At 58.8% G+C, this 56056-nt stretch carries 57 protein-coding genes and 1 tRNA gene (1 of these 58 cut by a window edge); 25 read left to right on the top strand and 33 right to left on the bottom strand.

Annotated elements, in window-relative coordinates:
* The 3 genes from ACFFU4_RS18160 to ACFFU4_RS18150 all read right to left on the bottom strand — a co-directional run.
* A protein-coding gene (locus tag ACFFU4_RS18160; RefSeq protein ID WP_377071312.1) for a TRAP transporter large permease crosses the window boundary here: on the bottom strand, positions 1–263 show its 5' end (the start). It extends 1045 nt beyond the left edge of the window; 263 of the gene's 1308 nt are visible here — the first part of the coding sequence; the start codon lies at positions 261–263; the stop codon falls past the left edge of the window.
* 194 nt (positions 264–457) lie between these two features.
* Positions 458–1507 carry a TRAP transporter substrate-binding protein gene (locus ACFFU4_RS18155; RefSeq protein ID WP_377071311.1) on the bottom strand — a complete coding sequence of 350 codons (1050 nt, stop codon included), beginning with the start codon at positions 1505–1507 and terminating at the stop codon, positions 458–460.
* 78 nt (positions 1508–1585) lie between these two features.
* The gene (locus ACFFU4_RS18150; protein WP_377071317.1) at positions 1586–2002 is read right to left on the bottom strand and encodes a TRAP transporter small permease subunit; all 417 of its coding nucleotides are present in this window, start codon (positions 2000–2002) and stop codon (positions 1586–1588) included.
* Between the two features lie 850 nt (positions 2003–2852).
* Here ACFFU4_RS18150 and ACFFU4_RS18145 point away from each other — a divergent pair.
* The gene (locus ACFFU4_RS18145; protein WP_377071310.1) at positions 2853–4355 is read left to right on the top strand and encodes a CoA-acylating methylmalonate-semialdehyde dehydrogenase; all 1503 of its coding nucleotides are present in this window, start codon (positions 2853–2855) and stop codon (positions 4353–4355) included.
* 224 nt (positions 4356–4579) lie between these two features.
* Positions 4580–6064, top strand: a complete 1485-nt coding sequence (gene pdxR / locus ACFFU4_RS18140) for a MocR-like pyridoxine biosynthesis transcription factor PdxR (RefSeq protein ID WP_377071309.1) — start codon at positions 4580–4582, stop codon at positions 6062–6064.
* A 361-nt stretch (positions 6065–6425) separates the two neighbouring features.
* On the opposite strand, the gene ACFFU4_RS18135 is transcribed toward pdxR, so the two are convergent.
* The 7 genes from ACFFU4_RS18135 to ACFFU4_RS18105 are packed head-to-tail and all read right to left on the bottom strand — an operon-like array spanning position 6426 to position 17972.
* Entirely contained in the window at positions 6426–9833 is a 3408-nt protein-coding gene (locus ACFFU4_RS18135; RefSeq protein WP_377071308.1) for a DEAD/DEAH box helicase, read from the bottom strand.
* Positions 9820–10590 (bottom strand): Hachiman antiphage defense system protein HamA, encoded by a 771-nt coding sequence (locus tag ACFFU4_RS18130; protein ID WP_377071316.1) that lies wholly within the window; start codon positions 10588–10590, stop codon positions 9820–9822. The genes ACFFU4_RS18135 and ACFFU4_RS18130 overlap by 14 nt, the downstream gene beginning before the upstream one ends.
* Positions 10591–10645: 55 nt before the next feature.
* Entirely contained in the window at positions 10646–11842 is a 1197-nt protein-coding gene (locus ACFFU4_RS18125) for a GIY-YIG nuclease family protein (protein WP_377071306.1), read from the bottom strand.
* Entirely contained in the window at positions 11835–13883 is a 2049-nt protein-coding gene (locus ACFFU4_RS18120) for a pseudomurein-binding repeat-containing protein (protein ID WP_377071304.1), read from the bottom strand. Before ACFFU4_RS18120 ends, ACFFU4_RS18125 begins: the two co-directional genes overlap by 8 nt.
* Positions 13883–14980 carry a hypothetical protein gene (locus tag ACFFU4_RS18115; protein ID WP_377071303.1) on the bottom strand — a complete coding sequence of 366 codons (1098 nt, stop codon included), beginning with the start codon at positions 14978–14980 and terminating at the stop codon, positions 13883–13885. The genes ACFFU4_RS18120 and ACFFU4_RS18115 overlap by 1 nt, the downstream gene beginning before the upstream one ends.
* Entirely contained in the window at positions 14977–17778 is a 2802-nt protein-coding gene (locus ACFFU4_RS18110) for a class I SAM-dependent DNA methyltransferase (protein ID WP_377071301.1), read from the bottom strand. The genes ACFFU4_RS18115 and ACFFU4_RS18110 overlap by 4 nt, the downstream gene beginning before the upstream one ends.
* Complete coding sequence (locus ACFFU4_RS18105) at positions 17775–17972, bottom strand: plasmid-related protein (RefSeq protein ID WP_377071300.1); 198 nt, start codon at positions 17970–17972, stop codon at positions 17775–17777. The genes ACFFU4_RS18110 and ACFFU4_RS18105 overlap by 4 nt, the downstream gene beginning before the upstream one ends.
* A 297-nt stretch (positions 17973–18269) precedes the next feature.
* Between ACFFU4_RS18105 and ACFFU4_RS18100 the strand changes: the two genes are divergently transcribed.
* Positions 18270–19091, top strand: coding sequence for a type IV toxin-antitoxin system AbiEi family antitoxin domain-containing protein (locus tag ACFFU4_RS18100; RefSeq protein WP_377071315.1), 822 nt, complete (start codon positions 18270–18272; stop codon positions 19089–19091).
* On the top strand, positions 19081–19998 hold the full coding sequence (locus ACFFU4_RS18095; protein ID WP_377071299.1) for a nucleotidyl transferase AbiEii/AbiGii toxin family protein: 918 nt from the start codon (positions 19081–19083) through the stop codon (positions 19996–19998). The genes ACFFU4_RS18100 and ACFFU4_RS18095 overlap by 11 nt, the downstream gene beginning before the upstream one ends.
* A 167-nt stretch (positions 19999–20165) precedes the next feature.
* Here ACFFU4_RS18095 and ACFFU4_RS18090 read toward each other — a convergent pair whose 3' ends face one another.
* Together ACFFU4_RS18090 and ACFFU4_RS18085 are read right to left on the bottom strand one after the other, a co-directional pair.
* Positions 20166–21704, bottom strand: coding sequence for an argonaute/piwi family protein (locus ACFFU4_RS18090; RefSeq protein ID WP_377071297.1), 1539 nt, complete (start codon positions 21702–21704; stop codon positions 20166–20168).
* Positions 21688–23160 carry a toll/interleukin-1 receptor domain-containing protein gene (locus tag ACFFU4_RS18085; RefSeq protein ID WP_377071296.1) on the bottom strand — a complete coding sequence of 491 codons (1473 nt, stop codon included), beginning with the start codon at positions 23158–23160 and terminating at the stop codon, positions 21688–21690. The genes ACFFU4_RS18090 and ACFFU4_RS18085 overlap by 17 nt, the downstream gene beginning before the upstream one ends.
* A 317-nt stretch (positions 23161–23477) precedes the next feature.
* On the opposite strand from ACFFU4_RS18085, the gene ACFFU4_RS18080 reads away from it, so the two are divergent.
* Genes ACFFU4_RS18080 through ACFFU4_RS18070 form a run of 3 tightly spaced genes read left to right on the top strand, consistent with a single transcriptional unit; the run spans position 23478 to position 28018 of the window.
* Entirely contained in the window at positions 23478–23888 is a 411-nt protein-coding gene (locus ACFFU4_RS18080; protein WP_377071294.1) for a hypothetical protein, read from the top strand.
* 51 nt (positions 23889–23939) lie between these two features.
* A complete protein-coding gene (locus ACFFU4_RS18075) occupies positions 23940–25550 on the top strand; it encodes a hypothetical protein (RefSeq protein ID WP_377071293.1) in 1611 nt (536 codons plus the stop codon).
* The gene (locus ACFFU4_RS18070; protein ID WP_377071291.1) at positions 25547–28018 is read left to right on the top strand and encodes a hypothetical protein; all 2472 of its coding nucleotides are present in this window, start codon (positions 25547–25549) and stop codon (positions 28016–28018) included. Before ACFFU4_RS18075 ends, ACFFU4_RS18070 begins: the two co-directional genes overlap by 4 nt.
* Before the next feature lie 176 nt (positions 28019–28194).
* Here the strand turns inward: ACFFU4_RS18070 and ACFFU4_RS18065 are convergent, their stop codons facing one another.
* The 9 genes from ACFFU4_RS18065 to ACFFU4_RS18025 form a co-directional block, all read right to left on the bottom strand.
* On the bottom strand, positions 28195–28365 hold the full coding sequence (locus ACFFU4_RS18065; protein ID WP_377071290.1) for a hypothetical protein: 171 nt from the start codon (positions 28363–28365) through the stop codon (positions 28195–28197).
* A gap of 49 nt (positions 28366–28414) precedes the next feature.
* A complete protein-coding gene (locus tag ACFFU4_RS18060; RefSeq protein WP_377071289.1) occupies positions 28415–30103 on the bottom strand; it encodes a relaxase/mobilization nuclease domain-containing protein in 1689 nt (562 codons plus the stop codon).
* Positions 30104–30113: 10 nt separating this feature from the next.
* The gene (locus ACFFU4_RS18055; RefSeq protein WP_377071288.1) at positions 30114–30467 is read right to left on the bottom strand and encodes a plasmid mobilization protein; all 354 of its coding nucleotides are present in this window, start codon (positions 30465–30467) and stop codon (positions 30114–30116) included.
* A 611-nt stretch (positions 30468–31078) separates the two neighbouring features.
* On the bottom strand, positions 31079–31879 hold the full coding sequence (locus tag ACFFU4_RS18050) for a hypothetical protein (RefSeq protein WP_377071287.1): 801 nt from the start codon (positions 31877–31879) through the stop codon (positions 31079–31081).
* A 60-nt stretch (positions 31880–31939) separates the two neighbouring features.
* Entirely contained in the window at positions 31940–32188 is a 249-nt protein-coding gene (locus tag ACFFU4_RS18045; protein ID WP_377071286.1) for a hypothetical protein, read from the bottom strand.
* 109 nt (positions 32189–32297) lie between these two features.
* Positions 32298–32600, bottom strand: coding sequence for a hypothetical protein (locus ACFFU4_RS18040; protein WP_377071285.1), 303 nt, complete (start codon positions 32598–32600; stop codon positions 32298–32300).
* Positions 32597–32827, bottom strand: coding sequence for a hypothetical protein (locus tag ACFFU4_RS18035; RefSeq protein WP_377071284.1), 231 nt, complete (start codon positions 32825–32827; stop codon positions 32597–32599). Before ACFFU4_RS18035 ends, ACFFU4_RS18040 begins: the two co-directional genes overlap by 4 nt.
* Entirely contained in the window at positions 32824–33183 is a 360-nt protein-coding gene (locus ACFFU4_RS18030; protein WP_377071283.1) for a DUF2958 domain-containing protein, read from the bottom strand. Before ACFFU4_RS18030 ends, ACFFU4_RS18035 begins: the two co-directional genes overlap by 4 nt.
* A complete protein-coding gene (locus ACFFU4_RS18025; protein WP_377071282.1) occupies positions 33164–33424 on the bottom strand; it encodes a hypothetical protein in 261 nt (86 codons plus the stop codon). Before ACFFU4_RS18025 ends, ACFFU4_RS18030 begins: the two co-directional genes overlap by 20 nt.
* 406 nt (positions 33425–33830) lie before the next feature.
* Here ACFFU4_RS18025 and ACFFU4_RS18020 point away from each other — a divergent pair, with 406 nt between their 5' ends.
* The gene (locus ACFFU4_RS18020; protein WP_377071281.1) at positions 33831–34166 is read left to right on the top strand and encodes a low molecular weight protein tyrosine phosphatase family protein; all 336 of its coding nucleotides are present in this window, start codon (positions 33831–33833) and stop codon (positions 34164–34166) included.
* Positions 34167–34237: 71 nt separating this feature from the next.
* Here ACFFU4_RS18020 and ACFFU4_RS18015 read toward each other — a convergent pair whose 3' ends face one another.
* From ACFFU4_RS18015 to ACFFU4_RS18005, 3 genes are all read right to left on the bottom strand, one after another.
* Positions 34238–34801: a hypothetical protein gene (locus ACFFU4_RS18015; protein WP_377071280.1), complete on the bottom strand. Its 564-nt coding sequence runs from the start codon at positions 34799–34801 to the stop codon at positions 34238–34240.
* A gap of 2 nt (positions 34802–34803) precedes the next feature.
* Positions 34804–35148: a hypothetical protein gene (locus tag ACFFU4_RS18010; RefSeq protein WP_377071279.1), complete on the bottom strand. Its 345-nt coding sequence runs from the start codon at positions 35146–35148 to the stop codon at positions 34804–34806.
* An 81-nt stretch (positions 35149–35229) separates the two neighbouring features.
* Positions 35230–35478 carry a hypothetical protein gene (locus ACFFU4_RS18005; protein WP_377071278.1) on the bottom strand — a complete coding sequence of 83 codons (249 nt, stop codon included), beginning with the start codon at positions 35476–35478 and terminating at the stop codon, positions 35230–35232.
* A 408-nt stretch (positions 35479–35886) separates the two neighbouring features.
* Here ACFFU4_RS18005 and ACFFU4_RS18000 point away from each other — a divergent pair, with 408 nt between their 5' ends.
* The 8 genes from ACFFU4_RS18000 (at position 35887) to ACFFU4_RS17965 (ending at position 41563) form a co-directional block, all read left to right on the top strand.
* Positions 35887–37464 (top strand): type IV secretory system conjugative DNA transfer family protein, encoded by a 1578-nt coding sequence (locus ACFFU4_RS18000; RefSeq protein ID WP_377071277.1) that lies wholly within the window; start codon positions 35887–35889, stop codon positions 37462–37464.
* Positions 37454–37990: a J domain-containing protein gene (locus ACFFU4_RS17995; RefSeq protein ID WP_377071276.1), complete on the top strand. Its 537-nt coding sequence runs from the start codon at positions 37454–37456 to the stop codon at positions 37988–37990. Before ACFFU4_RS18000 ends, ACFFU4_RS17995 begins: the two co-directional genes overlap by 11 nt.
* A complete protein-coding gene (locus ACFFU4_RS17990) occupies positions 37956–38516 on the top strand; it encodes a hypothetical protein (RefSeq protein WP_377071275.1) in 561 nt (186 codons plus the stop codon). Before ACFFU4_RS17995 ends, ACFFU4_RS17990 begins: the two co-directional genes overlap by 35 nt.
* 13 nt (positions 38517–38529) lie before the next feature.
* Positions 38530–38787 (top strand): hypothetical protein, encoded by a 258-nt coding sequence (locus ACFFU4_RS17985; protein WP_377071274.1) that lies wholly within the window; start codon positions 38530–38532, stop codon positions 38785–38787.
* A 4-nt stretch (positions 38788–38791) separates the two neighbouring features.
* On the top strand, positions 38792–39451 hold the full coding sequence (locus ACFFU4_RS17980) for a hypothetical protein (protein WP_377071273.1): 660 nt from the start codon (positions 38792–38794) through the stop codon (positions 39449–39451).
* Positions 39448–39744: a hypothetical protein gene (locus ACFFU4_RS17975; RefSeq protein ID WP_377071272.1), complete on the top strand. Its 297-nt coding sequence runs from the start codon at positions 39448–39450 to the stop codon at positions 39742–39744. Before ACFFU4_RS17980 ends, ACFFU4_RS17975 begins: the two co-directional genes overlap by 4 nt.
* A gap of 164 nt (positions 39745–39908) precedes the next feature.
* Positions 39909–40184: a hypothetical protein gene (locus tag ACFFU4_RS17970; RefSeq protein ID WP_377071271.1), complete on the top strand. Its 276-nt coding sequence runs from the start codon at positions 39909–39911 to the stop codon at positions 40182–40184.
* Positions 40181–41563, top strand: a complete 1383-nt coding sequence (locus ACFFU4_RS17965) for an Lcl domain-containing protein (protein ID WP_377071269.1) — start codon at positions 40181–40183, stop codon at positions 41561–41563. Before ACFFU4_RS17970 ends, ACFFU4_RS17965 begins: the two co-directional genes overlap by 4 nt.
* A gap of 144 nt (positions 41564–41707) precedes the next feature.
* Here ACFFU4_RS17965 and ACFFU4_RS17960 read toward each other — a convergent pair whose 3' ends face one another.
* The gene (locus ACFFU4_RS17960; RefSeq protein ID WP_377071268.1) at positions 41708–41965 is read right to left on the bottom strand and encodes a hypothetical protein; all 258 of its coding nucleotides are present in this window, start codon (positions 41963–41965) and stop codon (positions 41708–41710) included.
* Positions 41966–42371: 406 nt separating this feature from the next.
* Here ACFFU4_RS17960 and ACFFU4_RS17955 point away from each other — a divergent pair, with 406 nt between their 5' ends.
* Both ACFFU4_RS17955 and ACFFU4_RS17950 read left to right on the top strand, forming a co-directional pair.
* Positions 42372–42647, top strand: coding sequence for a hypothetical protein (locus ACFFU4_RS17955; protein ID WP_377071267.1), 276 nt, complete (start codon positions 42372–42374; stop codon positions 42645–42647).
* Positions 42644–43381 (top strand): Lcl domain-containing protein, encoded by a 738-nt coding sequence (locus ACFFU4_RS17950; protein ID WP_377071266.1) that lies wholly within the window; start codon positions 42644–42646, stop codon positions 43379–43381. Before ACFFU4_RS17955 ends, ACFFU4_RS17950 begins: the two co-directional genes overlap by 4 nt.
* A 146-nt stretch (positions 43382–43527) precedes the next feature.
* Here ACFFU4_RS17950 and ACFFU4_RS17945 read toward each other — a convergent pair whose 3' ends face one another.
* The 7 genes from ACFFU4_RS17945 to ACFFU4_RS17915 all read right to left on the bottom strand — a co-directional run bounded on the left by ACFFU4_RS17945 (position 43528) and on the right by ACFFU4_RS17915 (position 47774).
* Positions 43528–43956 (bottom strand): hypothetical protein, encoded by a 429-nt coding sequence (locus ACFFU4_RS17945; protein WP_377071265.1) that lies wholly within the window; start codon positions 43954–43956, stop codon positions 43528–43530.
* Positions 43957–44101: 145 nt separating this feature from the next.
* On the bottom strand, positions 44102–44287 hold the full coding sequence (locus tag ACFFU4_RS17940) for a hypothetical protein (RefSeq protein ID WP_377071264.1): 186 nt from the start codon (positions 44285–44287) through the stop codon (positions 44102–44104).
* 48 nt (positions 44288–44335) lie between these two features.
* On the bottom strand, positions 44336–45262 hold the full coding sequence (locus ACFFU4_RS17935; protein ID WP_377071263.1) for an ArdC family protein: 927 nt from the start codon (positions 45260–45262) through the stop codon (positions 44336–44338).
* A 645-nt stretch (positions 45263–45907) separates the two neighbouring features.
* Positions 45908–46030: transfer RNA gene (locus ACFFU4_RS17930), tRNA-Arg, on the bottom strand.
* Complete coding sequence (locus ACFFU4_RS17925; RefSeq protein WP_377071262.1) at positions 45982–47196, bottom strand: tyrosine-type recombinase/integrase; 1215 nt, start codon at positions 47194–47196, stop codon at positions 45982–45984. Before ACFFU4_RS17925 ends, ACFFU4_RS17930 begins: the two co-directional genes overlap by 49 nt.
* 37 nt (positions 47197–47233) lie before the next feature.
* Positions 47234–47467 (bottom strand): hypothetical protein, encoded by a 234-nt coding sequence (locus ACFFU4_RS17920; RefSeq protein ID WP_377071261.1) that lies wholly within the window; start codon positions 47465–47467, stop codon positions 47234–47236.
* Between the two features lie 19 nt (positions 47468–47486).
* Positions 47487–47774: a hypothetical protein gene (locus ACFFU4_RS17915; protein WP_377071260.1), complete on the bottom strand. Its 288-nt coding sequence runs from the start codon at positions 47772–47774 to the stop codon at positions 47487–47489.
* Between the two features lie 314 nt (positions 47775–48088).
* Here ACFFU4_RS17915 and ACFFU4_RS17910 point away from each other — a divergent pair, with 314 nt between their 5' ends.
* From ACFFU4_RS17910 to ACFFU4_RS17880, 7 genes are all read left to right on the top strand, one after another.
* Complete coding sequence (locus tag ACFFU4_RS17910; RefSeq protein ID WP_377071259.1) at positions 48089–48280, top strand: hypothetical protein; 192 nt, start codon at positions 48089–48091, stop codon at positions 48278–48280.
* A 308-nt stretch (positions 48281–48588) separates the two neighbouring features.
* Positions 48589–50262 (top strand): recombinase family protein, encoded by a 1674-nt coding sequence (locus ACFFU4_RS17905; protein ID WP_377071258.1) that lies wholly within the window; start codon positions 48589–48591, stop codon positions 50260–50262.
* 180 nt (positions 50263–50442) lie between these two features.
* Entirely contained in the window at positions 50443–51630 is a 1188-nt protein-coding gene (locus ACFFU4_RS17900) for a site-specific integrase (protein ID WP_377071257.1), read from the top strand.
* A gap of 117 nt (positions 51631–51747) precedes the next feature.
* Positions 51748–52479, top strand: coding sequence for a hypothetical protein (locus tag ACFFU4_RS17895; RefSeq protein WP_377071256.1), 732 nt, complete (start codon positions 51748–51750; stop codon positions 52477–52479).
* An 85-nt stretch (positions 52480–52564) separates the two neighbouring features.
* Positions 52565–52792, top strand: coding sequence for a helix-turn-helix domain-containing protein (locus ACFFU4_RS17890; RefSeq protein WP_377071255.1), 228 nt, complete (start codon positions 52565–52567; stop codon positions 52790–52792).
* Between the two features lie 128 nt (positions 52793–52920).
* Positions 52921–53139, top strand: a complete 219-nt coding sequence (locus ACFFU4_RS17885; RefSeq protein ID WP_377071254.1) for a hypothetical protein — start codon at positions 52921–52923, stop codon at positions 53137–53139.
* 179 nt (positions 53140–53318) lie between these two features.
* Positions 53319–54467, top strand: coding sequence for a hypothetical protein (locus ACFFU4_RS17880; protein WP_377071253.1), 1149 nt, complete (start codon positions 53319–53321; stop codon positions 54465–54467).
* 116 nt (positions 54468–54583) lie between these two features.
* Here the strand turns inward: ACFFU4_RS17880 and ACFFU4_RS17875 are convergent.
* The coding region (locus tag ACFFU4_RS17875; RefSeq protein WP_377071252.1) for an anti-phage protein Upx-like protein at positions 54584–56056 on the bottom strand (1473 nt) is incomplete at its 5' end.

Here is a 56056-nt window from a genome sequence, read left to right as displayed (position 1 = left end):
TTGTAGACCGCGTCATAAGCAGCTTCGGCGATCCCGGAAAACCGTATGAGTGACCCCATGAACAGGAACAGGGGCACCGTCACCAGAACCGAGTTCCAGGGCGTCGAATAGAACGCGCTCGGCACCGAAAGGAGGGCGCGCGGCTCCAGCAGGAGTGCAAACAACGCGGCCGTGCCACCCAGCCCGAATGCAACAGGGAGCCCCATGAATAGGATCACGAACAGAACAATGAAATACAGCGCGGTAATGAGTTCGAGGCTCATGTTTCATTCTTTCCTTGCTCAAAACGTCCCGTGCCCCTCCGGTCGCGTGTGTTCGCAAAACGGTCTGGTGCCTGATTGAGGGAAACCGGGACGGACTGCGCTTCACCACGGCCAGGCGTCGCAGGGCCAGCCGGATCGCGCCTCTGGCCCGGCTGCCGGGCCAGAGACTTGTTTCAGCGTGCGGTCACGCGTCGTTATTGCGCGTTTTCCTTGTCTTCGAGGAACCGCTTGAAGATCTCGACGCCCTTCGCGTTGCCTTCGGAGGCGTCTGCGATCTGCGGCCAGACTTGCTCGATCGCGACATCGCGCATACGTGCGACTTCCTCGTCGCTCATCTCGATCACCTCGCCGCCGGCATCGCGCAGAATCTGCAGGGCTTCATCCACACCTTTCGCGTGCATCCTGCTGGTTTCGAAATAGGTTTCCTTGAACACGCCGTTTATCTGCTCGCGCTGCCAATCCGTGAGATCGTTCCAGCTCTGGAGATTGATGTATATCTCTTGATGCTGCGCGGGGTTCCAGCCGGGCATGATCGCGTAATCGACCACCTCGTGGAACGACATGTCATCGATGCCGCCGGTGTCCCAGTAGGTGCCTTCGATCGTGCCAAGCTTGATCGCCGTGTAGATTTCACCGGCGTTCATCGAGACAGGAGAGCCGCCGACCGTCGAATGGAAGATCGCCTGCGGACCGCCTGCACGCATCTTGCGCCCTTCGAGATCCTCGATCTTCTCGACCCGGAATTTCGTGAACATCGCGTTCGGGCCCTGATTGGTCCAGCCGCCCCAGTACAGATTGCGCGCGTTTGCCGCCTCCTGCACGATGTCGCCGACGCGATAGTCGGGGTTGCCCCACATCACCTCCCAGGCTTCCTCGGTGCTGTTTGCGCCCATCGCGAGACCAAAGGCCAGCATGCCTTCGGGCATGTCGCCGCCATAGACCGATCCCCAGCCTGCATAGCCGTCGGTCACACCTGCGGCAGCCGCGCCGAAGGCTTCGGAGCCGCTGACCAGCGCACCGGCAGGTTCGACCCGGATTTTCACGGTGCCTTCCGTCGCTTCTTCGACGGCTTCGACCCAAGGAATCACGCCGTTGTCCCAACCGGCATCCGTCTGGTCGAACGCAGGCTGGAACGTCCACTCGGTGACCTCATCAGGCGGCCCGTCCTGCGCCGCGGCCACGCTCGCAACGAGAGCCATGGCCCCCGCCCAAAGGGCTGCTTTTCCAAATTCGTTCATCTTCATGACACGTCCTCCTTGCTGATGGTCAATTCATTTTTTGTTGGCCCCGGAACCGGCGATGCCGTGCCGAAGGCAGATCGTTCAGCCGCGTCCAAGCAGTGTTGAGAGGTTGCGGATCAGGTGTTTCACAAAAACCAGAAGCACCAGCCCCCCGGTGACGGGGATTACAAATTTGATTGGATAGATCGGGATCGGAATGGATGTCGGAGTGTGTTGATTGAGCATCAGCGAAAGCGAGGCAGCCACGTAGCCCTTCCAGATCAGGATGACCAGGAACAGGATCGCGAAAGGCGCCGTCAGAACATCCAGGAGCGCCTGCTTGCGGCTGCTCGCATTGGCATAGAAAAGATCGAGTTTGACGAAGCTGTCGTGCTGGAGCGCATAGACACCACCGGCGCAGGCCAGCAGGACCATCGCCGCCTGCAAGGTTGTTCCGATCCACTGAGACGGCGCGTTGAGCGCATACCGCATGAAGACGTCCGTCACGCCAAACACCATGCAGTAGAGTATAAGGAACCAGCCAACGCGGCCCATTATTTCCGATATCGCGTGGGTGATCCACTCAAGCGCGCGTATCACCATTTTGCACACCCGGTCTGGCTCACGTCCGTCTCCGTCCCTGAAGGCTTCACCTGACGGTGGAGAGGAGTACCGCCTGTCGTGCCCAAGCGCTCCGGTGCGCGAGATGCACAGACCTCGTCACCGGTCGCCTCAAGGAACCTAATCGTTTCGCACCGCCCCGGACTCATGCGAGCCATCCCTCCGCAGTCAACGTATTCAAGTGTTTGAGAGGTGCCGCGGACTGTCACGGACCGCTCTCGCCTCCGTGCAGGAAACGACATGGCCAGCGGCGGAGAAAGCTACAGATGACGGTTAACAGGGGTACAGATTGCAATGATAACCGCCCCTGCCTTGCGTGTGTGACCCGCCGGCGCGCACCACAGGCAGCCCGGTGCACGATTTGTCCGTCCCGGCAGCCACGCCGCCGAGGGGGCATCCGGACGGAACCGACACGACCCGGCCCCGAAGCGTACCTGCCGGGAACAAAACCGATTGCGAAGCAGCAAGATGCAACGCATCGGTCCCGACGAGTTGGACCGTTGTGGCGGGGGCAGGGCGCACGGCACGACGGGGCGTGCCCGCAATGTCAGGCCCCAGTCCGTCTCGCGCCGGTGCGGTGCCATCAAGACCGGCGAGCGAATCTGTCCCCTTGCCTGCCCTGAACTGTACCTGTCCCGGAGCCCGTGTATCGCATTACCAATGAGTCAGTATGCACGGCAGCCGCGTCAAGGTCGTCTTGGGGCGGGACGCGTCCCCGAGCATGAGATGCGAAGCTATGGAGGCCCCAATGCACCCTATCGGTCACTTTATGTCGAACCAGCCATGGTCGGGCACATCCGACCGTACCGGCGAGATACGCAACCCCGCGACCGGCGCGGTCACCGGACGGGTCTCGCTGGCGAGCAAGGCGGATGTGGATGCCATCGTTGACACCGCCGCGGCGGCGTTGCCCGGATGGGCGGCCACCCCCCCGGCCAGGCGCGCCACTGTAATGTTCGAGTTCCGCGACCTGCTCAAGACGCACACCGACGAGCTGGCGGAGCTGCTGTCAGCGGAACATGGCAAGACCCTCCCAGATGCCAGGGGAGAGATCGCCCGCGGAATAGAGGTGGTTGAGTTCGCCTGCGGCATCCCCCAGCTCCTCAAGGGGGAATATTCCGAAGCTGTGGCCCAGAATGTCGACAGCTTCAGTGTGCGGCAACCAGTCGGCGTCGTTGCCGGGATCACCCCGTTCAACTTTCCAGCCATGGTGCCGCTGTGGATGTACCCTGTGGCTATCGCCTGCGGGAACACCTTTGTACTCAAGCCCTCCGAAAAGGACCCGGGCGTCGTCATGCGCATCGCCGAACTGCTGGCGCAGGCGGGCGTGCCTGACGGTGTCTTCAATGTGGTGAACGGCGACAAGGAGGCCGTGGACACCCTTCTCGACAATCCCCGGATTGAAGCTGTCAGCTTTGTCGGCTCCACACCGATCGGCCACTACATCTATTCGCGCGGTACAGCCAACGGCAAACGCGTGCAGGCTTTGTGCGGCGCGAAGAACCACATGGTCATCATGCCCGACGCCGATATGGATCAGGTGGCCGACGCGTTGATCGGATCGGCCTACGGTTCCGCCGGGGAACGCTGCATGGCGGTGTCCGTCGCGGTTCCGGTGGGGGAGCAAACCGCCGACCGTCTGGTCGGGGCGCTCGAGCCCCGGATCCGCGCCCTGAAGATCGCGCCTTATACCGACCCCGGGTCCGAACTGGGACCAGTCATCTCGAAGCAAAGTTATGACAAGATACACAACCTTATCGCGGATGGTATCGACCAAGGGGCGAACCTCGTGGTCGATGGCCGCGAGATCGCTCTGCAGGGTTACGAGGAGGGGTATTTCATCGGTGGCTGCCTGTTCGACAACGTGACCACGGACATGTCCATCTACCGGGAAGAGATTTTTGGTCCCGTCCTCTCGGTCGTGCGTGCCGCAGATTACGAAACCGCCGTAGGGATGATCAACGACCACGAATACGGCAACGGCACGGCCATTTTTACCCGCGACGGCGATGCAGCGCGCGATTTCTGGGCGCGGGTCCGCATCGGGATGGTCGGGGTGAACGTGCCCATTCCGGTGCCGGTCGCGTATCATTCGTTCGGGGGGTGGAAGCGTTCGCTATTTGGCGATCATCATATCCACGGCATGGAAGGCGTCCGGTTTTACACGCGGCTCAAGACCATGACCACGCGCTGGCCCTCGGGCATCCGCACCGGGGCGGAGTTCAATTTCACGGGCGGCAAGGACGTGTGAGAACACGTCCGGCCACGGAAGCGGCACCATCATTTCTCCCATGGTGCCGCTTCCATCTTCGGGTGACTCGGACGCTGCCGGCCTTGGGCCTGGACATACGCAGGGAATGGCCAGCGGGCGGGCCTTGCGAAAGCCCCGCCCAAGGGGTGATGCAATCCAATAGCTGAAATTCGGATAGTACTTGTCCATACTCGACGGAGCATCAGACGCCGGAGCTATGGGATATGACGCAACGTTTGACCATTGACAGGACATCGTCCAGCGGACTACGCGACCAGATTGTCTCGCAGATTTCGCGATTGATTTTTCAGGGGCTCATGCCGCCCGGGCTCAAGCTCGCGTCATGCAGGGAGCTTGCCAGGGAACTCGCTATCTCGATCAACACGGTCGTCTCCGCGTATCGGAAACTCGAGGAGGAGCAGCTCATCGAGGCCCGGCCCCGCTCCGGGTATTTCGTCACATCCGAACGGGGTATGCGCGTGGACGCCGCGAAACCGGAATGTTCCAGGGCAAGGCGTCGCGCACCAATCGGAGACAAGATCAACACGCTGCGGCGCGCGGACGATATCGACACGATTTTCCGGCCGCAGGATTGGCACGCCTATGACTATCCGTTTGTCTGCAACCAGATTGATGAGAGCAGTTTCCCGGTGTCGGAATGGCGCGAATGCACCCGGCTGGCCATGAACCGCAAGGACCTCAAGATCTGGTCTGCAGACGGGTCTTATTCGGATAGCGTTGAGCTGATCGAACAGGTGGGCCAGCGGATCCTGCCGCGCCGCGGAATCTTCGAACCCAGCAGGTCCATTCTGATCACGCTCGGCTCTCAGAACGGGCTGTTCATCACAAGCCTGTTGTTTGGCGGGCGTGATCGTATCGCGGCCACGGAGGACCCCGGCTATCCCGACGCCCGCAAGATTCTGCGTTCGAATTTCGGGGCTTTGCGATCTCAGCCCGTGGATGAACAGGGAATGGTCGTCGACGAACGGCTGCGCGATGTCGACTTGGTTTTCGTGACACCCAACCGTCAGTTTCCGACGACCGTCACGATGTCCGAACGTCGTCGCCACGAGCTTCTGGAGGCGGCGCAGGAGTATGATTTCTACATTGTCGAGGACGATTACGAGTGCGACGTCGATTACCGGCATTCCACCCCCCTGCCGCTTCACAGTCTCGATACGACGGGCCGTCTGATCTACCTCGGCAGCCTGTCCAAGGGCCTCTCGCCCGGTCTGCGGTTGGGTTACATGACGGCCCCTGCGGAATTCATCGCCTCCGCCCGCGATTGCCGGGGCATGATGCTCCGCCACCCGCCGATGATACTGCAACAGACGGCGGCCCTGTTTATCCGCCTCGGCTACTACGATGGATTGCTTCGGAGGGTTCGCGATGAGTACCAGCAACGCTGGCACCTGGCTCGATCCGTCCTCGCCGAAAAACTGCCCGGCCTACTCAGATCCGGAGAGTTCGGTGGCACGAACTTCGTCATGGCAAGTGAACATGCTCGTCTGGATGCCACGACGATCAGCCGTGCCGCCCGGAAGAGAGGCGTCATCGTGGAGCCGCTCGCTCCCTGCTTTGCCGACAAGGCACAAGGCAAGAAGTTCTTTCGCCTTGGCGTTTCATCGATCCACCGGGATCTGATCGAAGAGGGCATAGACGCCTTGTGCGCGGCAATTGGAGATCTGGAACGGGCCGTTGATGGATAACGGCGGGATGACTGTTCGCTCCCCTGAGGCGCAGAGCGCGGTCGCTGACTGCGCGCAGGTCAACTGTGGCGTCGCCAAGAGCACCTTCGAGAAGCTGGCAAACGTAGCCAAGGGCGGCCCCCGCCCTGTCAGATCACCGGGCCATCTACGATGCGGACTCTACGGGGAGCAGGTCACGTAGCACCACGCCTCCCGCCTCAAACGCAAAGATCGCCCCGATGGGCGCTATGGCGTTGATATTGCGTGTTTTTTTGGTTGCGGGAGGGCGCCTTGGACTTTGTTTGCCAATCGAAGCGTATGGGATACGTTTATTCCCATAGACTGGGTGGAAGACGCTCAGATTTTTCTTTTCAATTGACTATCACTCGGACCAGGTTGCTCGCGAACGACCCAGTCGCCGTATGATGCCCTGATTGCTCCCTTCTTCGAAACGAGCAGTCAGAACACTTGGAGCAGGGTCAATCATATTACGCTTGAGCATAACGACTCGCTCAAAATCAGGTGTAAGTACCCACACTGTACCGTCTTCCGCGATCTCTACTCTGTAAGCTCGGCCGGGAACCGGATCAATCTGCCGCGAGGCCGTATCAATATTCCTACGCCATTCCCTGGATGTCCAACGCTGGCTGGTGCGGTTGAGCATTTCGGCCCGAAACTGAGCCCAAATTGACGCCGTCTCCGGCGTCGGCCAATCACCCGCATCTGTGAGGGCGGCGATCTGGTTGGTTTCGAGCCAAGCAACTAAATCCTCAGTGTCCAGGACCACAGGGTTCTGGTCGTTAATGGCAGCGATTGCCGCCGCCCTCGAAGGAAGGCCCGCCCGCACTAGCAGCGCCATCATGTAGCGGGGCAAGCCGGTTTCGAGACACGCGGCGGCTGTCCCGGCAATGGTCTCCGGTTGCCATCCGAGCGCGACACGTCTGGTGCGCAGTGCTTCAAGCGCCCAGACGAGCCGGTAGGTGAACACGTCCTCGATGAAGCGCATATTGTCCGGGCCTATGTCGCGCACTGGCGTACCGGAAAGCCACGCAGCGAGAACATTGCGCCAGTTGGGTGGAAGAGGATCGTCCGGGACAAAGGGACGAATAGCGAGCATGCGCTCGGCGAGGTTAGTAAGCGAGGCAAGAAGCATCTCGGCGTCGCCACCTAATGCCGCTTCGTCAGCGTGATCGAGCAGAACGGCAAGTTCGTCGGCCATTTCGTCGAGCGTCAGACCAGCTTCAAGACCGACTCCCATTGCAAAATGGCCACGCCGCTGGTTGGCGGTAGTCTCAGACCAGATCAGCCCCGACCGCGCCTTGAACAAGTTAAGCTGGCGCTCACGAAGGTCGTCCTCGCGACGGGCAAGCTGCCGCGCCCAGAGTGACCCATTCAAAGCTTCGTCGATCAGCCGCGGCAAGTCCTCGTCGCCAGCGTCAAGCGCCTCCACCAAACCAAATATCGCGTTGTCAAGCTTCTCAAGCAGAAGTTCGAAGGGCTCATCATCCTCTTCATCGACGTGAATGTCCCATGCATCGCGGTTATTCGCGAGATATTCGAAGGCGTCTGCGCGGTTCAGCGCTCCGCCCCGCGCAAGCCGGTTAAGGATTTCGCTGGCAATTTGAATGAGCCCGCTTTCAAGCGTCCTTGCCCTTGATGCATTCACAAGATTGCGCCATGCCAGCCTGCGCCAGCGCAGCGGCTCGTACATAACATGAATGACAAGCCCTTCGAGATCGACGAAAGCGCGCCCGGCCCGGCCGGCAACGTTCGCAAATTCTTCCCCTGTCAACGGCGCTCCTGCTCGATACAGATTCGGTACTAGCAGGACTGCTGCATTAAGATTGAGCCCCTGCGCCAAAGTCGGCGAGGCAACCGTCACCGTCAAAACACCATCGCTAAGCAGGCGCTCCACCTCGCGAAGGAAAGGGTTAGGAAGGCGCGCATGGTGAATGGCGACACCCAGGGCAAGGCACTGTACAGCAGGATGTTCCGCACCAAGCCATTCGGCCCCAACCGATCTGGCGCGCTCTATCGCGTCCCCGTCGTCAAGGAGCGGGATAAGGAACCCTCGCCTGGCAAGATCAACAATCTTTCGGGCGTAGCTCTCGGCATGATCCCGCTGCGTACAGAAAACGAGGGTCCGCTTGCCTTCTCCGGCAAATGTCCATGCCGCGGCCATAGTCAGTTCGAAGTTGTCTTTCGGGAAGGGCGTCCGCCGGGGATGGATGGGCGGCTGCTGTTTCACAAAATCCTGTATGAACGGGCCGTCGTCATCGAGATCGAAGGTAAGGCGTGCTCCCTGTCCGCCCCAAGCTAACGTCCCGAACCGTTGGCGCGTCGGACGCCAGCCGGATTTCACCGCCTCGCCTTCGGCGTCGCTCCGCACCCATCTAGTGAGATCGTCGAGCTGCTCCCCATCAGGCAGGATTGCCGAAAGACAGACGATGCGACGATCGTCAGCATCCTGACGGCGCAGAAGTCTTTGCACCAAAATCTCGTAGCGAAGTTCCCGCTCGCTCGGCCCTATTAGATGCCCTTCGTCAAGCACGATCAGACCGACATCGTCGATCAACTGCGGATCACTTCTGAGGGCAAAATCCAACTTTTCAGGCGTAGCGATTACAATCTCCCGCGACCGCAGCGCGTCCTGGTCACCCGGCATCGCTCCGCTCGCGCCATAGAGCGAGGAGACCGAGAAACCAAGCGGACCAAAAGTTTTGCGAAATGAACGCTCGGTTTGTGCTGACAGCGCCCTGAGCGGTGTCACGAGCAGCACCCGTTTCTCCGCGCTCAGCGACATGAGGGAACAGATTTCTGCGACGCGAGTCTTTCCAGCGCTGGTTGGAAGAGCCACCACTAGGTCGTCGGTCAAATCGGTCGCCCGACGGGCAGCACCGATCTGCGATGGCCAGAGTTCCACCTCCGCCGTCTTCCTTGCGTAAAGCGAGGCAAGAAACATCTCTCGAAGCTCTGCATAGCCATCCGCACCATCGGGCCCGACTTCCGGGAGCACCTGATGGAGGCTGTTGGCCCATAAATCATCGATCAGATTCAGAGCGACGCGGATGATCCACCATAGCGGAACGGCACCGACGTGATTGGCGACGCGTAAAGCGCCGCGGAGCGTTTTATGGGCCTCTTCGTGCATCGCGGCATCACCCGTCAGCAGGGCAAACTCGAAGAATGCAAACGCCCGATAAACTGCTGTCGTCAGGATAACCGAAAAGACTTCATCCGTTTCGCCTTGGCCGTCCTGCAATGCGGTTTGAAGAGCGCCGTCGCTATGGGCTGGATCGCGAAGCCACGTTTCGGCCTCGCCACGCAGAGCTCCAAGATCACTGAGCAGAAGGCGCATGATGGCGCGCTCCGCAGGCGCAAGGTTCGCTTCTTCCTCGGCCTGTGCCATGAGCGAGAATGACATCGCCGCGTATCCAGCAAGATGATAGGAAGCGGCGCCCATCACGCGCAGAAACCCACGCTGTGGCATTGTAGGCGAACCATTGCGGACAAGCGCCTCGAAAACGTTGCCTGCCGTCAAAAACCCTTCGCGCCAGACTGTGGCATCGCCTTCCCGCCTCTCACGGAGTGCCAGCGACGCCCTGAGCAGCGAGAAACCGTATTCGGAAAGGTCGGTTTCAAGGCTCGCCGCAAAGGCCGGAGCACCTTCGGGAAGCTGTCCATTCCGACGAATGATTGCGCGGGCCTCTCCCCGTGCGAGGAGCCGTCCCCGAATGTTGGGCTGCCCAATGGCGCCGATGAATTCTTGCAGCTCCTCAGTCGTTTCCAAGATTCTCGGCCTCTTCGTAAACCCAGGCTATGAAGGCCTGGTGGTCGTTGATCCTCAGGTTCACGGAAACATGACCGTGTGCATCTTCAGCCCCGTCGAGGTCGGTTTCGAGATCGGCGATCCGGTCGTTGCCTGTCAGGGTAAACAATCCATGCGTAACATCGCGGGCCTTTATGGTGCCCCGGCCAATAGCATTTCGAATCTGGCGGCCAAGCGCCTCATCTTCTTCTCCCCCTTCAAGCAACCTGTCGGAAACGAACAAGAGCGAGATCGGGGTTGGACGCCCTTGATCGTCGTTCAGCCGGGTTCGAGCGGTCGTGATCACTGCCGCGCCCATTGCCTGCCCGCTTTTGGCCTCGCCCTTCAAATAGGAGAGGCGTCCCTCCAATTCCTCTATGCCGAGGAAATCATCGCCACGCAGCGCCATTTCACGCCCGTCCTTGTAGCGCAGTCGGCGGACGGGCATGCGGAAACCTGTCTGGTGTTCCATGAATTCCGTAGCAAGAATTTCGCCAACTTCACCCGAGCGCGTTCTTGCATCAGTTGGCAGGCGCTCTCGTAGAATCGCAGCGGCACCTGGAAAGCCCAGCTCGGCGATATCGTCCGCAATGCGTCGTGGGTCGTCGTAGTGAGCGCGCACACGCTCGATGAGATCGACTTGGACAACAGCCCTGCCGCCTTCCTTCTCAGCTAGCACATAGAGGCGTTTTCGCTCTCCGTGTTCAGCCTCCTCGATGTCCAGCCAATCTTCAATCATCAATACACACTACTTGAATTCCTTCGCACATCGATCGGACTTTGTGCATCACTTTCTAAAACTTTTCCCTCTTCACAAGACGAGCTTGCGTTGGATCATAAGCGTAGCCCTTAATCGTTCCGTCTTTAATTCGCTCCACTGCGTGATCAACAACAGAAAGCGGTACAAGGAACCACTCGCGTGGAACGACAGGATTGCCGAAGCGGTCCATGATCTCGATATCGAGCCGCGCGGGCTCGAAGATACGGTGGATCAATTTTTCCAGCCTCGTGCGGTTGATATTGTAAAGCTCGTAGGTCGCCACGACCTCGACATCTGCCATCATGAATGTCGGCTGGAGGCGCGCGCCCGCGATGCGTTTTTGGACGCTCATGTTCGTGACGCCTATCTTGTGAACAAGATCGCGGTTTTCGGCGACAACCGGATGATCGGACTTGCTGCGCAGGACATAGATCGTGCCGCTGGCCTCGTCGCCATCGATCGTGTGATCCGCGAACAAGGGACCGGCCACGGGATCGGTGATGCGTCTGCCCGCTTCATCCTTGTTAAGTGCACGCTGGAGCGAGCGCATGAGCATGCTGCTCTCCGTGCCATTATCGAAGATCACGCGCAGCCGCGCATCAGTTCGGCCTTGGGCTGTAATGGTGGTTTCGCCCATATCTGCGACATAGGCCTTCTGGCCGCCAACAATGAAAAACCGTCCCGGCTGGATTTCGGCCTTCATCTCGAAAGGGCGTGTCTCGCGCAGGCCGCTGTCCAGCTCGCTCTGCACTTGCTCGAAGAGCGGCCTGAAGGTCTCGAAGTCCTCGCACTTTTCGCGGTTCGCGATTTCCTCTGCGGCTTTTTTCTCGGCGCTCGTCCGAACATGCTTGAGCTCCGTGATCGGCGGAGCCTCAGCCTCGACGCCGAGTTCCGCCAAAAGGGCATCGTCATCCAACTCGTCCGTCGCTGATGACGATGATGGTGCTGACCCTGCCAGCAATCCCTGGTGATCGATCGGTTCGACCAGTTCCCGACAATCCGCCTGTTCGCGGATACGATCCAGTCGAACGGCATACAGGCGCTCAAAGATATCACGGTCTTCGCCATGCTGCGGCGCGCGGCCATGTTCTTCGACAAAGCGCTGAATCTCTTCGAAGCCCGCGATGATGCGCTCTTCACGTGGCGTGCGGGTCTGCGCTTTCTTTTCTTCAACCTCGACGCCAAGCTCGGCCAGAAGCGCATCGTCGTCCTCGGTAAATTCCTTAACCATTGGCGGCCTCCGCTTTCATGCGAGCAAGGAATGCCACGCCTTCAGCCATCTTCTTTTCCCATGCGTCAGGCGAAGTGATCGAGGGCAGCCGCCCGCGCTCCTGCTTGAATTTCACGGCGCGCCGCGCCAGGTCGCGCGCTTCCTCGGGCGTGAGTTTCACCTTCTTCGCCGAAATAACGGCCTGAACCTGTTTCAGGCTATCTTCACTCATCGTCTTGGCCAGGATGGCATAGGCTTCGCTGAACGGGTTGATCCGGTCGATCAGGTCGATGTCCAGATCGCGCACGTCCATGGCAAATTTCCGGACGCCGTCGATCAAGGCGGTGTTCCCGCTCTTGTCGGCGTCATCGGTTTCGAGCGCCGCTTCCTTGGCCTTCTGCGTGAGGTTCAGCGCTGCGATTGCGTGCTGGCGCACGGCTTCCTGATCGCCTTCGTCAAGCTCGGGATACTTGTCTTTGATGATCTTGCCCATGCGCACCTGTGTCAGTTCTTCGGGAACAAGTTCCTCGTCAAACAGGCCGCGCTCAACGGTGGTTTTGTCCTGCGCGAAGGCCGCGATCACCTCGTTCAGGTCCTCTTGACAGATGCGCTCGGCTTCCTTGCTCTTCGGCTCGACAAGCCCCTTGATCTCAATCTGGAACTGGCCACTGTCCTCGTTGAAGCCGACATTGCATTCGCCTTCCTTGTAGCCGCCTTCGCCATAGTCAAAGCCTTCGATCGGCCCGCTATCAGGCTTCTTGGGCGTGAAGTTGAAGCGCGGAGCAAGTACCTGCTCCATGAGCAAGCTGGCCGCGATGGCTTTCAGCGTGTCGTTCACCGCCTCCGTTACGGCTTCCTCTGCCGCGTCCGGCTCGGCGATCAGGTTGGTAAAACGGGCGTTTGTCTTGCCTTCCGCATCACGGGTGGCGCGTCCGATGATCTGAACGATCTCGGTCAGGCTCGATCGATAGCCAACGGTTAGGGCGTGTTCGCACCAAATCCAGTCGAAGCCTTCCTTGGCCATGCCCAGGGCAATGATGATGTCCACATGGTCACGGTTGTTCTTCTGCGCAGGGTCTTTGAGCGCCGCCGAAACCTTTTCCCGCTTGGCCGGATCGTCATCGACTAGGTCGGCGATCCGCAGCACGCGGCCATCCGCGCGCTGCACAAGCTGGAAGCCGGTGGCGGGGTCAGCGCCCTGCCAGTCGCCCAGCTCCTCGATGATGTGCTCAACTTCCCTGATCTTGTCCTTCGTGCTCTCGCGGGAGTTGACCGACGGGATATGGATGATCGTCTTCTCGGCAGGGTCCAGCACCTTCAGGATGTCATCGGCATAGGCACCGGAGTAGAAATAGTATCCGATATCCAGCGTCTTCAGATATTTGTAGCCGTTGAGCTGCTCATAGTAGGTGTAGGTGACGGTATCGAATTTCGCCTCGTCATGGGGCATGAGCACCGGCTCGGTATCGCCCCGGAAATACGATCCGGTCATGGCGACGACATGCACCTTGTCGCGCGCGATCAACTCGGTAAGCTGCGCGCCCAGCTTGTTATCGGGGTTGGCCGAAACATGGTGGAATTCATCCACGGCGATCAGGCGATCGTCGAAAGCTTCGACACCGAATTTCTCAACGGCGTTGCGGAAGGTGGCGTGCGGGCAGACGAGCACGGCGTCATTGCTCTTCAGGAACGCGCCCACAGAGTCGGCCTTGCTGCCGTCGGCGCCAGGCGCGTTGCAGAGATTCCATTTTGGCACGACATGCCAGTCCGTCCAGAACCCGAAGTCACTGAGCGGCTCGTCAGCAAAGCTCGACCCGATCGACTTTTCCGGCACCGTGATGATGGCCTGCCGGAGACCTTGATTATGCAGCTTGTCCAGCGCGATGAACATGAGCGCACGGCTCTTGCCCGACGCGGGCGGCGACTTGATAAGGAGATATTGCTCGCCGCGCTTTTCAAAGGCACGCTCTTGCATCGGGCGCATGCCAAACTCGTTTGACTTGGTGGAGCTACCAGTCTGGGCATAGGTGACAGCTACGGATGGAACCACTTTATCACTCATTAAAATACTCCCCACTTTCTTCCCCCCTTCATAGCAAAATCGGCATCAATCTTCTTACTATTCCTCAGCCACACCTTCTTGTCCGCATCAGAGCCAATTCTGATCTTGAACCTTCCAGGCGCCACACACCTGAAGATAAGGTTCTTTTTATCATAGCTATCTGGTCCATTCACGCCAGGTATCGGCAGAACGAGTTTGTCCATCTTGTTGTCGCTGTAGGTGACAGAGTAGTCATCAAAATTACCTCCACCAAAAGACATTTCCACCGTGCCAATCGCGGAATTCTCTGGAACCACTGTCGGGGGAAATCCGAAAAAGACTCGAGTCAATCGCTTCATCATCAATTGATTTCCTGGTAAATGGGGGCCACGATTTTTTGTAATATTTCCAGCCTCAATCCAAAAGTTTCGACAAACCCGAAGCTTCTGTAAGTCACTATTCTTGAGCGCACCGTTGGTGGGATGATCAGAAGCAATATCATCTTCCGTGATAGCTGGACTTTTTTGCCTATCAACACTCTCAAAGATGCCAGAGTACCATGAGAGGATTTTGTCGCTTAGGGGCGACGCTCCGTCCCATGCGGCATCGAACCATTTCTGAGAGTTTTGTATTGACTGAACTGCGCTTGACGTCTTGGGAGTGACCTTGAGGTCAACGCCAATGGAAAGCCCCGCCTCATAGCCGCGCGCAAGTCCAGATCGAGAAATATTTCCAGACCCGGCGAGTAAATATTGATATCCCGAGTTCCTCAGAAAAAAGGCTTTTGGATGAAATGGAACCCTCGGGGTACAATCCCGCGAAAGACAAAACTCCGCATCAAATATTCTTACGCTGGAATTTGGAAGTGATCGTATCGCCTCCAAGGCAATCGGTTCGGTTCTGCAATAGTCAAAGGACGTAAGCCACCGCCGCTCAATAGTGGTGTGGTTTTTACCCAAAGCGTTCTCAAAGACCTTGATTAGGTCACGCATTCCGCTGCCAGTAATGTACGCGGCGGCGATATCCATCTCCTCGGGAGGTGCATATTGAAGAATTTTGTGCAGCGCTTGAGCTGTCGTCCGGTCAGTAGGTTGCCGTATGCTGTCGACCGCTATCATCCTTGCCCTCCCTCCTCTACGAAGTTATCTGACCGCCTCGGGGCAGCAGGATCAGAGACATGTGAGTAAAGCGCAAATAGCTTTTCTAGGCGCTCAGTATCATTTCGGAAACGCCTGCCAATATACGCGCGTTCCAAAACCTCATCATTGTGGTCATGCGCCGCAACCAAATCGGCAGGAATTTCATCCGGATTGTAAAGCTCCCCTATTGAAGCTGGGAAATGAGCCTCACGTGCCAGAAGAATTTCTTGCGCACTAGAAGTAAGATCATCTTTGCTCTTCTGGGTTAGGCTCGGAATAGGGAACGCATTCCAACCAATCGTGTTGGAGTACCTGAAATCCGTCTTAATTTTCCCGCACACGGATGCGATCCAAACGCGGTGCAGTCGAGATGCAATAATGGACATGCACCACAGCGGCGCATCATAAATGGCAAGAGCACTATCCGCGACGATCGATTTGGAATCTAGCAGGCCGACGGGAAGATAGGTTCTCCTCTCTGAGGTGTGACGTGGAATGATGATTGACTTTCGCTTGGCGACGCCCTGAATTTGCACAAACCGATGAGGGCGATCAGCAAACTTTTGAGTTGAAGCGGCTTTCATCTGCTTGCGAGCGTTTGCGACCATTTCAAGCCGTTCTCTTATCCCATTGATTTTTCTGGCGTGATCCCGATCCTCATCGGAAATCCAGAGGCAATATCTCTGCTTGTCATGGATAAAGTCGTCTGATCCACGAAAGCTAAATATATACTTCTCCGATCGTTGGTCTTCTGCCAAGAGCTCATCTCGTTCGTTAGGCGATAGCAAGAGATAGCCTGCATCTCGTGGCATGTTTCCAAACACCATGGGCGGTAGATTGTTGCCCGGCTTTGAATTCGCTTCCACGATCACATCAGGGGCTGCGACTAGGTATGGATTTATGTTAGGAACCTCCCGCGAAATTGTGGAACCATCTTCTGAAATTGAATATAGGCGCTTTTTAGATGCTTTACCTGCTGGGCTTAGCCCAACAATTACGACGGTGACAACAGCGTTGTGCGTAGCTAGATTCGCCCAGCGAAATGAAGTGTGAGCAAACCGAATACATACACCTTGAGAATACAACGTCGGCCAAAGCACTGGCACTTGTTGCCCTTGGCATATCGAATTTGTACTTACTAACGCGGCCTGCGCATCCAGGCGCGATACAAACTGCGCAGATTTAAAGAACCATCCCGCTACGTAGTCGAGGGACTTCCAGTTCACGCTTGTCGAGCGAAATGTCGACTCTAAATCCTCTTTCTGCTCATCAGACTGAAGCTTCCCTCCATAATATGGCGGGTTCCCGCAGATGTATGTTTCACCTCCCTCGTTCTCAAAATCGATTTCAGCCTGATCGAGCGGTTTGCTGAACAGGTCGTCACCATGCATCTTCACACCCTTGCCCGTCGGCGGGCAGATGCTGAGCCAGTCGATCCGCAGGGCATTGCCACAGGTGATCCAGTTCATGGCGTCAAGCGGCAGGAAGTCCCGTAGCGCCTCGCGCTGGCCGCGATAGAGCACGTCGCACTGATACTCGGCGATGATCAACGCCAGCCGCGCCACCTCGGCGGAAAAGTCCCGCAGCTCGATGCCTCTGAAGTTGGTCAGCGGTATGTCGGTGCGACGGTCAGGCTCTCCGCGCCGCTTGTTGATCTCAGCCTCGATCGCCCGCATTTCCTTGTAGGCGATGACAAGGAAGTTGCCGGAGCCGCAGGCGGGGTCGAAAACCCTGATCTTTGCGATCCGGTTGCGCAGGTTCAAAAGCTTGCGCGCGTTGTCACCGGCCTCTTCCAGCTTCTCGCGCAGATCATCGAGGAAGAGCGGGTTCAAAACCTTCAGGATGTTCGGAACGGATGTGTAATGCATCCCCAGCGCGCCGCGTTCCTCGTCATCGGCGACGGCCTGGATCATCGAGCCGAAGATGTCGGGGTTGATCTTCTTCCAGTCCAGATTGCCGATATGCAGAAGGTAGGAGCGCGCGATCTTGGAAAAGCGCGGCACGTCCACGCTTTCCGAGAACAGCCCGCCATTGACGTAGGGAAAATCGGACGCCCAACGGGGGATGTTCGCCGCGTCGCGCTCTTCGAGCTTGGTGTTCATGGCGCGAAACAGCGTGCTGATCACCTCATGGGTGTTGGTGCTGTCCGGGGCGCTCATCTGCTCGATCGTGGCGGTGAACTGATCCGCTTTGACGAAGATATCGGTATCTTCGGCAAAGAAGCAGAAGATCAGCCGCGCCATGAAATGGTTCATGTCGTGGCGGCGCTCGGCGGTTCCCCATTCAGGGTTGTCTTTGAGCAGCTCGACATACAGGCGGTTCAGGCGTCCTGTGGCCTTGATGTCGAAGGCGCTCTCGCGGATTTGCTTGACGGTCGAGATGCCGGCAAGTGGCAGGAAGAAGCCAAAATGGTCGGGGAAGTCCTCGAACGGGCAGACGATCGGGGCGATGTCAGACGAAAGGTCTTCGGCTTCCAGCGTGATGCCATCCGTCGCCATGATGAACTTGACGCGGTTGCGGGCGTTCTTCGTGGCAGGGCTCTCGCGCAGCGCGCGGATCGTGTCGGAAACCTGCCCTTCTTCGCAGACCTTGATGTGGATATTGTTGATCTGGAGAACGCCGCCGAGATCGGACTTGTTCGAGGCGCCACTGCGCAGCCGCTTGATGGTGGTCGCCTTGTTGCCGAACGCTTCCAGAAACGCGAAGGGGAATTCCTCGGCGTCGAACGGCTGTTCGGCCAGTCTGGAAATTGCTTCTTCGATTTCAACTGCGTTCAAGGTTCTACCCCGTTATCTTTTTCTTTTACGCCGCCATGCATGATCGCGGAATCAACGCCACGCTCGGCCACATAGGCGCGCATGAACTCTCTTAGCACTTGAGCGGCGGGTTTGTCGTCCGCCTGGCACGCTTTCAGAAACTGCTCCCGCAGGTCCCGATCGATGCGTATGCGAAGCCCGACGTTCTTTTTCATCGCCTGAAAGTGTAGCCAGTGGATACACATTTGTGTAGCGCTTTGGCTGAATCGTCCACGACTTTGTCGCCCTGCTTCGCCGGAGCCGTCCGTCACCCCTCACTTGCTGATGGGGGTGCGGCGGCGGAGACGATGCAGGGCATCCGCGCCCGCCCTGCTTTGCTGGAGGGCTCCCGAGCCTAGTCTTAGCGGCAACGCTTTACCATTCGGCAATTTTGTCCATCCAGAATGGACCAAAGACACATTTCTCAAAGGAGGACGTGACAGGCTCTTTGAAAACATGATAATATGTCCATCATGAGTGGACAGGAACATGAAAATATAAAGAGCTTGCTTGAGTCTGTACCCGCGGGCTTCCTCGTGGACTCTGCCTGGCTGGAGCGCCATGGCATAGGGCGCCGCTCGGCCTACGGCTACGTCAAGCGCGGCTGGCTGGAACGCGTCCATCGCGGCGTCTTCCGGCGCCCGGCGCCGCACACCACCAAGGCCAACACACTCGACTGGAAGACCTGCCTGCTCTCCATGCAGCATATCATGGGCTACGATGTCCATGTCGGCGGCACGACCGCACTCAGCCAGCAAGGCTACGACCACTATCTGCGCTTGGGCAGCAACGCCCCTGTCTGGGTCTATGGCGGGGCCATACCGAACTGGCTGGCCAAACTGCCCCTGAACGCCCCGATAGAAACCCGCAACAGCTCATTGTTTGCGGACGCGTCCCTCGGCCTCACCAAGGACGATACTGATGCAAAAGACACTCTGCCATGGGACTGGAAGCTGAAGATGTCAGCCCCCGAGCGCGCGGTCATGGAAGCCATGGACGAGCTGCCGGACCATGAAAGCTTCCATAACCTCGAAATGGTCTTCGAAAGCCTGACAACGCTGCGCCCGCGCAAGCTCTCGGCGCTGCTGCACAGCTGCAAGAAGATCAAGGTCAAACGCCTGTTCTTCGTCTTTGCCGACCGTCACGACCACCCCTGGCGCAAGCGCCTCGATCTGGAAGAATTCAACCTCGGCAGCGGCGACCGCGCGCTCGTCAAAGGCGGCCGGATACACCCGCGCTACCGCATCATGGTGCCGGAAGAATTCGTGACAACGGAGGCGAGCGATGGCGCGTGAAAGCTATGAAGCCCAGGTCGCGCTACTCGTCCGCATACTCCCGCATGTCGCGAGCGAGCCAATCTTCGCGCTCAAGGGCGGCACGGCGATCAACCTGTTCTACCGCGATCTGCCGCGCCTGTCGGTCGATATCGACCTGACCTACCTGCCGATCAAAGACCGTGATGAAAGCCTTGCTGAAATCAACGACGCGATGGATCGCATCGCAGCATCCATAGAAGCGGGCATAGCGGGCGCCAAAACCCAACGCATCAAAGGCGGTGGCGGCGGCGCCACCCGCCTGCTTGCCCGCCTGAAAGGCGCGGAAATCAAGATCGAGACCTCCCCCGTAACACGCGGCGCCGTTCACGAACCGGAATCCCGCGCGGTCACCGAGGCCGTCGAGGATGAGTTCGGGTACGCGGAGATGCAGATCGTCGCTTTCGAAGACCTGTTTGGCGGCAAGCTGCATGCCGCCCTCGATCGCCAGCACCCGCGCGACCTCTACGACATCAAACTGCTCTACGAAAACGAAGGGCTGACGGACGATCTGTTCCGCACCTTCCTGATCTATGTCGCCAGTTCGCCGCGCCCGGCGCACGAGCTTCTCAACCCGAACCTGATCGATCTCGATCAGCCCTACGCGCAACAATTCGAGGGCATGACCAAGACGCCCGTCACCCTCGACGACCTCCTGAAGACCCGTAAGCAACTGATCGCCGACATCCAGTCCCGCTTCGACGAAAACACGAAGCGCTTTCTGCTCAGCCTGCACGACGGCGTGCCGGAATTCGAGGCCATCGATCGTCCGCAGGCGGCGAATCTGCCCGCCGTGCGCTGGAAGCTGATGAACATCGAGAAGCTGATGGCTGAAAACACTGAAAAACACGCGGCACAGCGCGCCGAACTTGAGAAACTGTTCGGCTGACGCTGCACATTGCAGCGAAGAACCGTGACGGGGCGTTGCGGGGTGTCCCCGCTGGAAGGGGTAGCGGAAAACCGCAAGAGGCGGGTTGCAGCGAGGGGAAGGCTTTCCCCTCCTGCCATAAGGACCAGGATCAGATGGAAGCCCCACATCTCATCCGGCTCGCCAGCCTAGAGATAATGCCGAAACGGCAACGGTTTTGAACTAACCTCGGGTATTGCCGTCAGAATCTCGCCGACATCATCGGCAAACCGCAGAGTAACGGGATATCCGTCCCCATAGATGCAGGTGTTGAAGTTGAGTTTTGTCAGGGCAAGGATGTCTTCGAGCACCTGCTCGATCGGCGTGTCGCCGAACACGATTTTCACCTTGAGGGGCGTTGGAATCTCGCGGCCAGGATAAGTCTTGAGTTTGGGAATATATCCCGAACTCCAGAGGAACGCGTTGCGTCGATCCACCTTGAGGGCAAGCCCGCGCATAACGCCCCGTCTTCCCTCTTCGCGGAACAGCTTCAGGTCGTTCGGCCGTTTGATCTGGATACCGCTGATTTTCGTTCCGTCGGGAGCGCCTTCCCGAAAGCCCTCGATTTCCTCACGGTTGAAGTTGGTCCGGCCGTGGATGAAGAGCTCCCTAGGCGCCGCATCATGCCAGTCTTTGTAACTCGCAACACAGCGCCTGACGATCTCGGCGGCCTGGTCTTTCGGAAGGTGGAACTCGCCCTGCTTGTCGGACGCCCATGAGCCGACCGACCCCTTGAAGACGATCCCCTCGCCCGTATGAAGAAACATCTGCGCGCCGCAACACGCCTCATACTCGTCACGGGGACTATTGGTCCGTTTGAAAACAAGGCCGATATAGCAAACGCCTTCGCGAATGTCGGCAAGTGTCCAAGGCTTCGCACCGGCCTTGTAATAAATCGCCGTCGCCAGATTCCACGCGATCGTCGCGTCATCCTGCACTTTGCGCATCGGCTCGCCAATACTATTAAGATGAGCCTGCGGCGCGATCGTGGTTTGCCGAACGATCTGTGTGACGGCCTCGCAACCGAGAAGCCGCGCCTTGAGCTGGTTATGAAAATGGTTCTCGAACCGGTGCTTATCGGCCGCCTCGTTGATATCGTCAAAGAGGTCCGGGCTGTCCCAGAGCTTCATCGCCTTGCGGTGCGATAGCACCGTATCGCCGGTTACACCCGCAGCCTTGGAAATTGTCTGGTTTGGACGGCAGAGCTTCCAGAGCTCTTCCGGCACCACAACAAACCAGAGTGCGACCTTGGCATCTTCCTCGGTCACCCACCGCCGGATGCGACTGGCGAACAAATCGACAGTATCATAGACGCGCTGGTGCGCATCGACATTGCGGATCGTGCGGTCGAGTTGATCAGCGTCGAGCGGGATCGCGACGCGCGGCTCGGTCTTCCATTCGGTCCGGAAGACGGTCTCGAATCCGGGAAACATCACCGAGCTACCGATCTTCGGGTCGGCATCGATAGCGCCGGCGATCATTCCGGCCCATTCCTTGAACTGCTCGATACCTTCCGGCGTGCCGATCACGCCATACTCGATCGCAGGATGGTCTTTGGGCGGCCCGAACAGGAGCAGGCCGTCCTTGGGGTCTTCGAGCTTCTGGTCATGGGCAAAGAGGAGCCGCGGCTCACTGATCGGCAGCAGCTTGCGATTCGTCTTGACTGACCGCTTACGACGCGCTGCCATTGCCACTCTCCCCGTCTTCACCGGCATCATCCTCGACCAGTTCGATCTCGCCGCTCTCGTCGAGTCCCGCCTGCCCGTCCTCGAAGTACCTGACCGGGCTGATAAAGCGCTCCGGCTTCAAGGACACCACGAGAGAATCACCGCCCGTCTCGATCGTCAGCTTGCCTTCCGTGTCACCAAGCTGCGCACAGAAGGCCAACAGCCTGTCGCGCCAGGCGGCATTCCACCATTGCTTGCACACGCCGCGCCGGGCCTTATGCATGCGCTCGGCCTTGTCCCAGGGCGTGCGCCCATCGTCACTGAAGATCACATGATACCTTAGAACGATGCGGGGAAACGGTGCCAGCTGCGGCGAAGCTGATAATCCGAAATGCCAGTACCCGTCAGGAACCTTGTCGCCGCCTGCGATCCGGCGTGTCTTGTTTCCGACAAGCTGGCGCCAGGTCCGCCGTCCGCGATACGGCGTGAAATACGCCTTGTTTTTCTCCAGGTGCCCGGCCGCAAAGAAACGGGCGACAAGGCCACTTGCCAGAGGGAAAGCGCATAGCTCCTGCCGCGTCATCTCCGCTTCCCACGCCTGACGGACAAGATCACTGACCATGTTCGCGGCATCGAATGACGCAATATCGAGCGCCGGCGCCCCATCGGAGACGAAGGACCGCGTATCGAGCACGGCGAGTTCATCGCCGGCCCACCTCTCGCCGAGCGCCATGACCACTTCATGCTCGGGGGCGAAGGTCAGAAGGCGCTGGCCGACGACCCGGTAAGGATGCGGGAACGCCGCGGCCACCTTGACCAATGTCTCCGCCGGCCCACAATAGCGGTGCGCATAGAGCCGCTTCGGCAAGCGCAGCTTGAACCAGTTCGAGAGATAGCTGTCATTGGCGCGCACAGGCTTCCGATCGCATTCTATCGAGCGCGTGTACCAGTCCATGACCGCGTTCGCGTTTGTGACGGGAGATTTCGGGGCACCTTCACGCTCAAGCAGCGCGAGCAGGCGCCGCAGGCCCTCGGCCCAACCAAAATCGAACCGCATCACATTCAGATCGCGCACGCTTTCATGCATGCTGCCGAACGGGAACGCGTCGACCTTGAGCGGCACGATAAAATCGTTGAGCCCGTGCTTCACACGGGCCTCTTCCGCCAGCTTGAGCTCCCGGAGCGTCCCGGGCTTCCGGTTCGCCTCCAGAGTCGAGACAAACAGAAAGCGGAACGTCGCTTGGTCGATCGCTTCCTCGATATTGTCCCAGAACCGTTCCCCGCCAAGCAGCGCCGTGACATCACACCAGACCTCGTAGCCGGCAATTGCGAGCTGGCTCGCGAGCCATTTCGCGAAGGTGTTGTCCTCGGGCGTTGCATGGCTGAGGAACAGGACGCGTCGCGTCACCGCACCGGCAGGGGCGTCCTTCGCAGCCGTTCTTCCCACGGCAGTATCGGAGGAGAGAATCTCGGTCATGCGGGAAGTATAGAACAATCCGGCAACATTTTGTATAGCGTCATGTCGGCTGCACAGATTGTTGTGGACAAACACCGCAGATGGCTCCTCAGCATATCGTCCGGCCGACGCAGGAAGGTTCCATGGGGCGCATACAACCGCATGTCCGTGCGAGGGGTCAAAGCGGAAACGCCGGAAACGGGATTCGGTCACGAGAGCCCTGTCCTACCGCCGCAGCGCAGGCGGAAGGAGGCATCTTAGCCCATCGCGCTTTTTGCTATTTACAGGCTATAGCACTATTTGCTATTTTGTCCGCATCAGAACGAAGGAGATAGGCTATGAACCGCACGATACCCGTTTCGACCGACGTCTTTGCCGCCATCTGGAGTCACCGCCAAGAGGGCGAAGAGACTGAAGACGCCATTCTGCGCCGCATCCTCGATTGCCAACCCGTCGCCGGCACGGACGCTAAATCTCAAGCTGCCGACATCGGCGAGGGTTTTTTCGATCGGCGCAACAACGTCACCTTCCCGCCGGGCTTCACGATCTTCCGGACCTATAAGCGCAAGCAGTACAGTGCTGTGGCGGAGAACGGCGTGTGGCGCCGCACGGATACCGGCCGTAACTATGAAACGCTGAACCAGCTCAACGCCTCGATCGCCGCGGGCAATGAGAATGTCTGGAACGGGAACTGGAAGTTCCAGGACAGCGACGGCACGATCAAGTCGATTGCGGCCCTGCGCGACTAAGTTTCGGCGCAATCATCTGAAACCAAAACCTTTTCACCGGAGCAAATAGACTTGAACGATCAGACCGCCGCACAAGAGCCCATCGCATATCCCGAGTGGACCGAGTACCGGAAGAAAAATGGGCTCGATCCGCTCGGCATGCAGAACAGTAGCGTCAGTCTCTATCAGACCTTCCTGCCCGGCATCTCCAACGTGACCCTGCGCATGCGCTATTATGGGCTCTATGCTTGGCTCGCCCACCGCTATGCCAAACAGATAGGCAATACCGATCCGCAAGTCTGGAAGCGCTATGTCCGCAGAGCGGAAGCGCTCTATGCCCTGATCGCGACCTTCCATGGTAGCAAGTCCGGTGTCGCTAGCACTAAGTCTGGTGTCGCGGGCACGGAGTGGGCGGGCAAAACACTCGAAAAGCAGACGGAAGATGTCATCGCATTCGCTGAAGCCGCCGAGCCAGGCAGTGAAACCCACTACCTCAAACAGGCTTGGGGTGCGTATGGCGCAGCCTATCGCAGCCAGCTGCTGGAGATCGGGATACTCGACCGCACAGACACACACGAGATACCTCTCCCCAGCCGTCCGCTCGGCGAAGGTCTGGCAGACGCGTTCCAAACGTCGGTCGGCCCGCTTGCCGACCTGTATTTCACGCTGATCGAACGAGGTTCGGTCACGCGCGACGAGCTCGACATGCTAGAACCTCTCCTCCCGTCGCGCGTTGGCGCCGAGAGTGCCGAACGCTCATTCTACGAAGACATTCTTCTCACGCCCGAAGGCGCACCGACAGCCGGCGCCCTGTCGCGTAAACTCAGCATCCAGCTGATCCTCAGGATTGCCGACCTGCTCGATCGCGAGCCCCGTCCCGATGAAATTCGGTGGTTGCTCTATGCTGGATGCGACCATGAGGGAAACACCCTTGCCCTGGACGATCCGGCGCTCGAAGCCCAACGCTCAAGGTGGTGGGTCTATCACGCCAATGACCTTTGCCATATCGCCCACGAGGCGCTCCTGAAATTCACTCTCGACACGCTCGGCACCTCTCCACGCGGACGCGGCATGGCGCAACTGATCGGCACATGCACCGAAGACATCCTCGCGGAACTCGCCAACTCCCCTGAAAGCTGGTCTGTCATGCTGTCGACATCGGAGCCCGCACCGAACGCCTACGACGAACGTGACCCTGCTTCAGAAATCGCCCTTGCGGAGGAGATCATACGCGCCGGCCGGGACGACAAACGCATCTGCACGGCGGCAACAGCCGCCAAAGCCGTGCACTTGCTCGCCATCCTGCATCGCCGGATCAGCGAGACCGGTGCGGACCTGAAAGAGCCGCTCGGCGGATTCAATCCCGAGGCCTTCCGCTCCCTCCTCAGCGAAACCGATTTTCTGGAGCGCCATCAGAACGAACCGTTCCGCCGCACGATCGAGCGCGTGCTCGAAGAAAGGGTAATTCGGCGTCACTTGACGGTCGCGCTGCGCAAGCTGCGACACCAGGGCGATTACACCTTCCTGATCGAGGCCGATGACGGTCGTCTTCGCCTGCGCGAGAAGGACGGTCCCGTATTCACCAACCCGCGTCTTGGCCCCGCGATAGCCTTCCTCAAGGACACCGGTTTGCTTGAACATGACGGCCTCACGGCCAGAGGGCGGGAGGCCATGAACGCATGAAACTGTACGAGCGTTTTGCCGACAAGGGCTATCACACCAGTATCGCAACCACTTTCGGCATCGATTTCGGGGCATACGAGAACATCGTGCTGCCGCGCGTGCGCGGCGCAGGCTGCCGCAACAACATGGTCATTGCCGATCGTCGGATGCTTACACATGCCCTCGGCGGCGCGGGCCTGCCGCGTCAGGCCGGCAGACTCTACACCGCGTCCGGCGCCCGGACCGAGCGGCTGTTCCACCCCAAGCTGTTCCTTCAGATCGGACGCAAGGGCGGCCGCCTGATCATCGGCTCAGCAAATTTGACCGCTGCCGGCCTCGCCGGAAACCTCGAACTTGTTACGATGATCAAGTGCGGCACTGAAGATAGCGGCGCGCAGCGTCTGGTCGCCCAAGCCTGGCACTATCTCTCGGGCATGGCCGATCCGGCTGCGCCGATGCTGCCCGCCCAGCAGGAATGGATGCTCGCTCGCGCAGCATGGCTCCGGCATGCGGTACCCGCCACCGAGCCGGTCACGCTTGGGGATGGCACACAGGCCGGCCTGCTGGTCGCCGATCGCCAATCCGGCATCGGCACGCGCCTGGCCGCCCTAATCGACGAACCCGTCAAGCGTCTGATCGTCATCAGCCCCTATTGGGACGAAGAGCTTGCCGCCCTTTCCGCGCTGCAAACTGCCCTGAACCCGCAGGAAACGGCCTTGCTGATCGATCCGAAGACGAACCAGTTTCCGCCCGAGGCTATTAAGGCGCTAGCCCGCACCGGGCTCTACGAGCGGGACGGGTTTGCAGATGGCCGATTCATCCACGCCAAAGCCCTAATCGCGGAGACTGCGAGCGCGGATCACCTTCTGATCGGAAGCGCCAACTGCACACGCGCAGCGCTCGGGACAGCTGCCATGGCCGGTCACAATGAAGAAGCAGGGCTTTACCGGCGCCTGCCCGCGGACAGCGCTGTCGCGACGCTCAACCTCACAAAGCTTCTCGATGAGAACAAGCGTATCAGTCCTGAAGAAATACCGCCGCTGGATTACAATGACGACCTCGCCTTTGATGCGCTCTCGGACAGCCATCCCGGCACCTTCTCGCTCCACGGGGACACGCTGGTGTGGCGTCCTGCGGCGCATGTCACCGAGCCGGCATCCTACCCTATCGAACTGCTCGGAAGCAGTGGAGAAACGCTGAATGTAGACGTCGAACACATCGAAAGCGCAAAGGGGAAGCTGCGCTACCGCATTGATATAGACGATCAGCTGCCTGCTTTCGCCCGTCCCCTCGGGAAAGACACATTCTCCCCCGCCATCATCACCGTGATCGATGTGCTTGAGGCCGCGATCCGCGAAACCCATTCGGGCAAGACGGAGAGCGCCCTTGCCCAGCTCGACGGCGAGACAGAAGCGAGCCTGACCTTGCTCGAAGTTCTTGATGTGCTGGAGAAGATCGAGAACCCGGAAGCCGGCAGTCCTGGCGACGGGATTTCGATACCGAAGGTCGGCCACCAACCGGACGGACAGAACGGACCACAACACAGGACGCTAAACTACGAGGATTTTATCGCTGGCCGCCGAACGCATCAGGCGGGTCCATTGCTCCACAACACCCTGGGCGGCAGCGATGTCTCCATCGTCCGCGGATTTCTAAACCGCATCGTCGGGCTCAAGACGCTGACCGTTGCACCGGAGGATGAAGACGATGAGGCGATCTTCAAAGCTTCGTTCGATCTCGGAGACGAAACAGACAATGCCGAAGCCGCGATGGCATCTGGAGAAGAATTTGACACAAAGCCGCCGCCGACGTCCCGGCCTGAGCCGGATGAAGGGGATAACCGCCAGCGCTCAAAACAACGAAAGGCGACGCAAGAGCAGATCATCACCGCAGTGACAAACTTCTCCAAACGTATCGATCTGAAGCAGGAGGGCGGCTCTCTGTCACCGCGGGATTTCTTGCGATTGCGCGCTATGCTGATGATCCTGTGCGCAGCGAGTTGGAAAGGGACCGATACTGGCAAGGACAACCAGAAAGGCCGGACAGCCTTGCAGGTGTTACCAGTGGAAGGCGATTCCAGGACGAGTTGGCCGTATGTGATCGGCCGCCTGCTATTCAAGATATTCGGCGGAACAAACCCTGCGATCCGGCAACTGACGCTGGACAGCGAGCATGACCAGATTCCGGCCGATCTCATCGAGTGCTGGGCTACATGTTTTTGGTGCCTCCAGGCCTGCCTTGCTGCGCCGCTGTCACAATCCGAACGAGCAAAGATCGCGCGTCACGTTATCCCACTCGCGAACAAGACTTACAGGAGCACGCAGCTGACCAAGGAAGAGTTACTCGCCCCAACGATCACCGACGTTATGGACGGCATGAGTGCTCAATATGCCGAACGGCTTGGCATTGCTCCGGAGGCAATTGCCCGCGCGCACAGAACGCTTTGCGACTCCCTGAGCTCCGAAGGAAATGCTGTATTCGGCAGATAACAATGTCGCCCAGTGACCCGGCAACACCTTTTTTGCGCAACGACTGCTGTGATTACTCTAATACGCCGAAGCGCCGAGATCGAGATTCAGTTCGAGATTGTCACTGGCCGCACGTCCTCATCCATCTTACACCGTAGTCGTGCCCGCGACCAGCTGCGAAAGAGCGCGTCGCCTCGTCAGTCCTCCAACGCAACTTCGACTATGCGCTCAATATATTCCGTGGCGGACACGAACCCTGCCATCTCCCCCATCGGACCACGCGGGTCCTTCGCCTGCCTCTCGGCCTTCTCATAGGCTTTCCGGCTCAACGTGATCGTCACAGTCACTTCATCTTCATTATCGTTCATCAATCCATCCTCGCCTCATGCCGATTTTGCCAAGTTGGCGTTGCAATAATCAATCCCCGTCGCGCTTCATACCGTAGCCGCGCCCGCGGCCGCGCCGATGGCCTTTTTCCTGCGCGCGCTGCTTCCAGCTTTTACGGCGGCTGCGACCATCCTCGCCCTCGCCTTCATCGGTACTGTCATGACGCCGGGCCTGCGCCGCTTCGTCAAACTCCGCCCGTAGCGCGTCGTCTTCCAGAAGCCGCGGATCGGTGCGATGCGGGCGCTTATCCTGCTTCTGTGCCTGATCCCAACTATCACGCAGCCGCCGGCCCTCGCCTTCGGTCTCACCGTCGCCACGGCCACCGCGCGCCTCTTCCACCGCCTTGTCGTTGAACGCCGCGCCCAGCCCGTCTTCCTGAAGCAGGCGCGGGTCGGTGCGCGTCCCCTTCTCGCGCTGCTGCGGCGCCGCGCGCGCCACCGGTGCGGCCCGGGCCGCCAGAGCCTCGCGCTTGAGATCGCGTTCCAGCGCCATCCGCTCGCGCCGGTCGATCTTGTCGAGCGCCTTTTTCCGGCCTTCGAGCGCGATCTTCTCCCGCTCGTGCCTCCGGTCCAGCGCCTCGTTCTCCAGCTTGTGCCGCTCCCGCGGATCGAGCCCGGCCCGGCCCGCAATATGCCCGAGCACTGATTGCAGCGCCGGCGTACCGGCAACAAGATCGGCCACCTTCGCGCGCATGCGGAACACCATGCCCGAAGCTTCCGTTTGCTGCGCAGCATGAAGCGCCATGCGCTCTTGTTGCTGCGTCAAAAACAGCGCCTGTTCCATTTGCGAAAGCGCCAGCCAGCGCGCGGACTGGACGCGCTCCATGGCGGCACGTTTTTCGGCAGAGCGGCGTTTGACAGCGTCCTCCTGAGCGGCGCGCTGTTCACGGGCACGTTCGGCGCTGGCTTTTTGCTGCGCACGGGCCTGTTCCTTGGCCTGCTCGACCGATGGCAGCGATAACGGATCGAGGGATTTCATCCGCGCCCGCATCTCCTTGCGCGGAACGTCCTTGAGGTAGCGGGACAGCGAATGCACGTCGCCGAACCAGTCCACGACGGCGAAGGCGCGGCGGTCGCCACGCGCCAGGATATAGCCGCGCTCTTCCAGCGCATGACGGAACGCGCTGGCGCTGTCCGCTTCGCGATAAGCGGCGGTGATGTCTTCGCGGCGCTGCTCGGGCGTGATGCCGGATTTTTTCTGCTGCGCGTTCTCGGCAAGCGTGGCTTCGAGCTTGTCCTTTTTGAACTGCTCGCGCTGCTTCCACGCCTTCAGCCCTTCGGGCAGCTCGTGTCCGTATTGCTCGGCAAGATGCACGGCCATGTCGCACAGCTTCCGGCGATCATGAGCCATGTGGATCGCCTTCATCTCGGCGCCGTCAATGCGCGACCAGACGACATGGCAATGCTCGCGGCCGTCTTTGATGTGGAAGACGATGGCGCGCGGCTGACCGGTCAATCCCAGCTTGTTTTCGATGGCCTCGACGGCCTCGATATACTGCTCCCGCGTGAGCGGTTCCGAGGGGTTGACCGACAGGCTGTAGAGCGGCTTTTGCGCTTTCGTGCCGCTGGCCACCGCCTCGAATTCCGCAAACGCGCCGTGCAGATCATCGGCGATCGTGCCGCGAATATCGGCAAGCTCGACTTGCTCGTTGTCGTAGGCGTTGAGAAGGTGGGTGGCGAGATCGGAACCGCCGGACCGGGCGCTGCCTTTGAGGATCATGGCAGCCTCCTCACGGTTCCCGGCCGAGCGACGACAGCAGCACGGTGCGCATCTCGGAAAGGTCGCGCTGCGCGGCGGTGATCGTCTCGGACAGAAGCTCAAGATCGCCCGATGCATGCGCTTGCCGCAGCGCACAAGCGATCGGGCCAAGGGCGGCGATCATGCGCGCGGCAAGTTCACGATCCATCGGCGGCGTGCGGGTCGAGCGCAGCGGCGTCTGACCGAGAACGGCGTAGCGGATAAGACCGGCAACAGGCACACCGGCGGCATCCGCCTGCGATTTCACGAGCGCGGCTTCCTGCTCGTTAAAGCGCGCCTTGAGTGTGACTTGGCGCTGTCTGGTTTCGCTGCCGCTGCCGGGCATGTGCGCTCTCCTCTCACCCTCCTCACACCGGCGGCACGGCCGTCTCCGTGCTCGTGGTCCAGCGCCGAATTCGCTGGTCGATGGGTTTCCAAAGGGCGAGCCGACGTCTCCCTTTGGGCGAAGCCGGTGCCGAAACACCGGTCGTGGTCCAGGGTGCGAAAACCCTGGCCGTGGGATCGAAGGGGCGCGGAAGCCCCTCGTCTGGTTTCCAAAGGGCACGAAGGCTCTTTGGTCGTGGTTCAGCGCCGAAACGCTGACTGCGGAAACACCGGGGCCGGGAATCGGTCTCTATGGTGCTTTCCGCACTAGCCGGGGATGGAACGGGGGCGGCAATTGAGCCCCCTTCCCAAGATGGCGCGGGGACCCCGCGCACATCTTGTACTCCCTGCTAACGACCTATGAGTTCAGGATACGGTAACAAGATTAGGAAAATCTTAACGCCTGCTCCCTATCCCGCGGAGAGCCTGCGATCATGTTGATTTAATTTCACTTTTATCGGAATTTTCTCGGTTGGACAAGGCTTGGACACGGCTGTGTTCTCAATGCTTACGGTTGGCATTTCCGGACCGAGGCAGATCACGGCGGAGCACAGCAGAGTACTTGTTCGGGACTTAGCCGTCGATCCGGGTCAGGCGCTCCGTGCAGACGTTAGGACACCGTGCAAGGGCCCCGATCGTGTAGAGACAGACCCCTTCGAGAGTTGTTCGGCCGTCAGGTTGGCTTAGGCTGATGTCCCTGAATAAGGTAAAGCTGCCTCCGTCACCAAGCCCATCCAATTCCACGATCAACAGGTCCGCGGACCCCATGGGAACCATCAGAGCATTCACAGACACGATTGTGTAGGCGGAATAGTTGGGGTCGTCCGGGGACGTTTCGGTAGACATGCTACGCGCGAGGGTCGTCACCAGCAAAAACATACCGCTCGGATCGGGCAGGCACACGATATGCTTCTCGGCATTCGGCCCGACATCTCCATAATCCGGCTCTTCTCCATAGTTCCCGACACTCACGGCATATCGCCCCACATACTCGGAAAGGGGTCTGCGGCCAGTGACCTCGCCAAGCGAAAACCTCTTGTCGGTAGCGTCCATGATCGAAGCATCCGTCGGCAGGAGTGTGTTTTGGCGAATGAGTTCGGCAAAGATGGCCGCGGGTGTCGGTTTGGGCGCCGGCGCAGCAATGCTAAGAAAGCGCCTGTACCGGATGACTTTTTCATCATCCGTGCGAACTTCGTTCCGAAGAAAACGCTGGAGCGACCGTAGATCGACGTAGGGGTTGTCGCTCCTGTCGAGGACGTAGCTCATCCTCTCGTACAAGCGCGGTGCGCCTATCCCGTGCTGCTTCATGTAACGTTTCAGTTGCGCTCTGATTTTTTCGCGTTCTACGTTTTCGACGACGGGAAGTTTCGGCATTGATCAGACCTGTAATTCGTTGGGCCCCGTTAAATCTCCTGTCAGGACGCCATCGATGCTTCAGTCGCTTTGCACGATCTTGAGGAACTTCCGGTAGCGTATGACCTTGGAATCTTCGATGCGCACGCTGTCGGCCATAAATCGCTGCAATGAGCGCAGGTTAACGTAGGGTCTTTCCGCGGCATCAAGCGTCTGTTCCATCAATTGCTGGAGTCGTGGCACACCGATGGCATGGGCATTTAGGTAGGCTTGAAGTTGCGCGCGAATCGCCGCGCGCTCGTGATCAGGTACAATGTCTGGCTCGGTCATAGTCTCAATCTCCCGTCTGCCGATTCACCCGGCAATTCTGAACATGAGGACGGCGGGGAGCAAGATCGCCGGGCATCAGAGATGCGGCCGCACGAATGGCGCCGCCAGTTCAGAACAGACTCATCTGCCGGGCGGCGGCCTCGCGTTCTTTCCACGCGTCTGAAAGGGACTCTACGTCCAGCCACTTGAGCGCGTAGGCGACGGGGCCGCCTTCGGCCTCGACGGCTTCGCGGCTCGTGAAGTGCGAGCGGTAGCCGGTCTCGGTGACCGGGAGCGGCACGCGATCATCGCTGACCAGTTCCAGATGCGCGACTTGTTGGCCATCGATATCGACACCGAGCCATTGCGGCGTCCAGCGGACCGAGAGGGCGATGCCCTCCCAGTCGATGCGGTAGGTTTCGGTGGTGGTCATGATACACCTCCCGCCGGGACGCCGTCATGGTCGGTCAGGTCCATTTCGGGCGTGACACTCACGAAAAGTGGCGTGATCCGGTATTCGCCGGCGTCTTCGTTCACGGCCACGATGGCTGCAGCGGGCGCGCCGTTCACATGGCAGGACAGCAGCGCAAAGTTGCTGTATTCGCCGGAAGTCAGCGCCTCGAAGGCGCTGACGTGATCGTTTGTGATATGCGTACTCATGTGACGATCCTCCCGTTTTCGCGGGCGATGGCGGCATAGGCGCCAAGGCTGCGGTTGGCCCTGAAGAACCGGTCGCGTTCTGCGCGAAGCCCGAAGGCACCGCGGACGCTTTCGATTTCGGAAATCCGCACGCTGCCGAGTTCGGCGCAGCCGAGTCCGAGATCACAAAGCCCGTAGGCGATGTCCGGTTCGTCCGGATCGAGTTCGGCGATCAGCCAGGTGCAGTTCGCATCGGGCGTGAACAGCTTCACGACGGGTTTGTGATCGGGCGGCTCCTGCCCTTCGGCGAAGGCCGCGGCAGTCGCGCGGCCTTGCTCGATGAGTTTCCGGTATTCGTTAGCGGGGATCAGTTTCATCGGACTTCTCCTCGCTGTGCGGGTTGAAGGTGGCCGGCAGGATCACGAGGCGGCCCTCGGTGGCGGCGATCGGCGTGCGCAGGTAGCCCTTGAAGCCCTTGCCGGATTTTGTCGGCCAGAGGCCCGAGAGCTCGGTCCAGTGGGCTTCGCCTTCCGGCGTGTCCTGCACCAGCCAGGCCCGGAATTTCGGGCGTGTGCCGGACGGCTTGTCCTGCGTTTGGGTTTGCGTTGCGTCAGTCATTTTCAGTCTCCTTTTCGTTGCGGGCTGGCCCCATGCCAGCCGATGCCGACGCGTCCGGCGCATGCGCCGGGGCGGCTGCAACGCATTGTTGGGGGGACCGTGACCTGAGCCGCGCGAAGGGAACGGGGGAGCCGACAAAGCAAGTTGCAGCGCTGAGCCCCGCGTTATGCGCCAGCTTCGCGCACGGTCTGGCAATGCGGGTTGCCCTTGCAGAAAGGCAGGAGACGGTGATTGCCGCGACGCCATCCGATCGCGGATCAAAACGCCATGCGCCTGTTTTCCGAAATTACGGCAGGACAATATGCCGGTGCCCACATGCGCCTGGGCCCGTGACCGCCGTGTACAAATCCGGTTGCCCGTGGCTGGCAAGGCTGCACAAACGCCGATGCTCTGCTAATATGCCGCCATGCGTATCCTGTTCGTCTGCACCGCCAACAAGCTGCGGAGTCCGACCGCTGAAGATGTCTTCCGCGACACGCCCGGTATCGAAGTGATATCCGCAGGGACGGATTCAGAAGCGCCGCGCCCGCTGACGAAGGAACTGGTTGCCTCGGCCGACATGATCTTCGCGATGGAAACCCACCATCGCGAACGCATCCGCAAGAAGTTCAAGCAGCGTCCACCGGACAACCGGATCATCACGCTGCACATACCGGACGAGTATGAGCGCGGCGATCCTGAACTGGTGAGATTGTTGAAACGAAAGATCGAGCCGCGTTTAACGCATCCGGCCGATAGATAATAACCACGGCACTGTTCCGTCCAACAGCGCATTACGAATACTGACTGATAATTTACTCCATCAAAGCGTCATTAACGAAGATCATGTGAGCAACAGAAAGGCCAGCCCAACGAAAAAAAGCGAATTCCACCACGCCGAACGGCAACCACATCGATTGTCGGCTCTGGATTTTCGGCATTCACCTCCAAGGCAGCGCTTGCCAGCGTAATGTAAAGAGACGGGCCAAGAATTGGAAGCATTCCTTCAACATTCGGTTCTACGCCCAGCTCTTGCAACTCGGAAACCTGATCGAGGACTGATCCTGCAATTAGCAATCGAACACCCATGCTAACGGGTGGTAATTCTTCCAATGGCGGAAGTTGATCCGAAACTTCGTTGATTTCGCTTAATGATAAGAAACTGGGCGTAAGCGCTTTTTCCAGATTACCGAAATCCCCCTGAGATGCATCTAGACGCCTTTGAATCTCAGCAACTGCATCATCTTTATTTATTTGGATATCACCAGTTTCAATCAAATCGGTGATCTCAAGGGCTGCTGTAACATATGGGTTATCAAGCGCTCCAGGCAATTCGTTGTCTTGAGCGTTCACCGTTACAGGAAAGAGCCATATAGAGATGGCCAACAGAAACCGCATGTTCACCCCTCCAAGTGTTTAATCACGAAATACGTGAGGCACCCGCCACCAACAAGTAATAATACTAGCTGACCGAAGCCACCAATGACCATGACGGGGTTATAGACGTCGAACGCCCCTGCTGCAAAAGTGGAGATTATAGCTCCTTGAGCGATATACCCGGACAAAATGCTGAGTCCAAACATTACAAGTGCAGAGCCTAATGCTCTATTATTAGTTATTTTTGTAGATGACGTACCAAAAAAACCTGCCACGAGGGCGAATACACCCGCTGCCATGAGCATCAGTTGCAGTGTCAGCTCTTTCGCGACCGTGAGCGCTTCAATACTACCGATTGGGGCATCCATGAGAGTTTAGCGACCCGCGAATTGACCAAGATTATCCTATAGTTAGCACAACTTTGGAAGAAATACCAGTTGATTCCGGGGTCAGCGAGGACTCGGCGTTTCAGGGTCTTGCTTTCGAGACATACTTGCTTTCCGGGACACTACTGCGGCAATGACGGCCGCGGATGCAACGCCTGTAAACTCAGCCAATGAGTCAGAAGACGTCATTGTAGCGCCCATGGATTGCATGCCATGAAACGTAACATTGGCTGGAATGAGACTTGCCGCGATGGAAAACGCTACCGTCAGCGGGGTATTACTCCCTACTTTTTCTATAAACTTGGTACCCATGACAACCTCCTAAAATATTTGCCTTTCAAATAGGCAGATATCCTATCATGTGAAAAATAATTATGCCATAAATTTATGCACTTAGCCGAAGGCCGCTACTAGAAACGATTTGACGATAACACAACATAGACGCGATGCGTTCAGCGCGTGTGTAGAAACGTCATTCCGCTTTCTCGCGCGATGTACCTTCTGGCCAAGACAGAGGTGGCTTGGGGACGTATGAGCCCCTGAAGCCCAGTCCGGATTGCCGGCCACGCTCACTCATGCGTCGCGCACCGTGTCCAACCCGTGTCGTAGAACGAAGCGCCGCAAAACACCAAAATGCTTTGGCAAGCGACAATGGTGTATACGGCGATGCTCGGGATTGTTTTGGGATCAGCGGCGGTCAGTGCAGGGGGATACGCCCTCTTGCGCTGGCGTTTCAAGGAGGACGCGACGACGCATGGCTCCGCGTCCTACCTCTCGTTGTACACGGCGCTTCAGAAGAACCTGTTCCGCCGGAACGGCATGATCGTCGGCGATTGGTCCTTCGCTGATCTGCCGATCTACTACGACGATACGCACGCCATCACCTTCGGCCCGTCGGGCAGCGGTAAGGGAACGGCGGCGATCGTGCCCGCCATTCTGGATCGCCCCTTTGCGTTCATCAACGATCCGGGCGGCGAGAACGCGGCGATCGCGATCAAACAATGGCGCGCGCAAGGCTACAAGGTCGCCGTTATCAATCCGTTCGGGATGCACCCGGAAAAGCCGTGGGCGCTGCCGCGGCAGGGATTCAACCCGATGGATATTCTCGATCCGACGGACCCGCAATTCGCCGCGCATGCGGAGTTGCTGGCCGAGATGCTCACGCCGCGCAGCGGCCGTGAGAACGGCTCGTCACAGTTCTTCAAGGATACCGGCCAGACCTTCAAACAGGCGCTGATCATTCATATCCGCACGGCGCGGCCACGGGACGAGCATCATCTCGGGACGCTTTACGAGTTGGTGAACCTGCCGGCGGATGGCTGGGAGAAGCTGCTCGAAGCGATGCAGGCCGATCCGGTCGCCGACGGGCTTGTGGCCGCCGAGGCCGCCGCCATGGAGCGGCGTGAAGCCCAGGCACCGGAAGAGTTCTCGGCCATCATGTCCACGATCCAGCAGGATTTGCGCTGGCTCGCCGACCCGCTCGTGCGCCGGAACCTCAAGCGCAGCGACGTGGATTTCGGGGCGCTCAAGGGGACGGACCGGCGCGGGCAGCGCGTGAAGGGCTGCATCATCGCCGTTGTCCTGCCACTGGAATACAGCGAGACGCATGCCGCGATCCCGCGCCTTGCCATGGGCTGCGCGATCTGGACCATGCAGCGCGCCCCGCTGGCGCGCGAGAAGGTGCTGTTCGTCATCGACGAGGCGGCGGCGCTGCGCAAGATTTCACGGTTTCCGAACTGGCTGGCCACGCTGCGCAAGTATCGCGTCGTGCTCTGGCCGATCTTTCAGAACATCGGACAGGTCAAGGCGCTCTACGGCCAGGAATGGCAGGGCTTCATCGCCAATTGCGGCCTGCGGCAGTTTCTCGGCGCCGCCGATCTGGAGACGGCGGAGTACATCCACCGGCTGGTCGGCGAACGCACGGCGGAAAGCCGGTCGGTCAATGCCGAAGGCAAGGCTTCGACGTCCGAGACGCGGCGCCCGCTTCTGACCGTCGATGAAATCCTGCATTTCGACGGCGACAAGCAGATCGCCTTTATCGGCAACCTCAAACCTGCGGTTCTGCGCAAGACCCGCTACTGGCAGCGCGCGGCACTGCGGGGGCAGTTTCACCGCAACCCGTATCAATCGGGCCGCACGCCGCCCGCCTTCGGCGCGCTGGCACGGCGGCTCTGGGGCAAGGCGCTCTATGCCACGGCCTTTCTGCTCGCGCCGCATCCGGTCGCCGCCCTGATTTACCTGGCCGGCCTTGGCTACGGCCTGTTCCGTCTGTGGGAGTTTGCCCGTCATGTCCTTTGACCGCTGGATCATCGACCTGTTGCCACCCTGGGTCATCGAGGAAGGCTGGCTTGTCCATATTGCCTTGTTCGCCGGTCTGATCGGGCTGCGGCTGCTGCCGATCCTGCTTGCGGGGCTTTGTCAGCTGCTCGGCGTGGTCGCGAAGCTGTTCTTCGCCGCCTTGCTGGCGATCCTGCCCGCGGCGGCAACCGGGCTCGGCAGCATCTTTGCGTTCATATTGACGGGCGCCGGGCGGCTCGCGCTGCTCGTCTGGTTCATCGCGCTCGAAGCCCGCAGCGGCGACGCGCATGGCGACGGCGATGGTGACAACCAAGCCGGACCGGACGCAGCGGCGGGATCATCCGGTATCGCCGACGCTTGTGCCCTGCTCGGCCTGCCCGAGGGCGGGTTCACGCCGGATGATCTCAAGCGCGCCTATCACCGCGCCATCAAGCGGGCGCATCCCGACCAGGGCGGCAATGCGGCGGACACCATGGCGATCCTGCGCGCCCGTGACCGCATCAGTGAACATTTTGGATGGAGCTAGGAGGACAATCATGAACTTCAGACTGCCAGACCTTACGGCAACCGGCGGCGCGATCCGGCGCGCAAGATCGCGGCTGCGCGCCTTCGACGAAGCGCGTGCGGGCCGCCAGTATCTTGCCTGCCGCTGCGCCCGGACAGACACGCCGTTCGAGGCGGTCTTTGTCCGCCGGCGCGGCAAGCCCCGCTATGCGCTGGAAGCGGTGCGCACGCCGGAGCCGCAGACAAACCAAGGTGCCGCCGGTGGTGCGCCGACGACGCCGCACGACATCCGGCATTTTGACCTGAACGCGGTGGACTGCCCGCATTGCGGGGAAGGCCACTTCATCAAATGCGCGCGCTGCGGTGCTTTTGTCTGCGGCGGGCGCTCAGAGCGGCGGCGCGGCGGGCTTTATTTTCGCTGCGCGCCCTCATGCGGCAGCGAAGGGTCGATCGGTACGCTTGAGCGTATCGAGACAACCGCCCCGCCGCGCGCACCGCAAATCGCGCAAGGCAAAACGCCGCTGCGTCTCCCGAAACCCAAGCCCTGAAAGGAAAACCATGATGGACGATGACAGAACGATAACGAAGCAGCACGGCGGGCCGATGGCCGCCGAAAATGTCCCGCGTGATCTCGCCCAGGCCAGCGACGAAGAGCTGCGGCAACTGATCAAGGCCGCCAGCGATCACCTCGAACGGCGCGATGCCGCGCGTAAACGCGAGGCGATGGCGAAAATCAGAATGCTGGCCAAGGAGCACGGGCTCAACGTGGCCATTGACCGTCCGGCGCGCAAACGCGGCCGGCCGCCAAAGAAGGAGTGAGATGATGACAACGCTGAGCCTGATCCACAGCAGACTGACGGGCAAGCCGGTTGTAAGGCGCGAAGATGACACGACACGCCTGATCGGCTTCTACCCGAATGTCGAGAAAGGGATGCGCTTCTTCGCGGGCGTTGTGATCGTCGCGTTGCTGACGATCATTGTCGCCCCGGCGCTGTATTACGGCGCGCCCGCGGCGCCGCCGCAAAGTCTTGGCGACCTGCCGGTGACAATAATCAGCGGCATTCCGGCCGCGCTGGCGCCGCTTGTCGAACTTGCGCGCTCATGGGAGCCGGGCGACACGCTGCCCGATCTCCAGGGCTGGGTCTTTGGTCTGGTGCTGGCCTTCGTCCTTTTGATGTATGGTGCCATCTTCGCGCATATTTGGCGCGGCATCACGGGCCGCCCGTACCTTGCCATCAAGATGCAGGGCGACAGGCTGAGCATCCAGCGCGGCCAGTGCGGCATGCCGGTCACCATCCCGCGGGATGAATGCCGCGCCGTGCATGTCGGCCGCCGAAAGGCGGGCACCTATGAAGTGCTGCTCCAGCACGGCGGTACTCTGACACAGATCGCCATCGTCGATGGGCACGAGCGCCGCGCCCTGCTGCTCAAGGCAAAGATCGACGCGATGCTCACAGATGATGAGGAACGGGAAACGTCATGAGTGCAAGATCACCGAACCCTGACTGGATCACCTATGTCCCGCGCCGTGTCCATGATGCGGCGCGGCGACTGGAGGCCGCGTGTGACCGCTGCGGCTGCCCGTCACCGATTGGCGTGGCCGAACACCGCTGGGAATATCGGCCCACGCTGGCCGCACGCAAGCTGTGGCATCAGGTCTGGCGGTTTCTGATGGAAGAGCACAATGTCTCGGACATTTACAACATCAGGTTTGTGGTGGTCGATGATCCCGCATTCGAGTGCCTGCACTCGGTGACACCGAAACAACTGAACTGAAAGATTCAGGCGGCGTGCGGCGGTGGAAAATGCGCAAGGTGCTTCACACGCGCGTTTCAGAGGGAAATTTCATTAATTGTGGATATTTCGGGCAAAGATTTCAATCTTTAACGATTGGATAAGGAAGAGTTGGTAGACTTAACTATAATTGGCGAGAAAATTTAATGAGAATCCTATTTGTTATATGCAGTTTCTTAGTCACGTCACTGATATCTCTTTCCGCCGTCGCGGAAAGTTCGACGCGGGATGAGGCCGCAAAACAGGAGCAGAAGACAGCAACCGACGATGATTCTTCCCGTGAGACGGACAACAAAGGTGAAGTAATCAATGTCGGCAATTTTCGCGACACCCCCATCCCGCTTGAAAAGCGCCCCGGGGAAGCACCTTTATATCCAGGCCCGATTTATACACCCGATAATCATAAAGAGAGGGCGCAATGATCATACGCCGTTTTGTATTTATTCTGTGTCTTGGAATGGCGTTTGCCATGTTCACATCGTCCCAAGCCGACGCGCAAAGCTGCGCCAATCCGCCCGGGAACGTCGCTGATATTTTTTACAGTAGTAGCTTTGATGTCTTTCAGGGCTGCACGCAAGGCATGGGCTGGGTTGCATTGCATGGAAAAACAGGATACACGACGTCACCTCCCAGCCCGACAAACTGCCCTAGCATTGGAGACACCTGCGATGATGGCTCTTACTATATCGGCGATATCGGCGCGGGGGCGGTTTATGCAACAAATGAAAGCTTTGAAAGCCTGCAAACCTGGAATGACGGCAACACGAATTATTCAAACATAAGCGGGACGAACCTGACGGACGGGGAGAGCAACACGGCAACGCTCGTCACAGCGGATTCCGATGATGTTACGGGCGGTGTGCAGCCGCACGATGCGGCGATATACTGCGACGGACTCAACGCGCACGGCCGTAGCGATTGGTATCTTCCGGCACTGTATGAGCTTGATCTGTTCTGGAATAATGGCGCACCCGTGGCCAACATTGATGAAAGCGGTTCGTCTCCCGACGGGGTGTACTGGGCTTCCTCACAGAAATTTTCTGGTCTTGCGCATATCAAAGCCTTCAGCATAAATTATCAAGGCGACCTCAGTAAGGACTCTGAGATTGCTGTCCGCTGTGTTCGGAACGAACCGCCCGCTCCCGGTTCAGACTGCGCCAATCCCGCCGGCAATTTCGGCGACATTTTTTATAATAATATCTTTGACGCCATTCAGGGTTGCACGCAAGGCGCGGGCTGGGTCGCTTTTCATAATAAAACTCCCGACCCATGCACGGGAACCAGCACGTCACCGACAATCGGCGAAACGTGCACCGACGGTTCAATATACGCGGGAGACAGCCCTGACGGCAATGTGCCGATGTACACAACTCAGAACAACGAGCCGGGTACTTACAGCTGGAACGATGGTACACTCAGCCCTACCCCTGATACCGCTATGGAAAATTGTACCGATGGTCCACCCGGCACTGCAACTACATGTCAGACGGGTGAGGCAAACACAGCCTTTCTGGTGGGTGCCACGGGCGAGCCGGATTATCCGTATTTTGCTGCGGAGAGTTGCGACGAACTGTTGGACCACGGTCATGACGATTGGTACCTCCCAGCACGAGATGAACTAAATGTACTCTACACTAATAAAAATGAAGGCGATCTGAATGGTACATTTCCTACTTTTAGGAATTACTGGAGTTCATCTGAACTAAATGACGACTTTTCAAGGCATATAGATTTCGACGACGGTAGTGAACCGATAGCCGATAAGAGATTGGAATTCACTGTCCGCTGTGTGCGGAGATGAATCATTTGGTTATTTAATAATTTTGAGTCCCCGCATGATTCGTCCGAAGCCGCATAGCGGCGTGGGCGCTATAGCGCACGCGGCCTGTCTTCCCGAACACCGTCGTTTCGAGACTGCACTTGCCATCACGCAGCGCAGGCCGTCTCAACACGGGCTCAATTCCCCGAGATCATGCGCGAAGAGCGATGGATCGGGGTTTGCCGTCACCCGGCTTGAATGCGGGAAGGTCAGACCGTTGAGATTCGCGCGCGCACCGCAGAAAGGCGCGCAGGCTTCACGAGGCGATGCGGCGAGCATGATTGCGCCGCCCTCTTCCCACAATTGAACTTGGCAGCCCTGGTTCTCCAGAAGCCAGCCATCCGGCGTAGCATTGGCCGTGCCTTCGATGCCGCAATGGGACATGCCTTGCCAGCTTGTGATCCGAACCTCAAAGGCAGCGCTGCCCGCGGACCGCCCGATCAGAAAACTGTTTCCGTCGTCTATGCAATAGAGCCCTTCCGGTTCGGCGAGGGCGGGTGCGGGGGCGGCACCGTGTCCAACCTGTGTCGTAGCGCACGGTCCGGAAAACCCTCATCATGTATGGGGCGACTACGAACTCAAGTTTGTGGTGGTCAATGATCCGGCTTTCGCCTGCATGCATTCGGTCAAACTGAAGTAACTGCATTGACGAATTATCCGCACCCGAAAATCAAAACGACTATTGGCATAAATCCAATACCTTGAGGATATTTTGTGCAACCAATAAAATATTTAACGAATAGATAAGGGAAAGTTGGTAGAATTAAATTTGATTAAAGGGTAAATTTCTATGAGAATATTATTTATTGTATGCATTTTCCTGGCTACATCGCTGATATCTCTTTCCGCCATCGCGGAAAGTTCGACGCGGGATGAGGCTGCAAAACAGGAGCAGAAGACAGCAAGCGACGATGATTCTTCCCGTGAGACGGACAACAAAGGTGAAGTAATCAATGTCGGCAATTTTCGCACCACCCCCGTCCCGCTTGAAAAGCGCCCCGGGGAAGCACCTTTATATCCGGGCCCGATTTATACATCCGATAATCATAAAGAGAGGGCGCAATGATCATACGCCGTTTTGTATTTATTCTATGTCTTGGGATGGCATTTGCCATGTTCACATCCTCCCAAGCCGCCGCACAAAATTGCACCAATCCGCCCGGGGACCTCGGTGATATTGTTTACAATAGTAGCTTTGATGTCTTTCAGGGCTGCACGCAAGGCATGGGCTGGATTGCATTGCATAATCCACCCCCCGACCCTTGTGAAGGATCGCCCACGCCAGGTACGATCTGTGGTGACGGTTCGATCTATGCGGGTTTAAGCCCGGACGGCGACGTGCCGATGTACACGACGCCTGCGGATGCGCCGAGTTTGATAACCTGGAATGACGGCACAAGCAATTACAGGGATATTCCGGGTATGACCAATTGTACGGATACCTCACCTGGCACGGCGACGACATGTCAGACCGGTGAGGCGAACACGACTTTTTTGGTCGGAGCAACGGGCGAGCCGGATAATCCGTTTGCGGCGGCTGAATATTGCGACGGGCTATCGGCACATGGCTATGATGATTGGTATTTGCCCGCGCTAGATGAGTTGAACGTCCTCTACACCAACAAGAACACAGGCGATTTGAACGGGACATTTGACGAAAGCGGTTCGTTTCCCGCCGGAAACTACTGGTCTTCCTCGGAGCGCAGTTTCAGCAATGCGCAGCGCCAGGTGTTCAGTGATGGTGGCCAGTACGGCGGCCTTAAGTACGTTGGGCTTGCCGTCCGCTGCGTCCGGAAATGAATCATTTGATTATTTAATAATTTGAAGTTTCCGCATGATGCGCCCAAAGCCGCATGGCGGCGTGGGCGCTATAGCGCACGCGGCCTGTCTTCCCGAACACCGCCCGATATCGGGGCTGCACTTGCCATCACGAAGAACAGCCCGTCTCAACACGGGTTCAGTTCCCCGAGATCACGCGCGAAGAGCGATGGATCGGGGTTTGCGGTCACCCGGCTTGAAGGCGGAAAGGTCAGACCGTTGAGATTTGCGCGCGCACCGCAGAAGGGCGCGCAGGCTTCACGAGGCGATGCGGCGAGCGCGATTGCGCCGCCCTCCTCCCGCAATTGAAGCTTGCAGCCGTGATTTTCCAGAAGCCAGCCATCCGTCGTGGTATTGGCCGTGCCTTCGATGCCGCAATGGGACATGCCTTGCCAGCTTGTGATCCGGACCTCGAAGGCCGCGCTGCCCGCAGGCCGCCCGATCAGGAAGCTGTTTCCGTCGTCTATGCAATAGAGTCCTGCCGGATCAGCGAGCGCGGGTGCGGGGGCGGCAGTCAACACAAACCCGGCCAGAACCGGTGCGAGACGCTTCATCATCGCAATACCTCCTCTGCAATCGGGACGGCCATTGGCCAGGGCGAGAGTAGCATGTGAGAGCCGTACTTTGAATGACGGTCGTTGCCTGCTTTGGCGCGGGCACCGTGTCCAAGCGAGGCCGCCGGCAGGCAGCCTCGTCGATTTTCTAATCGAACGGATACGGTCCTTCGCACTGATAGAGGACGTCGTGACCGAGCGGGCCGCATTCGCGCCAGCGCTCGTCATCAACCGGAATTTCTTTCGCGGCAGCTTCGGCAGCGTCTTCGTCGGCGGCTTCAATGATGATGTTATGCACAACGTATTCGCCGCGTGAGATAATGAATTTGGTCATAATTTCGATCCTTTCGTTGCGTTGTTGAAATTTGGGCCAAGAGGCCGCCTATGCGGCGGCCTCCTCGGCGTCGTCAATCACCGGCTGCAAGCCGTGGAGATAGTCGGCGGCACGCTGCGCGTGCGCGGCAGCGGTGAAGATGGCGCGCTTGTCGCCGCGCAGGACTTTCAGCCAGCTGCCGATATAGGCGGCGTGGTCTTCGCGATCTTCGAGAGTCAGCCCGAGATCGGCGCAGAGGAACGCAGCGCCCAGCTCGGCTACGAGCTCTTCGCGGGCGTAGCCTTCGTCACCGAAGCGCTTGCGCCCGAAGTCGCGATCGAGGCGGCTCTTGTGCCGCGTCCAGTGCGTGCATTCATGCGCGAGCGTGGCGTAGTAGCTTTCGGCATCGCGGAAGCTCTCGAAGACGGGCATCTGCACGTAGTCTTCGGGCGGGCAGTAATAGGCGCTGCTGCCGCCATGGCGGATATCGGCGCCGGTATCGGCGAAGAACGCGTCCGCGGCCTCGATCCGCTGATCGGGATTAAGCTGTGACTTGGCGGGGGCGTAGTAATGCGCCGGAAGCCCCTCGATTTGCTCGATATTGAAGACCGTGTAACCCTTCATGAAGGGGATCGTCTGATCGATCTCCTCGCCGGTGTTCTCGTCGGTTTCGGTGCGCGTGAGCGTATTGGCATAAACGACGGGCGAGCCCTTTTCGCCCTTCCGGACATGGCCGCCGAGTTCGCGGGCCTGCTTGAAGGTCATCCAGATCGGGGCGGCGAAGTGCCGTTCCATCGAAGACGCCCAGAGCGTCAGGATATTGATGCCGCTATAGGGCTGTCCGTTGTGGCGCAGCGGGCGGGAGACGGGTCCGGCGGCGTGCGCGGCGTTCCAGGGCTGTGTCCAGGGTTTGATGCCCTGCTCCAGGGCGGTGACGATCTGGCCCGTGATACGGGTGTAGATGTCTGGGCGGTTCGTTTCGGTCTTGCTGGTCATGTCTTTCTCCTTCCGTTTGGCGTTTCCTCAAGACGCATCCCGGAAGGACGGGCGGATAAGACGGCTGGTCATCGCGCCGACAGGCGCGTGTACGGCCAACACGGTCCGGCGGAGCCGAAGGCGGAGACGGATGGTGCGGGCAGGCCGTTGACCGGACGGCGCGCCCGGCCAATGATGCGTCTGAACCTTGAGGAACGCCTTTACGGAAGGCGACATGACCGTGCCGAAACGTTACCGCGACGCGGCAACCCGGCACTGTTCACCGAACAGGATCACCGTCCGGCAGGACAATTCTCCGGATGGCACACCGCGAACAGACGCACTTCCGCCCCGGCGCATTCTGAACCCGCTGCAAACAGGATAGACCGTGCGCGAAATTGTGGCGCATTGTGGCAAATGACCAGAATGGAACCGGCAGGCGCCCGGATCGATGACCGTAGCTGTCCGCAATAACGGCGAGCGCTGACCGGCGAAAATGGGACACAAGCCGTTCAGGATTTGCCACAAATTTGCCACAAGCCGAAACAGACCGAAAAAGAGAATGGCGGATTCATGCGGGTTACAGCGGGGCGCTATTTGTGGCAAAAATCGAGGAAATCGAGTGGTTTCTTTACAGAATACGCCGCTAAGTTATTGATTTAATTGTGGCACGCCCAGCAGGACTCGAACCTGCAACCTACTGCTTAGAAGGCAGTAAAAATTGGCTTCCAGTAAGGGTTTTAGTGATCTCGTGCCACAAATTTGCCACAAGAATTTTCGCTAAGGCGCATGAGCATTCCCGCACGGGGCTCCTCGCTCGCCTCAGCGCGCTCGATCAGATGACCATATACGTTGAGGGTCGTCGTGATGTTGCTGTGGCCCATAAGCGTCTGGATGCGCTTGAGATTGACGCGCTGTTCGATCAGCATCGAGGCATAGAAATGTCTGAGGTCGTACGGCGCGTATTTCGGACGCTCGACTAGGCGCCCATCGATTTCTTCTGTCTCGATCAGTCCGGCTTCGAAGCAAGCGGCCGCGAACCCAAGCTTTCGCCAGTTGATGATCGATTGCCATCTGCCGGTTGCGGTCGGAAACACGAGATCATAGTCGTTCTCCGGAGCAAGATTGTCCGCATAGTGCATGACCATGTCAGCGACTTCGGGGCTCAGATCGACGTAGCGATAGCCGGTCGGCGTCTTCGTGACCGATATCCGGTGTCCGTTCCTCTCGACAGCGCGATCCACCTTCACTTCGTTGCTGGAGACATTGAACCTGGGGAGTGCGAGGTACTCGCCGGGGCGCAGCCCGGTATCGCCTGCCAGATACATCATGGGGCGATAGCGTTCCCACGCGCGGGCAATCTGCCGGTTTGTGGAGTTCGCGAGGCGATCGGCTGCGACCAGCAAGGCGCGAAAGTCACCGACGCTCGGTGGCTGAACAGGTTGGCGATAGCGTGATGAGCCGCTAATCGAGATGCCGGCAGCGACGTTGCTGACGACGTGACCGCGCAATGCCATCTCGTTCAGGACAGTGTTGAAGTAGGTCAATGTCTTGCGGGCGGTGTATCGTGACGGGCAGTTCGTAAGCAGCCATGATCGAAACTGCACGATGTCGGGCGCTGTCAGTTCCGAGAGTTCCTTGTTCCAAGGGTAAGCTTTCATAAATTCCGAGAAGTAGACGTAATTCTTGCGCGTATACTCCGTTACGGGCTCGTTGCCGTCGGTACCCTCCTTCTCACAGATGCGAAGCCATTTATCGATAGCTTGCGGAACGGTCCGAACCGAGAGATCAACAGCGCGTGTGCGATCAAGGATGTCACCGCTTTCGAGAAACGCCCGCGCCTCTTTCATCGTCTTGAATGTCTTGAACGCATAGCCCGATTTTGAGGCCATGCTTGGGTAGCGCACCTGATACGTTGTTCCGGTCTTTCCAGCCCTTTTTCTAATATCACTCATTACTGCTCAATAAATTATTGGAAAACTCTAAAATGTATCATTCCTTGATATTTTTTTCAGCATTTATTTGCGCCTCACGATAGATGTCCACAAGCGTTCCCTTTTCAATCTTCAGCCTCCCATCTATCGGATCGACGAAGAATGGCAGCTTGCGGCGGCCATGTATGTCGGTTTCGGCGGCGCGCTTTATTTGCCTGTCACTGAGCTCGACGCCCATCTCCGCGAGCAACGACCGGGCTTCGTCCAATCCAATGTAGCAAGGCAGTTTCATCCATCCTTTCCTATGTGTTTCAACTCAAATCATAATCCCAGCACGCCGGTCGGTTGTACTGCGTGTGAAGCCGGTAAATTGGCTTGCCGTCATACCGCCCCCGGAGCGGCGCGCATTCGCCGAAGGCATCGGTCAAACCAAGCTTCAGTTTTGGCTTGGTCACGTATTTCACGTTGTGTTCGTCCTTGAGAATCTGAATGTCGGTCCAGAGGGCCTGCTTGAACTCTTCGATGGTCATGATGCCCATCCTGGAGTAATCGATCGTCAGACCGGTTTTGTCATTGCTGTTGTTCTTCTTTCTGCTCATGTCGGTTCCGTTGGTTTCGTATTCCTATTTTACCAATATGGCCTTTAATGATTTGTTAATTTTTTCGGGCATTTTATCTTTGCTGCACCCGCGAAACGCGCTCTGAGCAACGGATCAAGCGATCATGTGATCCGGACAGTTCACGCAGTTCGGGTTTGCTGACCTGCCATCCGGCGGACGAATATCCTTACGGCACCTTTCCCTTCTCTGTTCTCCACCCGTCCATGAGGGCCTTCTGTGGCCGATGATGATGACGGGGGACGGCGAAAGGCCTCGATGGTCGGGGCTCTCGAAACAGAGAAGGAGTCGCCGTTATGACTGAGATATTCACCCGCGCCGCACTGGCACAGCAAACCCTCCCGGAACTGCATGTCCTGTTCCGTCAGGCACAAGCGCAGTTGGTAAACTGCGAGTTGGGCTCGCACGAGCACTTCGCGCATGCCGCAAACCTGCAAAATGTCAGACGCGAGATCGCGATCCGCACAAATCCTGCACCGCGCCCCTAACGCGGGTACCGGCCGGCCGTACAGGCCGGTCGGTACCTGTGCCCCGGTGCGGTGTCCAATTCATGTCCACGAAAAGTGACGGCCATGAACCTAACTAACAGGGTGAGACGGATCGCAAGCCACACGCGGAAACTGACAGCCATGGCTCAGGAGCGGGAGAAAAATACGAAGATAACGCACCCCGCAGAGCCGGCGGCGGTTGACGAGGCGCTGCGCGCGCTCGCCAAGGCTATTGCCAAAATGTGTGCCGATGAGGATTATGAGGCAAGCAAAACCCGGACCTCTTCGCGACCGAAAGGCTCATCCTCATGAGCGCCACAATGATTCCCGCCGTCATATACGCCCGCTATTCGACCGATATGCAATCGGCCTCCTCGGTCGAAGATCAGATCAGGCTGTGCGCAGAGCGCGCCGCCCGCGAGGGCATGGCGGTTTCGCAGCACTACGCCGATCACGGCATCTCCGGCGCCAGCCTAATGCGGCCCGGTATCCAGCAACTTTTGCAGGATGCCATGGCGGGCAAGTTTCAGGTGGTTTTCGCCGAAGCACTGGACAGGATATCCCGCGATCAGGAAGACGTCGCCGCCGTCTTCAAACGGCTGAACTTTGCAGGTGTGCAGATCATCACGCTCAGCGAAGGGGCGATCAGTGAGTTGCATATCGGCCTGAAGGGCACGATGAACGCCCTCTTCCTCAAAGACCTGTCGGACAAGACACGCCGCGGCCTGCGCGGCCGTGTCGAGGCGGGCAAGTCCGGCGGCGGCAATTCTTACGGGTATGATGTTGTCCGCAAGGTCAACGCCGCGGGCGAGCCGGAACGCGGGGATCGCAAGATCAACGAAGATCAGGCCGACATCATCCGCCGCGTTTTCAACGAATATGCTGCGGGCACGTCCCCCCGTGTGATCGCGAAGACGCTGAATGCCGAGCATGTGCCTGGGCCGACCGGCAAGACGTGGGGGCCCTCCACGATCCACGGCAACAAGGATCGCGGCACCGGCATCCTGAACAATGAGCTCTATATCGGGCGGCTGGTCTGGAACCGCCTGCGCTACATCAAGGCCCCCGAGACCGGCAAGCGCCTGTCGCGCCTCAATCCGGCCGATCAGTGGATCGTTCAGGATGTGCCGCATCTGCGGATCATCGACGATGATCTATGGCAGAAGGTGAAGGCGCGGCAGGACGCGACGTCGCTCGGCAAGCATGACAAATCCAAAGCCGCAGGGTTCTGGGATCGGCGCCGCCCGCGCTTCCTGCTCTCCGGCCTGATCAAATGCGGCTGTTGCGGCAGCACGTTCGTAAAGATCAGCCAGCACCATTTCGGCTGCGCCAGCGCGCGCAACAAAGGCACCTGCGAGAACAAGCGCACGATCCGTCGCGACGTTCTCGAAAGTTCGGTTCTGAACGCCCTTCAGCATCGCCTGATGGATGACAAGCTTCTGGCCGTGTTCTGTGAAGAATACACCCGACACCTGAATGCGCTGCGCATGGCCGAGAGCGGCAACCGCGCCAAGGATGAGGCACGGCTCCAGAAGGTCATCCGGGAACTCGACCGGATGATTGATGCCATCTGCGACGGCGTGCCCGCCGAGCGCGTGAAGGATCGCATGATCGCGCTGGAAGCCGAGCGCGCCGAGATCGAGAAGCGACTAGAGGCCGAGCCCAAGGAGGAAAAGCCGTTGCTGCATCCTTCGATGGGCGAGCGCTACCGGCAAGGCGTTATGCGGCTGCGTGAGGCACTCGCCGATCAAGATGCGCCGCATGAAGCGGTGGAGATTCTGCGCGGCCTGATCGACCGGATCGTGCTGCACCCCTCTTCCGAGGAAGAGAGCGGCTTCGTGATGGATATCGAGGGCGATCTGGCCGGCATTCTAAGCCTCTGCCAGACAAGCAAAAAGGCCGCCGGGCTTTCGCCTGACGACCTCATGCAAATGAAGCTGGTTGCGGGAGTAGGATTTGAACCTACGACCTTCAGGTTATGAGTCACTTCCCGGCCCTCCCCACGGGCTGCGCCGGGTTGCGCCCCTCTACCCTATCTTATTGGAATCGTGTTATTTTCATTGACGGTCGTTACGCCGGAGTCCTACGCCTTACCCCGTGATTTGCTGCCAAATGCTTCCACTGTGCTTCCACAGACCGGGGCAGGATCGAGGGGATAGGACATGCCAAAGCTCACCAAGCGCCGCGTTGACGGGTTCGAGATTCGCGCCAAAGCCTACTTCGAATGGGACAGCGAAATCATGGGGTTTGGCGTGCGCATCCTGCCTTCGGGCACCAAGACCTATCAGGTGCAGTATCGCAAAAGCGGGCGCACGCGTCGCGCCTCTATCGGGCGGCATGGCAATATCACCGCAGACCAAGCCCGCAACCGCGCCAAGGAAATCATGGGCGCGTTGTCCAAGGGCGAGAACCCGGTCGAAGAGATCGCGCAGCACCGCCGCGCGCCCACCGTCGCCGCGCTGTGCGAGCGGTTCTTTACCGATCACGTAAAGCACCGCTGCAAGGCCAGCACGCAGAGCGAGTACCGCCGGGCCATTGATCTTTTCATCAAGCCCGCGATTGGCAATTTCAAGATTATCGATGTCGAGCGGCGCGACGTGTCGGACCTGCACCACAAGATGCGCGACAAGCCCTATCAGGCCAACCGGGTTCTGGGCGTGCTGTCCAAGATGTTCAATCTGGCCGAGGTCTGGGGCCTGCGCCCGGACGGGTCGAACCCGTGCCGCCATGTGCCGAAGTATCGCGAGGAAAAGCGGGAACGATTTCTGAGCCAAGACGAATTGCAGCGCCTTGGGCAAACGCTGGCCGAGGCCGAAGGCGACGGATCGGAAACGCCTTATGTTATCGCCGCCTTTCGGCTGTTGATCCTGACCGGCTGTCGCTTGGGCGAGATACAGACCTTGCAATGGAGCTTCATCACCGATCATGGGATGGAGCTGCCCGACACCAAGACCGGTGCACGGCGCATCCCCCTGCCCCAAGCCGCCCGCGCGGTCCTGAGCGCGCTGCCGCGCTTGCCTGACAATCGGTACGTGATCGCGGGCAAGGTACCGGGCCACCATGCCACCGATCTGCAGGCCCCGTGGCGGCGCATCCGGGCGCGGGCGGGCCTTGACGATGTGCGCATCCACGACCTGCGCCACACCTACGCATCGAATGCGGTATCTTCGGGCATGCCGATCCAGATGGTCGGGCGGCTTCTGGGCCACACCCAGATACAGACCACCATGCGCTATGCGCATCTGGCCGATGATCCGGTAAGGCGCGCGGCAGAAGAAGATGCGAACCGCCTGAGCGGGTTTGTCGGCTCTTGCCCCGTAAGGGAACCGGGCCTTCGGGTTGTGAAGTAGGGGCGCAAAATTGCAAGGTGGCTCGGGCAACAAGCTCTTTACGTTATGTAGAGGATAAAAACGGGCGATGACCTGTCTTTGCCTTAAGTAAGAAAGCCAATCGAGATAGAGGCGGCGTTGACCAAGATCACAGATCAACAACTCGTAAGGTTGTGGCAGTCGAGCTATCCTCTGTCGCGTGCTTGGCTGATATTCGCAAGTCCAGAGGATCAAGCGACATGGAAGTCGCTCGCAGATGTATCCGCCATTGATGCTTTCGAAGCGAGCGCACTACAGGCTTCCCAAGATCAACCAGATTTATCTGCAGCCGTGATACAGGCCATGAAAGGCCCCTCCAAAATTCTGCGCGACCGTGCGAATCATCGGGGAAAGCTGCAACACGACGTCTTATCGTTCATCACGGACGGGCACTTGCACGGCTTCGGCTTTGAACCGCCCCGAAGGTTGGATGCAGCACCTGTGCCCATTCCCAAGCGGGCATGGTCCGGGCGCATCGACTGGGAAAACAACACTCTCACCTTTGAAAGTATCCAGTTTGTTGAGGTTCGCCTGACAACGAATCGTATTCGCAACGGAATCCTAGAACACAGGCAGGCTGGTAGCGCGCTAACGCGCGCACCGGGGCGACCGAGTATAAGACAAGCGGTCGAACATGCTTTCGAGGCTCTGCACGAGGCTGGAAAGATCGACACCGGACAGTCGATGAAGTCGCACTTCCCTGCCGTACGGCGCTGGTTGGACCTGAACCGTCCAGACCTTCCTGCACCTGCAAGCAAGCTGACAGATGAAGGCATTCGCGCCTATTTTTCCCCGAAATTCAGAGCGTTGAAAGAAAGCAAAAAACAGTAAATTCGGACAGGTTTTACTGTTGTTTTTGCTGTTTTCCGTTCCGGCGACAACGAACGCATCGTGACGCAAACAAGGAGCTAGAACGGTGCCGAGGCCAAACCACGCTAACCACAACAACCCGCCCGCCGATTACCTGGACGGGTTCATCGACGAAATCCAAGCCGCTGACTTTCTGTGCCAGAGCGTGCGCACGCTGCAGAAATGGCGCGTGTCGGGCTTCGGGCCGCACTTCTACAAGCCGGGCCGGTCGGTGCGCTATCGCCGCCGCGATCTTCTGGAATGGGCCGCGACGCGCCGCCGCTCGAATACCTGAGTTTTGCCCGTGCGGGGTTGGCAGCGCCGCGCGGGTTTTTGGGGCCGGACGGCTTCAACAGGGCGCGGGGTCAAATGGCATCCCGCGCCCGCTTTGCACCCAACACCAAGACATAGGGAAACAGCACCATGTCCAACTTGCCCGCCCACAAGATCAGGATCGGCCTCGTGACCGCGACCATCTGGAACAATGACGGCTTCTATTCGGTCGATCTGTCCCGCTCGTACAAGAACGGGGACAACGAGTGGAAAAACACATCCGGCTTCTTTCAGGCCGATCTGTTGAACGCCGCCAAATGCGCGGAACGCGCAGAAATCTGGATCAGTCGCCAGCTATCCAACCGGTAATGACCAGCGCCGGGCGTTCGCGCCCGGCCCCAAAACAAATGCTGCCCCGCCGGAGGCACATCTCAGGGCGCGGCAGCGCCCGCCCTTCCCCCGAAATCCAGAGCAACGGCGGCCATGCCGCAAAGAGGGGGGTCTTGTGACACCCCCCTCTTCGGATACGAAAGCGAAAGACAGCGCAGATGAACGTTGAAATCCTGCATAGCGGCTTTGACGGGCTGAGACTGACCATCGAGACTGATATTCCCCCCGCGTTGCGGGAACGTCTGAGCGCAGCCAAGGCCGAGGCGGTGGAAACCAACCGCGAGTGCATCCTGACCTTTGACGAGATTAGCCTTGGCGTGCGGCGCAGCGGCGGCATGGCGTTCTCTGCCCATACCGGAGACATGGGCGCGGAATGGTACTTTCTGGACCCGGAAAACCGCCCGGCGAACAATCCCGGCATCACCGTGGATTTCCGGGCCTTCCTTCTGGCAACCGGGGGTCTCAGGGCCGCGCAGGATCATCTTGAAGCCTGCATGCGGGCCTTCGGCATTCCCTACGGCGAAAACCAACTGCGCGTCACCCGCGCGGATTTTGCCGTGGACTTTCTGGCCCCGTGGTTCGAGCCGGACCGCACTCACCTGGTCTTGCCACCAAAGACGAGGGCGGTTGCCTTCACCGGCGAATCAGACACCGAAACCCATGCATCGGGGGCGCGCGTCACCGGCCTGCGCGCGGGCAGAGGGGCAAGCCGCCAACTGGTGATCTATGACAAGCGTGCCGAGGTGATCGAGAAGGGCAAGGCCGGTTGGGTCGAAATGTGGAACGCGACCCGCGCCAGCATGGGCAAGCCCGCACTGGACATGGCAGACCCCGACCAAAGCCGCGTCTGGCGGTTCGAGCTGCGCGTGGGCCGCAAGCAACTGCGCGAGCGGTTCGGCATTCGCCGGTGGGCCGACCTGCACGCACAGGTGGGCGACGCCTTCACCGACTTCTGTGAAGGCATGCGATACTGCATCCCGACCAAGGACCGAAACCGGGCCCGCTGGCCCACACACGAGTTGTGGCAGGCCGTGACGCACACCGTGGCGCTGGACCTGCACGAGAACATCTCGGGCACCCTGCCCCGCAACGTGAAAGACGCCAACCGCGCAGAGCACATGCGCATGCTGGACCGGCAGCTCTTGGGCCTATTCATATCCCGCGCCGCCGCGTCCGGCGTTATGGCGGATGAGTTTTCGGACTTCATGGAAGGTCACGTCAACGCGCTGCAGCGGGCCTCGGATGAGCACCCGGTGCCGATCAATGAGCGGATCGGGAAGGCAGCAGCGAGGTATCGGTGGGCTTGAAGGTCGGATTCCGGCCATTCGCTGCAGATGCCAACGGTACGGACTTAAACGTTGGGAGCGGACATTGCGCGGTAAAACAATTAACCGGCGGACCACATTTTAGGCATTATGCCAGATTACTCACGCTCTGAAGGCTCTTCGAAACGCGCTTCAATATCTGTAAATGTGATGACTTCCACAGAGTGCTTTTCGGCCAGTTCTGCAAAAATCAAAGGTGTGGGTTGGCTGAGCAATAAGATACGCTCCACCGTCTCAATCTCCATGCCAACATACTCGCCCACTTTATCGAGATTCGCCTCAATCTCTTCACATCTGTTCAAATGCTTCTTGAGGTCGTCTGGTTTGCCGTTGCTCTTGATGACGCCTTGGTACTTCGATAATCGATTTGCGACTTCGCCGATTGTCTTGTCAAACGACAAATCTTTGCATTCGATGATGAGAAGACGTTTACCAGCTTCGTTCCATGCTAGCACATCCACATCACCAAAGGTCGGCGATTTCTGTCTGTTGAAAATTTGACCATCAGATTGATTGGACTTGGCTCCCCAGCCGATCTCAACAAACTTATTCGCTACAATGCTATTGAACTCTTCGCCCACCTCACCATTGATCGCGTCCATCAACTTATAAAGCTTCCCGTTCGTTCTGAACATGTCATGCGAATATACGCCATCAAGCGTATTCGCATAGAAACGCTCCAAGTGCTGGACGCACATCGCGGGAGCAATCAGCAGCATTGGGTCTTCTCCATCATTCAACTGGATAATGGGTTTCGTCACCAATGACAGTTGCCGTTGGAATCGCCATGGGTGCCACGCGTGGTCAGTATAACCTTCTGGCACGTCAATCCATGATGGGCGCGGTTGCAGCGTAAAGCTATCGAGACACTTACCGACTATTTCATCGTCAAGTTCGTTGTCCTTCCCGATCCGTTTGACAAGAGCTGAGCGTGTCTCTTTGATGATCGGCTGGCGATCTGTCTGCAGGATCATCCAAAAACCGCCGATAAACCTAAGCATATCTTCGGCGCTGAAGCCGAACTCATCAAGCCAAGCCTTCTCAAAGGCGCCCTTATCTTTCTGTTCTTTCTCAGAAAGATCGGACGGTGTTTTGCTGGCTTCCTTGGGTTCGTAGCGAGAGGCGTATTTTTTCTTTTCTCCTTCGAGGGAGTGCGCGGTAAAATGCTGACCAAACGGTTTTATCACGGAGTCGCTGAACCCGTGGTCCATCATAACTTCACCAGCAGGTGAGATCACGATCTCTGGTGGCATAATGCCTGCGAGCATAGCTGCGCGATATCCGCCCAGGTGATGCATCTGTGAGGCATCAGCGAGCAGTCTATTGATGTCCATATCACCAGGTTCGAAGCCTGTGTCTAAAGGCGCTTCGCATATGGCAGCCTCAGCAATGATCCTTGATGCCATGCTCCCAGCAAATAGGCGGCCGATCTCCTTGGACGCATCTTGAACTGCAAAATCATCCGTATCGCTCAGTGCCTCAACCGCCCCGAAAGTTCGCTTCCATGAGCTACCCCCCGAAATTCGGACACTGACATAAGCTACGATTTGCAGTCTGCTGATCTTCGACGA

The sequence above is a fragment of the Roseovarius ramblicola genome (assembly GCF_042430665.1).
Lineage (GTDB): Bacteria > Pseudomonadota > Alphaproteobacteria > Rhodobacterales > Rhodobacteraceae > Roseovarius > Roseovarius ramblicola.
The sequence above is the reverse complement of the archived record's forward strand: the minus strand, read 5'-3'. Positions and strand labels throughout refer to the sequence as shown.

Bases quoted from the DNA above. Each gene is read 5' to 3' on its own strand.
- ACFFU4_RS18095 (WP_377071299.1), top strand. From the start codon at position 19,081: ATGGCGCGTGAAAGCTATGAAGCCCAGGTCGCGCTACTCGTCCGCATA.
- ACFFU4_RS18005 (WP_377071278.1), bottom strand. From the start codon at position 35,478: ATGGGTACCAAGTTTATAGAAAAAGTAGGGAGTAATACCCCGCTGACG.
- ACFFU4_RS17945 (WP_377071265.1), bottom strand. From the start codon at position 43,956: ATGATGAAGCGTCTCGCACCGGTTCTGGCCGGGTTTGTGTTGACTGCC.
- ACFFU4_RS18010 (WP_377071279.1), bottom strand. From the start codon at position 35,148: ATGGATGCCCCAATCGGTAGTATTGAAGCGCTCACGGTCGCGAAAGAG.
- ACFFU4_RS17950 (WP_377071266.1), top strand. From the start codon at position 42,644: ATGATCATACGCCGTTTTGTATTTATTCTATGTCTTGGGATGGCATTT.
- ACFFU4_RS17980 (WP_377071273.1), top strand. From the start codon at position 38,792: ATGACAACGCTGAGCCTGATCCACAGCAGACTGACGGGCAAGCCGGTT.
- ACFFU4_RS17985 (WP_377071274.1), top strand. From the start codon at position 38,530: ATGGACGATGACAGAACGATAACGAAGCAGCACGGCGGGCCGATGGCC.
- ACFFU4_RS17935 (WP_377071263.1), bottom strand. From the start codon at position 45,262: ATGACCAGCAAGACCGAAACGAACCGCCCAGACATCTACACCCGTATC.
- ACFFU4_RS17900 (WP_377071257.1), top strand. From the start codon at position 50,443: ATGCCAAAGCTCACCAAGCGCCGCGTTGACGGGTTCGAGATTCGCGCC.
- ACFFU4_RS18015 (WP_377071280.1), bottom strand. From the start codon at position 34,801: ATGCGGTTTCTGTTGGCCATCTCTATATGGCTCTTTCCTGTAACGGTG.
- ACFFU4_RS17880 (WP_377071253.1), top strand. From the start codon at position 53,319: ATGAACGTTGAAATCCTGCATAGCGGCTTTGACGGGCTGAGACTGACC.
- ACFFU4_RS17910 (WP_377071259.1), top strand. From the start codon at position 48,089: ATGACTGAGATATTCACCCGCGCCGCACTGGCACAGCAAACCCTCCCG.
- ACFFU4_RS18060 (WP_377071289.1), bottom strand. From the start codon at position 30,103: ATGATCCTCAAAGGCAGCGCCCGGTCCGGCGGTTCCGATCTCGCCACC.
- ACFFU4_RS18020 (WP_377071281.1), top strand. From the start codon at position 33,831: ATGCGTATCCTGTTCGTCTGCACCGCCAACAAGCTGCGGAGTCCGACC.
- ACFFU4_RS18100 (WP_377071315.1), top strand. From the start codon at position 18,270: ATGAGTGGACAGGAACATGAAAATATAAAGAGCTTGCTTGAGTCTGTA.
- ACFFU4_RS17920 (WP_377071261.1), bottom strand. From the start codon at position 47,467: ATGAAACTGCCTTGCTACATTGGATTGGACGAAGCCCGGTCGTTGCTC.
- ACFFU4_RS17960 (WP_377071268.1), bottom strand. From the start codon at position 41,965: ATGTCCCATTGCGGCATCGAAGGCACGGCCAATGCTACGCCGGATGGC.
- ACFFU4_RS18065 (WP_377071290.1), bottom strand. From the start codon at position 28,365: ATGAACGATAATGAAGATGAAGTGACTGTGACGATCACGTTGAGCCGG.
- ACFFU4_RS17995 (WP_377071276.1), top strand. From the start codon at position 37,454: ATGTCCTTTGACCGCTGGATCATCGACCTGTTGCCACCCTGGGTCATC.
- ACFFU4_RS18045 (WP_377071286.1), bottom strand. From the start codon at position 32,188: ATGACCGAGCCAGACATTGTACCTGATCACGAGCGCGCGGCGATTCGC.
- ACFFU4_RS18030 (WP_377071283.1), bottom strand. From the start codon at position 33,183: ATGAAACTGATCCCCGCTAACGAATACCGGAAACTCATCGAGCAAGGC.
- ACFFU4_RS18050 (WP_377071287.1), bottom strand. From the start codon at position 31,879: ATGCCGAAACTTCCCGTCGTCGAAAACGTAGAACGCGAAAAAATCAGA.
- ACFFU4_RS18115 (WP_377071303.1), bottom strand. From the start codon at position 14,980: ATGATAGCGGTCGACAGCATACGGCAACCTACTGACCGGACGACAGCT.
- ACFFU4_RS18055 (WP_377071288.1), bottom strand. From the start codon at position 30,467: ATGCCCGGCAGCGGCAGCGAAACCAGACAGCGCCAAGTCACACTCAAG.
- ACFFU4_RS18080 (WP_377071294.1), top strand. From the start codon at position 23,478: ATGAACCGCACGATACCCGTTTCGACCGACGTCTTTGCCGCCATCTGG.
- ACFFU4_RS18090 (WP_377071297.1), bottom strand. From the start codon at position 21,704: ATGGCAGCGCGTCGTAAGCGGTCAGTCAAGACGAATCGCAAGCTGCTG.
- ACFFU4_RS17915 (WP_377071260.1), bottom strand. From the start codon at position 47,774: ATGAGCAGAAAGAAGAACAACAGCAATGACAAAACCGGTCTGACGATC.
- ACFFU4_RS17970 (WP_377071271.1), top strand. From the start codon at position 39,909: ATGAGAATCCTATTTGTTATATGCAGTTTCTTAGTCACGTCACTGATA.
- ACFFU4_RS17975 (WP_377071272.1), top strand. From the start codon at position 39,448: ATGAGTGCAAGATCACCGAACCCTGACTGGATCACCTATGTCCCGCGC.
- ACFFU4_RS17925 (WP_377071262.1), bottom strand. From the start codon at position 47,196: ATGAGTGATATTAGAAAAAGGGCTGGAAAGACCGGAACAACGTATCAG.
- ACFFU4_RS18120 (WP_377071304.1), bottom strand. From the start codon at position 13,883: ATGAGTGATAAAGTGGTTCCATCCGTAGCTGTCACCTATGCCCAGACT.
- ACFFU4_RS18085 (WP_377071296.1), bottom strand. From the start codon at position 23,160: ATGACCGAGATTCTCTCCTCCGATACTGCCGTGGGAAGAACGGCTGCG.
- ACFFU4_RS18035 (WP_377071284.1), bottom strand. From the start codon at position 32,827: ATGAGTACGCATATCACAAACGATCACGTCAGCGCCTTCGAGGCGCTG.
- ACFFU4_RS17940 (WP_377071264.1), bottom strand. From the start codon at position 44,287: ATGACCAAATTCATTATCTCACGCGGCGAATACGTTGTGCATAACATC.
- ACFFU4_RS17905 (WP_377071258.1), top strand. From the start codon at position 48,589: ATGAGCGCCACAATGATTCCCGCCGTCATATACGCCCGCTATTCGACC.
- ACFFU4_RS18040 (WP_377071285.1), bottom strand. From the start codon at position 32,600: ATGACCACCACCGAAACCTACCGCATCGACTGGGAGGGCATCGCCCTC.
- ACFFU4_RS18025 (WP_377071282.1), bottom strand. From the start codon at position 33,424: ATGACTGACGCAACGCAAACCCAAACGCAGGACAAGCCGTCCGGCACA.
- ACFFU4_RS18070 (WP_377071291.1), top strand. From the start codon at position 25,547: ATGAAACTGTACGAGCGTTTTGCCGACAAGGGCTATCACACCAGTATC.
- ACFFU4_RS18155 (WP_377071311.1), bottom strand. From the start codon at position 1,507: ATGAAGATGAACGAATTTGGAAAAGCAGCCCTTTGGGCGGGGGCCATG.
- ACFFU4_RS18130 (WP_377071316.1), bottom strand. From the start codon at position 10,590: ATGATTGAAGATTGGCTGGACATCGAGGAGGCTGAACACGGAGAGCGA.
- pdxR (WP_377071309.1), top strand. From the start codon at position 4,580: ATGACGCAACGTTTGACCATTGACAGGACATCGTCCAGCGGACTACGC.
- ACFFU4_RS17965 (WP_377071269.1), top strand. From the start codon at position 40,181: ATGATCATACGCCGTTTTGTATTTATTCTGTGTCTTGGAATGGCGTTT.
- ACFFU4_RS17885 (WP_377071254.1), top strand. From the start codon at position 52,921: ATGTCCAACTTGCCCGCCCACAAGATCAGGATCGGCCTCGTGACCGCG.
- ACFFU4_RS18105 (WP_377071300.1), bottom strand. From the start codon at position 17,972: ATGAAAAAGAACGTCGGGCTTCGCATACGCATCGATCGGGACCTGCGG.
- ACFFU4_RS18150 (WP_377071317.1), bottom strand. From the start codon at position 2,002: ATGGTGTTTGGCGTGACGGACGTCTTCATGCGGTATGCGCTCAACGCG.
- ACFFU4_RS18125 (WP_377071306.1), bottom strand. From the start codon at position 11,842: ATGGTTAAGGAATTTACCGAGGACGACGATGCGCTTCTGGCCGAGCTT.
- ACFFU4_RS17955 (WP_377071267.1), top strand. From the start codon at position 42,372: ATGAGAATATTATTTATTGTATGCATTTTCCTGGCTACATCGCTGATA.
- ACFFU4_RS18145 (WP_377071310.1), top strand. From the start codon at position 2,853: ATGCACCCTATCGGTCACTTTATGTCGAACCAGCCATGGTCGGGCACA.